We start from the raw sequence: 56,912 nt of genomic DNA, 5'->3' as shown, positions 1-56,912 counted from the left end.
CCCGCATGAGGGAACCCGCCGGGTGGAATTGCAAACGGGCACCAGCCTGATGGAAGGGCTGAAGGATGCCGGCATCGACATCGCCGCCATTTGCGGCGGGGCCTGTTCCTGCGCCACCTGCCATGTGCATCTGGACCCGGCCCGGATGGCGGACCTGCCGCCCGCCGGGCCGGAAGAACAGGAACTTCTGGGGGATTTGGACGATTATCGCCCGGACCGGTCACGCCTTTCCTGCCAGATACCGGTTACAGATGCGCTGGACGGGCTGTCGCTGTCGCTGGCCCCGTAAAGGGTTCACCCTACCCAGGCCGCGCCCAGCGTATAGATGCCCAGCAGGCCCAGCACGACGCCGGTGCCGATATTGATCCAATGCACGGTCCGGCCCGTGACGCGGCGGCGCAGCAGGGTGACGCCGCCGCACAGCACCACCCACCATAGCAGCGATCCGGCGAAGATGCCGGCCACCAGCGTCCCATCCTCCGCCGGTCCCCTTGTATTGCCGAAGCCGATGACGATGGCGCTCATCCCCAGGATGGTGACCGGGTTGGTCGCAGTCAGGAAGAAGCCGGTGAAGGTGGCGGCGGTCAGGTTGCCCGCCACCGGTTCCGCCGCCAGGGGCCGCGGCTCACGCATCAGGCTGTGGACGGCGACGGCCAGCAGGAAAGTACCGCCCAACACCTGCAACAGCCGCATATTGCCCGTGATCATGTCCAGCACGGCCGTAATGCCGAAGGCGGCCACGGCGCTGAAGGCCGCGTCCGCGATGGCCGCCCCCAGCCCCGTCGCCAGCCCCGTGGACAGGCCGCGTTCCAGTGACCGGCGGATGCAGAGCAGCCCGATCGGCCCCACGGGGGCGGCGATGATCACCCCCAGCACGACCCCGCGCCAGAAAATCCCGATATCGTCCAGCAATTCCAGCACCTTCCCCGCGCCAATCGGTTGGCGCAGGGACCGACATCCGGTTAGGATGCGGCCACCATGCCCGACCGCGCCCCCTCCCCGCTCGACCTTCTTGACGATATCGGCCTGCATCTGCTGCGTGAGCTGCAGCGCGATGCCCGCCAATCCTTCGCCGATCTGGCACGCCAGGTGGGGCTGACCCCTCCAGCCGTCGCCGAACGTGTGCGGCGGATGGAAGCCACGGGCCTGATACAGGGCTACCGGGCAGAGGTCAACCGCGCCGCCCTGGGCCTGAAGCTGACAGCCTTCGTCCGGGTGCGCACCTATCCCGGCCACGACCGGGACCTGGAAATTTTCGCCCATGACCGGCGGGAGGTGCTGGAGTGCCATGAGGTGGCGGGAGAGGACAGCTACATGCTGAAGGTGGCCGCCATGGACGTGCCGCATTTCAACCGGGTGCTGACCGCCATATCGGCCTTTGGCGCGACGCACAGCACGATGATCCTGTCCACCAAGACAGGCCCCCGACCGTTGGAGCCCTTCGAACCATGATTGCCGTGACCGGTCCCGTCCAGACCCCCACCAGCATCCGCCGGGCCACGCTGGTCGGCGGCACCGCCATCCTGATGTGGTCCACTTTGGCGCTGTTGACGGCGCAGGCGGCACCGGTGCCGCCCTTCCTGCTGGTGGCGCTTTCCTTTGGGGTCGGCGGGATGGTCAGCCTTTGCGTCATCCTGGCCACGCGCCGCCCGCTGCTGGCGGTGCTGCGCCAGCCGGCGCCTGTCTGGCTGCTGGGGATCGGCGGGCTGTTCGGCTACCATTTTCTCTATTTCCTGGCACTGCGCACCGCCCCGGCGGCCGAAGCCAACCTGATCAACTATCTGTGGCCGCTGCTGATCGTGCTGTTCGCCGGCCTGTTGCCGGGGGAAAGACTGGGTCGCGCACAACTACTGGGCGCCGTGACCGGACTGGCTGGAACGCTGCTACTGGTCACGGGCGGGCGCGGTTTGGCGGTGGCGACTGAACATCTGCCGGGATACCTTTCGGCCCTGGCCTGCGCCGTAACCTGGGCCGGCTATTCGGTGCTGAGCCGGCGGTTCGGCGCGGTGCCGACGGAAATCGTCGCCTTCTTCTGTCTTGCCACGGCCGTCCTGGCCGTTCCCTGCCACCTGCTGTTCGAACAGACATTGTGGCCAGCCGGACCGGGGGGCTGGCTGACGGTGCTGGCCATGGGCGTGGGCCCGGTGGGGCTGGCCTTCTTCGTCTGGGACCATGGGGTGAAACGGGGGGACATCCAGACCCTGGGCGCCTTGTCCTATACCACCCCGCTGCTGTCCACGGCCTTGCTGATCGCAGCCGGACGGGCGGGGTGGAACTGGCCGGTGGCCGGCGCCTGCCTGCTGATCATGGGCGGCGCCATCATCGCCGGCCGCAGCCTGCGCCGGGCCTGATACCCCTTTCCTTTACCCAACCGCCCGGCGCACCAGCACGCCTGCCAGATGCGCCCGGTATTCGGCCGATGCGTGCATATCGGCATTCAGGCCATTGGCCGGCAGGGTCAGGCCGGACAAGGCGGCGGGGGAGAAATCGGCGGCCAAGGCCGTTTCCGCAGCGGTCCAGCGGAATACGCAATCGGCAACGCCCGTCACGGCCACGCGCACCTGCCCGCCGCGCCGCACCACGAACGCGCCGGCCAGGGCATAGCGGCTGGCTGGATGCGGGGCCTTGGCATAGCACGCATGGTCGGCGGCCGCGACCCCGATGGCCGTGACGATCTCGCCCGGTGCCAGGGCTGTTTCGAACAGGCCCGTGAAGAAGTCGCCGGCCGCGATGTCCCGCCGGTCGGTGTGGATGACGGCATCCAGTGCCAGCAATGCTGCGGGATAATCGGCGGCGGGATCGGCATTGGCCACCGATCCCCCGATGGTGCCGCGGTTGCGCACCTGGGGGTCACCGATATGCGCCGCCAGATCGGCCAGCCCCGGCAGCACGGCACGCACGGCGGCACTACCGGCCACGGTGGCATGGGTGGCCATGGCACCGATGCGAACCCGCCCCTCCGTCGCCGTGATGGCCCGCAACGCCGGAATGGCGGACAGGTCCACCAGCAGGGAGGGCTGGGCCAGCCGCTGCTTCAGCGTGGGGATCAGGGTCTGGCCGCCGGCCAGCGCCCTGGCATCCTCATCCTGCGACAGGAGAGCCGTGGCATCGGACAGGCTGGCGGGGCGGCGATAGTCGAAATCATACATCGCCTCACCCTTCCTGCATGGCACGGGCACCGGCGCGCACGGCCTTCACGATATTCTGATAGCCCGTGCAGCGGCACAGATTGCCTTCCAGGCCGGACCGGATCGTCACCTCCTCCAGGTCGGGGGCGGTGCGGGCCAGATCGATGGCGCCCATCACCATGCCGGGCGTGCAGAAGCCGCATTGCAGACCGTGATGCTCCCGGAAAGCCGCCTGCATCGGGTGCAATGTGCCATCCGCGCCGGCCAGTCCCTCGATCGTCAGCACATCGGCCCCGTCGGCCTGCACCGCCAGCACGGCACAGCTCTTCACCGACCGGCCGTCCAGATGCACGACACAGGCCCCGCACTGGCTGGTGTCGCAGCCGATATGGGTACCCGTCAGGCCCAGCACATCGCGCAGCAGATGCGCCAGCAACAGCCGCGGTTCGACGGCACGGGTGACGGACGCGCCATTGACGGTCAGCGAGATTTCGACGGGCATCATCTCCCCCCAAAAGGCCGGTTCAGATTGGCAAATTCTTGTTTTCATTCGCTTTTCAGACACCAAGCCTAAACATGCCGGCCGGTCCCGTCAAGCCGGTCGGCCAGGATCGGCAACGGGGGCGCCGGCCCCTGCGCCGATGGTTGCATCGGACGGCACCGCAATGCCTATCCCGTGCAATCGTCACCGGTTGGTAACGCTTCTGTTACAGCGCTGTACCCCCTTTGGCCCGGCTGGCATCTTTGCGTGCAAATCCGGATGGATGGAGGATTTGATGCGATTGTGCAATTTGGCGCGGGTCCGGCTGGTATTGACGGCCGCAGCGCTGGTGCTGGCCGTTCCTGCCGGGGCGCAGGATGGCAAGGTGATGGGCGCCACGGAGATGTGGGGGCTGAAGCGCCTGTCCTCCCCCGCGCTGTCACCGGATGGCAGGACCGCCCTGGTGACGGTTTCCACCTTCGACCTGAAGACCGACAAGCGCGACGCCGATCTGTGGCTGTTCCCCGTGGAAGGCGGCCCGGCCCGGCAACTGACCACCGACCCCGCAGCAGAAGGCGACGCAACCTGGAGCCCGGACGGCCGGTTCGTCGCCTTCGTCGCCAAGCGGGACGACGACAAGGCGCCGCAGCTCTACATCATCCCCGTGGCGGGGGGCGAGGCCCGGCGGCTGACGACCGTACCCACGGGCATTCGCACGCCCAAATGGCTGCCCGACAGCCAGGGCCTGGTCTTCCTGTCGCGTGTCTGGCCCGAGCTGACCGGCTGGGAGGAGCAGGAAAAGCGCCTGAAGGAGCGTGACGAGAGCAAGATGACGGCGAAGGTCTGGGACAAGGCGCCGCTGTCCTATTTCGACCGTTACCTGGACGACCGGGAAAATCATCTCTACGTCACCGACATCACAGGGGCGGCACCGCGCGCGCTGACGGTGAACACTGGTGTTTCAGTCCATTACAATGAAGGTTCCGCCCCGTTCGACATCGCGCCCGACGGCAAGGAAATCGCCTTTCCCGTCAATGTCGACAAGGTGGGCAACCGGCCCAATATCGACCTGTTCACCCTGCCACTGGCCGGCGGTACGGCACAGAACATCACGGCCGCCAACGTGACCGGTCCCGACAGCGGCCCCGCCTATTCCCCGGATGGCAAGTATCTGGCCTATCGTCAGCGCACGATCTACGGTTTTTATGGCGAGAATGCCCGCCTGATGGTGCGCGACCGTGCCACGGGTGCCGTGCGCGATGTGACGGAGGGGTTCGACCGGTCGGCGGATGATATCGTCTGGGCCCCCGATTCCAGCGCCATCTATGGCTCGGTCGACGATGCGGCCACCCAGCGCGTCTACCGCTATGATCCGCGCGGCCGCGCGGCACCGCGCCGCCTGACGGAAGGTGGCGGCGACGTCACTGATATCGATGTGGCCGGCCGGTCCATGATCGGCCTGCGCCAGTCGCTGTCGGCCCCGGCGGAACTGATCGCCATCGACCCGCGATCGGGCAAGGTGCGGGAGATTTCGACGGCCAATGGCACCGCCCTGGCCGGTTTCACGCTGGGCAAGGTGGAAAGCGTGACCTACAAGGGCGCCAACGACGCCGATATCCAGATGTGGGTCGTCTATCCGCCGGGTTTCGACCCGTCGAAGAAGTATCCGGCCCTGATGCTGGTCCATGGCGGGCCGCACAACGCCATTTCCGATGCTTTCTCCTACCGCTGGAACGCCCAGGTCTTCGCGGGCTGGGGTTATGTCGTCACCTGGCATAATTTCCACGGGTCGAGCGGGTTCGGCCAGGCCTTCACCGACAGCATCAACCCCGAATGGGGCGAGGTCCCCTATCAGGATACGATGAAGGCCGCCGAATGGCTGGCGGCCAGGCCGTTCATCGACAAGGACCGCATGGCTGCGGCGGGCGCCTCCTATGGCGGCTATCTGACCAGCTTCATCCTGGGCCGGGAACATCCGTTCAAGACGCTGGTCATCCACGCCGCCGTTTATAACCTCTATACCCAGTACGCCGCCGATTTCAGCGGCAGCCAGTCGCGGTTCAAAGAATATTGGGAAGACCCGGCAGTCATCGCCCGCAACTCACCGCACATGCAGGCCGGCAATTTCCGGACACCGACCCTGGTGCTGCACGGGGAACAGGACCTGCGCGTCCCCATCAACCATGGGATCGAGCTGTTCAACACCCTACAGCGGCGCGGCGTTGAAAGCCGGCTGGTCTATTTCCCCGACGAGAACCACTGGATCCTGAAGCCGCAGAACAGCATCTTCTGGTATGCCGAGGTGGAACGCTGGCTGAAAGCCCATGTCGCGCCGGGTGCCACGCCCTGACATTGGGGGACAGCATCCTGGAAAGGCCCGCTCCGGCGGGCCTTTCTACACCAGCCAGAAAAGGCCACCACCGGCCAGTACGGCCAGCAGGCTGGGCCCCCCGGCCAACAGGCCCAGCCGCGTACCGCCGACGGACCCCGCCATCACGGCCTTGGTGATGGTGTTGACCCCCATGGCCAGCAGGATCGCCATGATGGCCAATGACACGCCCTCCGGCTGGCCACCGCGGCGTGCCATGGTGATGGTGATGGCATCGACATCGGCGATGCCCGATATGGCCGCGGCCAGCAGCAGGCCTGTATCCCCCACGAAGCGCTGGATCAGTTCCGCGCCCAGCATCACCACGGCGATGAAGGCCGCCAGTTTCAGCGCCGTGCCCAGTTCCAGCGGGTTCGACAGGGAAAGCGCCGGCGCCTTGTCCTCCCCTTCCACCTGTTTCTCCGCCTTGCCCTTCCCCAACCGGTCGCGCAGCAGCAGGAAGGCGGTTGCCGCGCCCAGGACGGCCAGGCCGCCCGCGGCCGGAACAGCCAGCGGCATGACCAGGGCGCGGTTCAGCAGCCCTACGACCAGCAGGACCCGCACCAGCATCACCATGCCGGCCACCAGCACGCCCGCCGCCAGCAGGGGGGCCGCCTTCTCCTGCGTCTTGGCCAGACGGGCCAGCGTCAGGGTCGTCGCGGTGGAGGAGGCAAGTCCCCCGGCCATGGCAGCCACCAGGATACCGCGCTTTTCCCCCAGCAGCTTCACCGCCACGTAGCCACCAAAGGAAATCGCCGCAATCAGCACGGCCAGCAGCCAGATCTCCGACGGGTTCAGCACGCCCCAGGGATCGACAGGCTCGTGCGGCAGGATGGGCAGGGCCAGGAAGCTCATGGTCGCCAGGATCAGGACGGCCCGGATCTCCATCCACTGCAATTGCCGCAGCCATTGATGCAGGGTCTGACGCAGGGCCAGCAGCACCGTGGCCGCGACCCCCACCGCGACAGCCACCCGCAATTCACCGCTGACGGCATAGGCCCCGACCAGGAAGACCAGCAGGCCGGCCACCACGCCCGTGACGGAATTTCGCCCTTCCGCCCGCGATTCCAGAAGATGAAAGGCCGTGAAGGCGATGGAGAAGGCCAGAAAGGCCAGGCCCAGGAACAGCAGATTGTCGAAGCCGATGGCCAGCAGACCCGTGACACCGCCCAGCAGGCCGACCAGCGCGAAGGTGCGCAGCCCCGCTGCCCGATGCCCGTCCGGCATCTCCCGCGCCTGCCAGCCCCGTTCCAATCCCACCAGCAGGCCGACCGCCAGGGAGACGGCCAGCCGCATCAACAGATCCAGTTCGTCCACCGCAGCCTACCTGTTCCACCCCGTCCGACGCGGGCTGAAGGATGCGATGGCCCCACGGCCGGATGCAAGCCGATCAAGCGGATTAGCACGCCATACGGCGGATCGGAAAATCTGCCTATGCCACGGGGCGATGAGTGGAACTCATCACAACTTATACCAACTTGCGATGAGTAGAACTCATCGCAAGTTGGTTCGGCGGCGACCGCCACAGCACCGCTCGTGCGGCGCGCCCGAGCCAACGAATGTTGGCGCTGGCGATTGAGGGTGGTGATCAGAACCTATAGGTTCTGATCACCACAAAATAGTCCTATACCGGATCCCGGTGAGAGCAACTCACCGGGATCCGGTATTAGGCCCGTGCCAGGGAATGGTTGAAAAGTTCCAGCAAAAGGGGGAAGGCGGCCAGCCGGTCCACGAGCATGACACCCAGTGCCGCGCCCGGCCCTTCGTCGATGTAGCGGACGATGACGGGCAGCCGGGCCCAGCTATGCCCATCGGGTCGCAGGATGGTGATATCGACGCGCTGTCCAATGAGGAAGCCATCGTCGCCATCCTCCGTCCGCACGCGCAAACCCCCGAAGGACCAGTCCAATAATCGCGCGGGTCGCCCGGCCACCATCAGGTAAATGGGTTCCGTGGGAATGCGGGGATGTGTCCGACGTTCTGCCGGGCTGGTCGATATAGCCATCATGATGAACAATTTATCAACAAGCCGCCCACCGGATAAGTGCCCATAGGGAATAGATCGGGAAGCCGCAGCCCCTTCCGCAACATGCGGGCAAAGAAAAAGGAGCGACCCGGAGGCCGCCCCTTTCCCATGAGCTTCAAGTTTCCGATCCGTCGCCCGATCAGAACTCGTAACGCACGCCAACCTGGATCTGCCAGACAGAGGATTTGGCGTTGGCATTGATCGACGGCTCGCGCAGCGGGCCGGTGTAGGTGTACTTGCCATCGGCACCGACCGACGGGGTCAGGACCGGCGAGACACCGGGGAAGCCCACCTGCTCCAGACGGCCCCACTTGCTGTTGATCAGGTTGCCGACATTGCGGATGTCCAGCGTGACCGCGGCCTTGTGGCCCTCGAAGAAGGCCGGGACCTGCTGCTTCATGGCCAGATCGATCTGGTGGACCCACGGGCTGCGGTGCGAGTTACGCGGCACGATCTGGCCACGATACTTCTCCAGGCCGTTGCGGGCGATAAAGTCGTTCAGGGCCTCGCAGGTCAGGCCACCGGCGAAATTCACCTCCGCGCAGCTTCCCGGGACGTAGAAGAGCTGACGGTTGCGGCTGTTCTGGCGCGGATCGTTGAAGTTGGGTCCACCACCGAAGAAGGTGTAGCTGTAGGGACGACCCGTGCGCGACTCGCCGACCACACTGATTGTGGACAGCAGGTCGGTGAACCATTCCTTCTCCCACGTGGCCGCATAGACGATGCGGTGCTTGATCTCGTAGTTGGAGGTGGAAAGTTCCGGATCGTTCATGTCGCTGACGGCGACATTGTCCCAGTTCGACAGCGCGGTGGAGCTGGTGGCCGGGTTGACTTCCTTGGCATCCTGATAGGTGTAGCCGACGAAAGTGGTCACGTCGCCATAGTCGGTGTCCCACCGCTTGTCCAGCATGGTGGAGATGGACAGGCGGCTGCCCTTGCCGGTGGAGTCCAGGATCAGGTCGTTACCCGACGGCGCGCCCGTCATCAGCACGTAACGCGGACGGCCATCCGGCAGCGTGCCGTTCTGGACATAGCGGCCGTTGCGCCACAGGGCGGCGTCACGGGTCTTGGCATACTGGCCGCTGGCGGTCAGGCGCCAATCATCGCCGAAGCCCGGAATGTCGAAACGGTGTTCGACGGTCAGGGCGAACTGCCACTCCGAGGGGATCTCGAAGCCCGGAGCAATCGCGTTCACGTCGCCCTGCCCGGAAAGCTGACCCTGGCGGGCCAACAGCTCGGCCGGCAGGTTACCCGTCACATTGTCCAGCACCGCCGAACCCAGCGTGGTGGAAGCGGGGACGCCCGGGCTCAGGGTGAAGGTGCCGTTGGCATTGCGCGTGACGGACTGGTTGGACGTCAGCACGCCGGTGTTGGAGAAGCTGTTGGACACCCAGACGTTGGGCGAACCGCCGCCGAAGATGCCAGCACCGCCCGACAGGGTGGTATCGTCATTGACCTGATACTTGAAGCCGACGCGCGGCGACCACAGGTCCAGCCCGTCCAGCGTCCGGGTATTGTCATAGCCGTAGCGGTTCGTGAAGACCTGGTTCAAGGCCGGCTTGTCGCTGGATTCCCACCAGTCGTAGCGCAGGCCATAGGTCAGCTCGAAGTCCGGGGTAATGTCCCACTTGTCTTCCAGATACAGCGAATTCGTCTTGTAGCCGAAGGTGGCCGCCGCATCGTCGGCATTGTTCGACAGCGCGTTGTTGTAGCGGAACGACGCGGCGCGGCGCGCCTCGAAATCGGCAATGCTGTCGAAGGCATAGAAGCCGCGGCTGGTCGACACGAACAGGTTGAAGATGTCCAGCTCTTCACGCTCGTAACCGAAGGTCAGCGTGTGGTCGCCCCACAGATACTCACCCTTGGCCTTGTAGGTGTTCAGATCGTTGGTGAGCGCGTTGGCGTGGCGGAACTCGTCGGGACCGATATTGATGACGGTGCCGGCAGCCGTCTTGATTTCCATTTCGGGGAAATCGACGCCGCGCAGCGAATTCTGGCCCGTGACCACTTCCTTGCGGCCGAACTTCAGCTCGGTTGAGAAATTGTCCGTCCAGTCCGAATAGAGCTGGGCGGTGTACTGGTCCATGGTCACCGAACGGTCATAAAGATGACCCAGGGTGGCGATGGTGCGGCCGGACACGCTGTTGCCGGTGTCGGAGGTCTGGTTGCCCTTGGTACGCTGGTAGCTCACCGTGGCGCGGTGGCCCTCGGCAATGTTCCAGTCGATGCGGGCCAGGATCTTCTCATCCTTTTCCGGCAGCGTGGCGCCCAGGGCGCCGGCATCGTAATTGTAGACACGCTGCGCGATCCCAAGCACCTGGTCATATTCGGCCTGGGTCACACCGGGGATCTTGATGGGGGCGGCGCCGTCCGACGGGCCGTATTCCTGCGGCGTCTGGGCGTCCAGCTTCTCGTAGGAGCCGAAGAAGAACAGCTTGTCCTTCACGATCGGACCACCCAGCGTGCCGCCGTAGGTCTTTTCCTTGAAGTTGAAGGTGTAGCGGTTGCTCTTGCTCTTGTCGCCCGTCAGATCGCTGTCGGTATAGTAATAGAAGGCCGAGCCATGGAAATCGTTCGTGCCCGACTTGGTCACGATGTTCACCAGACCGCCCTGGAAGCCGCTATATTCGACATCGAACGGGTTGGTCACGACCGATAGCTGCTCGATCGCATCCAGGGAGATGGGGGCGCGCTGCGTCGGATAACCGTTGTTGTTCAGGCCGAAATCATCGCTCTGACGAACACCGTCAACCGAGATCTGGTTGAAACGGGTATTGGCGCCGCCGATGGAGATGGCATCCAGGTTCGTGGCATCCAGCGAGACACGCGGATCGAGGCGCAGCGTCGACTTCAAGTCGCGGTTGACGGTCGGCGCGTTGCGGATCTGGTCCTCACTGAAGGAACGGCCATTGCCGACCACGGCGGTGCCGACCCGATCGCCGGTCACGACGATCTCTTCGATGCTGTCGCTGCCCGTCAGCGCCAGATTGAGCTGGAACGGCTCGCCCAGGCTGATGAACACGCCTTCGATGACCTGCGGCGGCACGCCTTCGGCGTTGAAGCGGACATTGTACGGGCCGCCGACGCGCAGACCCGCGGCGTTGAAGCGGCCCTCGGCGTTCACCGTCGCCGTGGAGCGCGTGCCCGACGGAACGTGCGTGATCTCAACGACGGCACCGGCGGCCGGCAGGCCCTCGGCGGTGGTCACGTAACCCGACATCGACGAAGTGGTCTGCTGCGCAACGGCGGGGATCGCCCATGCGGAAGCGATGGCCAGCGCGGTGACACCCGCGCCGAATTTCAATGAAGAGGTGTGGCGACGGAACACAGCCGCCACCTTCTTGTTGTTTACGATGGTCATATGTAGAGCCCCCAATAAGCCGGACCAGTTCGCGCGGACAACACCAGATGCCCGTGTCGGTTATGTAAGGAATAAATTACAGTTCCATGACACGCACCCGTCGGGCTATGCCTTCGGCGGGTTGAACGGCTATATCTCGGCCAGCGTATCATTAGCGCCACAGTTTCGCGGTGCAGCATGCCATCAAGAGGGGACACAGGTTTCAATCCTGAAAGAATATTAACCCTCTGTGCTGCACCGCACCCGCCATACACGACCATGCCTTCTGGGGGAGCTTCGCCCGTGATTCGTATCCTGCGTTCCGCCTTCCTGTCATCCACCCTGTTCATCGCCATGACGGGCGCGGCCGCCGCCCAGAAGGTGGAACTGCAAGTCCTGGCAACCACCGACTTGCATATGTACTTGGAAGATTACGATTATTACGCCGACAAGCCGGACGAGAGTGTCGGGCTGGTCCGCGTGGCGCCGTTGATCCGGGCGGCACGCGCCGCCAACCCCAACAGCCTGCTGGTGGATAATGGCGACCTGATCCAGGGCACGCCCATGGGCGACTGGGTGGTGCGTGAGCGCGGCGTCGCGGCGGATCAGCCCGCGCACCCGGCCACGGCCGCCCTGAACCTGCTGGGCTATGATGCCGCCGTGCTGGGCAACCACGAATTCAATTACGGGCTGGAAACGCTGCACAATGTCTATGCCGGGGCGCGGTTCCCCGTGCTGGCCGGCAATGTGTTCAAGGTAGATGGGGACCAGGACCCCGACAATGACCCCACCCTCTATCCCGCCTATGTCATCCAGGAACGCGATCTGGTGGATGACAAGGGTGCCCGACAGAAGGTCAAGGTCGGCATCCTGGGGCTGCTGACGCCGCAGATCATGGTCTGGGACCGCGACAAGCTGGAAGGCCGCGTCACCACGCGCGACATCGTGGACATGGCCACTCTATATGTGCCGCGCATGAAGGCGGATGGGGCGGACATCGTGCTGGTCCTGTCACATGCCGGCATGTCCTATACCCCGCGCCAGGGGGGGGAGGAGAATGCCTCCAACTATCTGACCGCCATCGACGGCGTGGATGCCGTCGTGACGGGCCACAGCCATCGCGTCTTTCCCAGCCGCGACTATGAAGGGTTGCCCGGTGTCGACCTGAAGAAGGGCACCGTGAATGGCAAGCCCGTCGTCATGGCCGGTTCCTATGGCAGCCATCTGGGCGTCATCCGCCTGACACTGGAGAAGGATGGCCGGGGCTGGCGTGTCGCCGACGGCAGCAGCAGCGTGCAGCCGATCCAGCCGCGCCAGGGCGACCGCACGGCCGCCGCCGCTCCGGCTCCCGACGGGGAAGTGCAGGCCCTGCTGGAAGCCAGCCACCTGGGCACCCTGGAATATGTGCGCCGCGCCGTGGGCCGGTCCACAGGCCGCATCCACAGCTATTTCTCCTTCCTGGGCGATTCGGCGGGGGTGCAGCTTGTGGCCGAAGCGCAGCGCGCCTATGTGGCCAAGGCGCTGGCGGGCACCGAACATGCCAGCCTGCCCATCCTGTCGGCGGCGGCCCCCTTCAAATCCGGCGGCCGGCCCGGCGTCGGATTCTATACCGACATTCCGGCCGGCGACGTCGCCATCCGCAATGTCGCCGACCTTTACCTCTATCCCAACCAGATCGCCGCCGTGCGGCTGACGGGCGCCCAGGTGCGCGACTGGCTGGAAATGTCCAGCCGGGCGCTGATGGTCATCGATCCGAATGCAAAGGTGGCGCAGCCGCTGGTCAATACCCGGGTGCCTGCCTATGTCTTCGACATCATCGACGGCGTGACCTATGCGATTGACATCACCCAGCCCGAACGGTTCGACCGCGAAGGCAAGCTGGTGAATGACAAGGCCCATCGGATCAGGGATCTGGCTTTCCAGGGCCGCCCCATCGACGACAAGCAGGAATTCATCGTCGTCACGAACAATTACCGCGCCAATGGCGGCGGCAGCTTCCCCTGGCTGGATGGCAGCACCGTCATCTATCAGTCGCCCGACACGGTGCAGCAGGCCATCATCGATTACATCCGCGCCAAGGGTGTGGTGGAGCCGTCGACCAACGGCACCTTCCGGCTGGCCCCGCTGCCGCCCACGCTCATGCTCACCTATCAAAGCTCGCCGCTGGCCCGCGAACTGCTGCGCGAACAGCCGGCCCTGACCTATCAGGGTCCGGGAGAGGATGGGTTCGCTCTTTACAAGATCGATCCGGTGAAGCTGGGAGGCGGCAAGTGACACAAGGCCCCCGCCCCCGGCTCTATCTGGCCGGACCGGATGTCTTCCTGCCTGATCCCATGGCGGCCGCGGCCGCCATGAAGTCGATCTGCGAGGGGTTGGACCTGGAAGGCGTCTTTCCCACCGACAATGCGTTGAGCCCGATGGCCGGGGAAGGCGGCGCCGCCTTCGCGGCCCGCATCCGCGCCGCAAATCTGGCACTGATCCACGCCGCCGACGGGGTGATCGCCAACTGCATGCCCTTCCGCGGGCCGTCGGTCGATGATGGCACAGCTTATGAGATGGGCTTCGCCGCCGCCCTCGGCAAACCGGTCTTCCCCTGGTCCGGGGACATCCGCCCCCTGCTCCAGCGTACCCAGGCACGGCAATATCTGGCGCATGACGGCCGGGTGTGGCGCGATGCCGACCAGATGGAGGTGGAGGAGTTCGACCTGCCCGTCAACCTGATGCTGGTCGATCCCGCCACGGGCCCCGTCGCGCCCAGCTTCACCGAGGCTGCACGGTCCGCCGCGCGCTGGTTCCGGTCTGCGGCGAATTGACGCCGGCTTCCTGGCGGAACCACCTCCCCCCGGCATCAAATGCCGGGGGGGTACATGCAAAAAGGCCGGGCGGACATGCCAGCCGCACGGCCTCAACCGTCAGAAATGTAAATGGAAACCTCAGGCCGCGTGCTGGCTCGGCCCCAGGCGGCGAAAGCGCGTGGCATCCAGCACCACCTCCAGTGCCAGGGAGAGGCGGTCGCTGTTGCGGCCATTGACGAGAAACTCCACATGCACCGGACGGGCGGCGTGCTGGTGGACGGCATGGACCAGCAACCGCCGGCGCGGCGACTTGACTTCTTCCAGCCATTCGCCCGGCTTGGGGGCTTCCGCTGAACGTCTGGACATCACCATTGCCTCAATCTCCTGAACGGCCCGCCCCTGTTTCCAGGTGAAACGGGCCAGAAACCCGACCTTCCCGCTGCCCGCACCGTCCACATTCCGCTGTTGCGACAGGGTGCTTGTGCTGCTGGTCCGGCAAGGAACCTAATGTTGCGGCATGATACCGCAAATTTGTTCAAAAGGAATAGACCATCTGGCGTAATCCCGCTTCGTCGCCATGCGATCGCATGCATGTTTCCACCCGGCCGTCAGCGCAGTCCGGCCTGATCCCGCCTTTGCCATGGCGGGACGGGCTTCGATGCGCTACAGGTTCGGCATGCAAATGACTGCCGTTGGACCTGGAAATCTGATCGATGTTCGATAATCTGTTGGGGCTGGTGGAGCAGATGGGCTATTTCGGCCTTCTGCTGCTGATGTTCCTGGAAAATGTCTTTCCGCCCATCCCGTCCGAATTGATCATGCCGCTGGGCGGGTTCCTGGCGGCCCAGGGCAAGATGGATCCGTTCCTGGTGGTGCTGGTCGGCACGGCCGGGTCCGTGCTGGGTGGACTGCCCTGGTATTATCTGGGCCGCTTTTTCGGCCATGACCGGCTGATCGCCCTGTCGGAACGGTTCGGCTTCATCATGACGATGGACCCGCCCGATGTGGAAAAGGCGTTCAGCTGGTTCTCCCGCCATGGGGCCAAGGCCGTGCTGTTCGGCCGGCTCATCCCTGCCATCCGCACACTGATCTCTGTGCCGGCCGGCATGGCCGCCATGGGCATGCCGAAATTCCTGCTGTTGACGACCCTGGGTTCACTGGTCTGGACATCGATCCTGACGGGTGCCGGCTATGCCCTGGAAAGTCAGTATGAGGTCGTGGAATCCTATGTCGATCCCGTGTCGAAGATCGTGGTCTATGGCGTGATCACCGTCTATTTCGGCCGCCTGGGCTGGCGCCTGCTGCGCGGACGCAGGACCGGCAACCGCTGAGCCGGCATCCGGTGATCGGTGTTGCGGTCACCGGACACCCCGCGCGATGACACGCCCCATGACGCGCCCGGCGCCGGGATGGCGGCGGGTCATCCGCATCAGCGCACGCGGCGGAAACGATGGATATCGGCCAGGGCGAAGATCGACAGGCTGATGCGGTGGACAGGGTTGCCGTTGATGGCCAGTTCCACGTTCGGCGCCTTGACGCCGGGCTTGGCATGAACGGCCATGATCTGCAGGCGCCGGCGGGGCGGCACCAGTTCCTCCACCCATTCGCCTGGAGAAAAATCAATCATTTCACGCGCCATGATGGCTCCCACTGAACCCGACGTTGCGAGGATATGCCATGTCCCGCGCCGTTGGGAAGCGGCAACAATGCCGGTCTCAAATGCCGGGGAGTATTGGACAGGGGATACCCCTGTCCTTTCCCGCTCTTTGTTCGAGGGCGGCGAATAAACCGCTGCCCGTTACACCTCATGACCGCGTGCGCACCATGCCGATCGACTGGACGGACAAGACGACTTCGTCCTTCTGGTTGAGAAGTTCTGTATGTTGCCTGATCGTTCCCATCTCCGGGCGCGAGCGGGAACGCTTCACTTCCAGAACAGTTACACGGGCGCGCAAACGGTCACCGGGCCGCACAGGCTTCAGCCAGCGCAATTCATCCAGCCCCGGCGAGCCCAGCGACGTTTCCGGTGACAGCATGTTGTCCACCAGCATGCGCATCATGAAACCGGCCGTCTGCCAGCCGCTGGCGACCAGACCGCCGAAATGCGTCTGGCGTCCGGCCTCGTCGTCCAGGTGAAAGGGCTGCGGGTCGTATTCGCGGGCGAAGCTGACGATCTCCTCCGCCGTCACCAGCCGGTCACCGAATTCCAAGACGAGACCGGGGGTGAAATCCTCCAGGTAACGGACGGGACGGGTCATCGCATATTTCTCCCAAGATCGTTCGCAAAGGGCTGGCACGCGACTGCTTATCAGTCACATTTCCCTTCAATTGCAATACGTTATCACAAGACAACAGGTTTCAGGCGTGGCAGTATCACCCTTGGAATTTCCACCTTGAACCACTCCCGGCCGACCTCTTCGGCCGTCCGTTCATCCTTACAGGCAACGCAGCGAAGGCTACCATGCAAGGCGACACCACCGTCATCCGCCATCTCAACACCATCCTGGTAAACGAGCTGACGGCCATCAACCAGTATTTCCTGCACGCCCGCATGCTGAAGAACTGGGGTTTCCTGCGCCTGGGCAAGAAGGTGTATGAGGAGTCGATCGGGGAGATGAAGCATGCCGACCTGCTGATCGAGCGTGTGCTCTTCCTGGAAGGGCTGCCGAACCTGCAGGACCTGCACAAGCTGATGATCGGCGAGGATGTACCCGAATGCTTCAAGGGCGACCTGTCGATCGAAACGCGCAACCGAACCGAACTGCTCGAAGCCATGCAATATTGCGAGTCGGTCCGCGACTATCAGTCCAAGGAAATCTTCCGCCGCATCCTGGAGGATACCGAGGAGCATATCGACTGGCTGGAAACCCAGCTGGGCCTGATCGACAAGGTCGGCATCCAGAATTACCTGCAGGAGCAGATGGGGCCGGAATAAGCGGCGGCGGCCGACGGCCGATCCCGATGACCCCAAATTGCCATGGCCATGCGGCCATCGGATGCGGATAGTATGGCGGCGCCGATCCCCCGCGGTCGGCGCCGTTTCTTTTACGCAGCCGGTTGCCCGCTCCATGTCCCTGCCCGCCCCGCCCGCCGATCCCGTGACCTGGATCATCATCCTGAACTGGCATGGGGCGGACGATACGATCGCCTGCATCGACGGGGTTCGTGCCCTGACCGGGGGGCGCTGGCGGCTGGCCGTCTGCGACAACGCCTCCACCGATGACAGTCTGGAACGGCTGGAAGCAGCCCTGCGGCAACGGTTCGGCGACGGGCTGGGCATTATCGACCAATCATCCGTCGACCAGCCATCCAGGGACGAGGCGGTGCCGGACCGCGATGTCTGGCTGGTGCGCAATACGGCCAACCACGGCTATGCCGGCGGCAACAATGTCGGCCTGCGGCTGGCCTTGCGCGACCCGGAGATGGGTTTCGCCTGGGTGCTGAACAACGATACGGTTCCCGAATCGGGGGCGCTGGCAGCATTGCTGGCACATGCCGCGGCCCATCCGCGTCAGGGGATCATCGGGTCCACCCTGCTCTATGCCGACCGCCCCGGCGTGATCCAGGGCGCCGGCGGCGCCTGCTACAACCGCTGGACGGGGCTGGTGCGCCATCTGGGCCTGAACGAGCCGCGTAGTACCGCGAAAGACTATGCCGGCACCCGGTTCGATTATGTGATCGGCGCGGCCATGTTCATCCGCCGGGCCTGGCTGGAACAGGTGGGGCTGATGGACCCGGGCTTCTTCCTCTATTTCGAGGAGATCGATTATTGCCGGCGCGGGCGGCATCTGTTCGACCTGGGCTATGCACCGGACAGCATCGTCCTGCACAAGGAGGGCGGCACCACGGGCGGTCATCGCCATGAGATCAGCCTGTTGGCCGATTTCTACAATCTCCGCAATCGCCTGCGTGTTACCTGGCGCCATTTTCCCTATGCCATGCCCACCATCCTGGCCGGGCTGGCCGTGACGGCCCTGAACCGGCTGCGCCGGGGACAGGCGGACCGGCTGCCCATGATCTGGCGCATCCTGTGGAATTTCCGCCATATCCGGTACGAGGATGTAAGGCGGGCATGAGCAGGGCCGCCATTGCCTGTGCAGCATGAAACGTGCATAAGGGCAAAGGCCGCCGCCCCCCTGCTGGCGGCTGGCGGAACCCTGCCCGGGGCGAGGGGCGGGGTTTTGGACAATCACAGCCAGGGTGCCCGGAACGGCCATCATTCCGTTGCCGCCACTCTGGCCCATCAAGAAGGAAAACGGACGTGCCCTTCCGCTTCTCCCGTTCGCCGGACACCGCCCGATGCAAGTGACCCGTTTCGATATCCAGGGCCCCGTCCTGCTGACCCCGGCGCGCTTCGGCGACCATCGCGGCTTCTTCAGCGAGACCTACAGCCGCCGCCGCTTCGCCGAGGCAACCGGCGAGGATGTCGAGTTCGTGCAGGACAACCATTCCCTGTCGCGGGATGCCGGGACGCTGCGCGGGCTGCATTTCCAGCGCCATCCCACGGCACAGGGCAAGCTAGTCCGCGTCGTGCGCGGTGCCCTTCTGGACGTGGCCGTCGACCTGCGCCACGGTTCCGCCACCTTCGGCCGGCATGTCAGGGCGGAGCTGACGGCCGATAACGGCGCGCAGCTCTGGGTGCCCGTGGGCTTCGCCCATGGCTTCTGCACCCTGGTGCCCGATACGGAGGTTGTCTACAAGGTGACCAGCTATTACAGCCCCGCCGACGATGGCGGCGTGATCTGGAACGATGCCGATATCGGCATCGAATGGCCGTTCCCCGCAGACAAGCTGGTCCTGTCCGACAAGGACACCAGGCTGCCGCGACTGGCCGACCTGCCGCCCCTTTTCTGATCAAGATCTTAGAGCTTGCGAGCCAAGGCATGACCACGCTTTCCCCCAAACTGATCCTCGTCACCGGGGGCGCCGGCTTCATCGGGTCCGCCTTCATCCGCCACGCCGTGGGCGTGAAGGGTTGCGCCGTCGTCAATATCGACAAGCTGACCTATGCCGCCAACCCGGACAATGTCCGGGCGGTGAAGGACAGTCCGCTCTATCATTTCGAGCAGGCGGACATCTGTGACCGTCCGGCCATGGATGCGATCTTCGCGAAATACCAGCCGGACGCCATCGTGCATCTGGCCGCCGAAAGCCATGTCGACCGGTCCATCGACGGGCCCGACGCCTTCATCCAGACCAATGTGGTGGGCACCGGCGTGCTGCTGTCGGCGGCGCGCGATTACTGGCAGGGCCTGGACGGCGTGAAGAAGGACGGCTTCCGGTTCCATCATGTCTCCACCGACGAGGTGTTCGGCAGCCTGGGGGAGGAGGGTTTCTTCACCGAGACCACGCCCTATGCCCCGCGCTCCCCCTATTCGGCATCCAAGGCCTCGTCGGACCATCTGGTCGATGCCTGGCACCATACCTATGGCCTGCCGGTGGTGCTCACCAACTGTTCCAACAATTACGGGCCGTTCCATTTCCCGGAAAAGCTGATCCCGCTGATCATCCTGAACGCGCTGGAGCGCCGGCCCCTGCCTGTCTATGGCAAGGGCGACAATGTGCGCGACTGGCTCTATGTGGAAGATCACGCCCGCGCCCTGTGGGAGGTGCTGACCCGCGGCCCCGTGGGCGAGCGGTTCAATATCGGCGGCAACAACGAGAAGACCAACCTGGAGGTCGTGGAGCGCATCTGCGATATCCTGGACGAGTTGCGCCCCGGCGAGGGCCGCCGCCGCGACCTGATCACTTTCGTGAAGGACCGGCCGGGCCACGATCACCGCTATGCCATCGATGCGTCCAAAATCCGCGCCGAACTGGGCTGGGAGCCGGAGGAAAGCTTCGAGACGGGTCTGGCGCGTACCGTGCGCTGGTATCTGGACAATGAATGGTGGTGGGGCGCGCTGCGGGAAGAAGCGCATAAGCGCCGTGGAGAGGGGAAGAAGTAATGGGCAAGCGCAAGGGTATCATCCTGGCCGGCGGTTCCGGCACCCGTCTCTATCCCATCACCATGGGCGTGTCGAAGCAGCTTCTGCCCGTCTATGACAAGCCGATGATCTATTATCCGCTGTCCACCCTGATGATGGCGGGTATCACGGACATCCTGGTCATCTCCACCCCCCACGACCTGCCGCAGTTCAGCCACCTGATGGGTGACGGCTCGCAATGGGGTCTGAACCTGTCCTATGCCGTGCAGCCCAGCCCCGACGGGCTGGCCCAGGCCTTCATCATCGGGCGCGGCTTCGTAGGCAACGACGCCGCCGCCCTGGTGTTGGGCGACAACATCTTCTACGGCCACGGGTTCGAGACGCTGCTGGCCAGTGCCGACGGGCGGGACGACGGGGCGACGGTCTTCGCCTATCATGTCAACGATCCCGAGCGGTACGGCGTGGTCAGCTTCGACGGCAACGGCAATGCCTTGACGATCGAGGAGAAGCCCAAGACGCCGAAATCCAACTATGCCGTCACGGGCCTCTATTTCTACGACAATGCCGTCGTGGACATCGCCGCCGCGATCAAGCCCTCGCCCCGCGGGGAATTGGAGATCACGGACGTCAACAATGTCTACCTGCAGCGCAATGCCCTGCGGGTGGAGCGCATGGGCCGGGGCTATGCCTGGCTGGACACGGGCACGCATGACAGCCTGGTCGATGCGACCCATTTCGTCCAGACCGTGGAACGCCGCCAGGGGCTGAAGGTCTGCTGTCCGGAGGAAATCGCCTTCCGGCGCGGGCTGATCAATGCCGAGCAGGTCGAGAAGCTGGCCAAGCCGCTGTTGAAGAACGAGTACGGGCAGTATCTGATGAAGGTGCTGCGCGAAATCCAGACGGAGGTCTGAGCCCATGAAGCTGCTGGTGTTCGGCCGCGGCGGCCAGTTGGCGCTGGCCCTGCGCGACCAGGGGGCGGCCCAGGGCCACGAGGTGGTCTGTCTGGGCCGGGAAAGCCTGTCCATCGCCGATGGCGGGGCCGTGGCTGCGGCCGTGCGCGGGCATGCGCCCGACCTGATCGTCAATGCCGCCGCCTATACGGCCGTGGACAAGGCGGAAAGCGAGCCGGAAGAGGCCTTTGCCGTGAACGAGGCCGGCACCCGCAACATCGCGGTTGCTGCGCGGGCCGACGATATCCCCTTCCTGCATGTCTCCACCGACTATGTGTTCGATGGATCGGGCGACCGGCCCTGGCGGGAGGACGACCCCACCGGCCCGCTGGGCATCTATGGCAAGTCGAAACTGGCCGGTGAGCAGGCGATGGCGTCGGCGGGCTGGGGCCGCAGCGCCGTGCTGCGCACCTCCTGGGTGTTCAGCCCCTATGGCGCCAATTTCGTGCGCACCATGCTGCGGCTGGGGGCCGACCGGCCGGAATTGCGCGTGGTGGCCGATCAGCGGGGCCGCCCGACCGGTGCGCACGACATCGCCGACGCCCTGCTGCTGATGGCCCCGCATGTGGCCGCCGGCACCGCGCAGGGCCTCTATCATTTCGGCGGGGCGGCGCCGACCACCTGGCATGGTTTCGCGCAGGCCATCTTCGCCGAAGGGGTCCGCCATGGCCGGCCCGTGCCCACGGTCCATCCCATCGCGACGACGGATTATCCCACGCCGGCGGCACGGCCGGGCAATTCGGTGCTGGATTGCAGCCGGTTCCTGGCCCTGCCGGGCGCCCGGCTGCCCGACTGGCGGCCGTCGCTGGCCCGGGCCGTCGATGCGCTGCTGGCCATGGGCTGAACGCCTTGGCCCTGACTGTCACCTTTTCGCACGATATCTTCACCTCGCAGGCCGTGGGCGGGATATCGCGCTATTTCTGTGAGCTGGCGCTGGCCTTGCGGGCCGACGGGGCCGATATACGCATCCCGGCCGGCCGCTACCTGAACCAGCACCTGCGGGATATGGCACCCGCCTGCTCCCCGGGCATGCTGCGCGGCCGCCATGTGCAGCGGGGCCGGATGCCCGTCCAGGCACTGCGCCTGCTGAACGAGGGGTGGGCGGCGCTGGCCACACGTGGCGGCGGCATCTTCCACCGCACCTATTACCCGCTGGTCGATCTCATGCCCCTGCGCCGTCCGCTGGTGACGACGGTGCATGACATGGTGTGGGAGATGTATCCCGGCGAGGCCCGGTCCTATCCCATCAACAGCCGGCTGAAGCGGCGGGCCGTGGCCAGGGCCGACCTGATCATCGTGCCGACGGTCGCGACAAAGCAGGATTTGTGCCGGCTGTGGGATGTGCGGCCCGACAATGTCTATGTCGTCAACCACGGTTTCACCCCGCTGCCCGCCCCGGATGCCGAGGGACCGGCCGCCGCCCGTGTACACGCCGCCCCTTATGTCCTGTTCGTGGGCCGGCGCGGCGGTTACAAGAATTTCGCCAATTTCCTGGCCGGCTATGCGGCCAGCCGGCTGCCGGCCGACGGTGTGGACCTGCTGTGTTTCGGCGGCGGGGCTTTCGGCCCGGCCGACATGGCATTGGTCGCCGGGCACGGGCTCACCGATCGCGTGCGCTGGATGGGGGGCGACGACATCACCATGATGCGCGCCTACCGCGACGCGCTGGTCTTCATCTATCCGTCACGCTGCGAGGGATTCGGCCTGCCGGTGCTGGAGGCGATGGGGGCCGGCTGCCCCGTCGCCCTGGCGGCGGAGGCCGAAGCGCTGGTGGAAGTGGCCGGCGGTGCCGCCGTCACCTATGACGCCGACAGCCGGGACGCAACCGTATCCATGCTGGAAAGCCTGGCGGAGGATGGCGAAAGGCGCCGCGCGCTGGTGCTGCGGGGCCGGCAGCGGGTGGGCGACTTCGGCTGGCAGCGTTGCGCACGGGAAACCGCCGCCCTTTATGCCATGCTGGCATGATGGACAGCAGCCGTCATTGATCGTAGGGTCGCGCCGGACGGCAACCGGCATCGGACAGGACCGGAGGAAAGCAAGTGACCATCGATACCCAGACCACATCCCGCCCGGCCGCCGCCGGCCCCGGTGACGACGTGATCTATATCGGCGATGTCATCCTGTTCTATCTGCGGCGCTGGCCGTTGTTCCTGGCCGTCTGCGGGGCGACCGTGGCGCTCGCCGTCGCCTATGTCCTGCTGTCCACGCCGGTCTACAAGGCCTCCGCCACGCTGGCGCCGCCCTCCTCCTCCGGCAATGGGGGCAAGGCCAGCGCGCTGAACCTGCCTTTCGGCCTGGGAGCCGCCCTGGGCGATGGCGGCGGGTCGACCATGCACAAGCAGTTCCTGCAGACCATCACCTCATACGACATCGCCGTGCGCCTGGCCGCCGACAAGGCCATGGCGGAACGCATCGTCCAGCCCGACGATCCGGGCACGGCGATCACGCCCGGCCTGATGGGTGACAAGCTGAAAAGCCTGCTGTCGGTCAACAAGCTGCGCAATACCCCGCTGGAGGACACGACCTTCACGGAGATCAGCTTCCGGCACGAGGATCCGGCCTTCGCCGTCCAGGCCCTGCAGCGCATCTTCGCCCTGTCCGACGACATCATCCGCACCCAGGTGCGCGAAACCAAGACGGCCCAGCGTGACGCGCTGCTGCGGTCGCTGGAACTGACCAGCAATGCCTATCAGCGCGAGGCGCTGGTGAAGAACCTGCTGGAAGTCGAGCATGAACTGATGACCAGCATGACCGACGCCCCCTTCAGCTATCGCGTCATCGAAAGCCTGCATGCCGGTGAGCATCCCGTGGCGCCCCGCCGCGTGCTGGCCGTGGCGGGCGCCCTGGTGGCCGGCGGGCTGATCGCCTTTGCCCTGGCCAGCATCCAGCTTTTCAACGCCTACCGCCGTAACCGGGGCCGCATCCTGGCCTGACGGCCGCCCTTGCGGTTTCGTCCCGGGGCGCCGGTATCAGGCCGGGGCGTCAGCCGGCGCCTTGCGCCCCATGGCAGGGCACAGCAGGGCGGCACCCAGGCAGAGCAGGCCCGCGACATAGAAGGCCGGCAGGTAGCTGTCCAGGGCCGTGCGCGACCAGCCGGCGCCAAAGGCAGCACAGGCCGCACCCAGTTGGTGTCCCGCAAAGACCCAGCCGAAGACCATGCCCGCCTTCTCCCGCCCGAATCGCTCGGCCGTCAGCTTCACCGTCGGCGGCACGGTGGCCACCCAGTCCAGGCCGTAGAAGACGGCAAACAGCGACAGACCGTAGAAGGTGAAATCCGAATAGGGCAGATAAAGCAGGGAAAGCCCGCGCAGGCCGTAGTACCAGAACAGCAGCCAGCGATTGTCGTAACGATCCGACAGCCAGCCCGACAGGATCGTACCGATGAAATCGAAGATCCCGATCAGGGCCAGCATGCCGGCAGCCTGTACGGCGGGAATGCCGAAATCGACGCAAAGCGGGATCATGTGTACCTGGATGAGACCGTTGGTGCTGGCCCCGCAAACGAAGAAAGTGGCGAACAGCACCCAGAACACGCGGGTGCGCGCCGCCTCGCGCAGCGTATCGATGGCAGCCCACGCGACCGATGCGGCGGGCGCCGCCGGGGGCTGCGGTGTTCCCGGCGGCTCGCCATAGGCGGTCAGCCCGACATCGGCGGGCCGGTCCCGCATCAGCAGCACGACCCCCAGGGCCGCGACCGTGATCAGCATGCAGACCATGCCCAACGCAAGGCGCCAGCCCATCTGTTCGGCCAGCCAGGCCATCAGGGGGATGAAGACGAGCTGGCCCGTCGCCGTGCTGGCCGTCAGCAACCCGATCACCAGCCCGCGCCGATGGGTGAACCAGCGGGTGGCGATGGTGGCGCCCATGACCAGTGCCGTCATGCCCGTGCCGATGCCGACCACCACGCCCCATAGCAGCATCAGTTGCCAGAGCTGGCCCATGCCCAGCGACAGCAGCATGCCCCCATTGATGACGGCAAGCGAGGTCAGCGCCATGCGGCGCACCCCGAACCGGTTGATCAGTGCCGCCGCGAACGGCCCCATCAGGCCGAACAGCACCAGCCGGATGGCCAGTGCCGCCGAAATCTCCGACGCGGTCCAGCCGAATTCCTGCTGCAGGGGCAACAGCAGCACCCCCGGCGCCCCCAACGCCCCCGCCACGGTCAGGGAGGTGAGGAAGCTGCTGGCCACGACGACCCAGCCATAATGGATGTTGCGGGCGGCCAGCCTGGCCGCCAGACGATCTGAGAAACTCACAACCTGCCCCCCGGGAGACCGGCCCATGATTGGACTGGTATTCATGATAGCTGTAATGATAAATTATTCATGATGGCAATCATGAATGCCGTCAAGTGCCTTGCAGGCGGCACCCAAGGGATGGACGGAGATGGGTCATGCGCGTATCGAAGCAGAAGGCCGGTGAACACCGGGATGCCATCCTGAATGCCGCCTCGCGCCTGTTCCGGGCCCGCGGCTTCGACAAGGTGGGCGTGGCGGAGGTGACGCAGGCCGCCGGCCTGACCCATGGCGGCTTCTACGGCCATTTCGCATCGAAGGAGGCGCTGGCTGCGGAGGTTTGCGACCGGAGCTTCGACAATGCCGTGCGGCGGCTGGCGGCATCCGCCACGCTGGAGGATTATATCGATTATTACGTCACGGTGGAGCATCGGGACCGCGAGGGGCCCTGCCCCATGGTGGCGCTGGGCGGGGATGTCTCCCGCCTGACGGGTCCCGTGCGTGAGCGGTTCACACAGGGGCTGGCCCGCTATGTCGCGGCCGTGCGCGAGCGGTTGCCGGCCGATGATCCGGATGCCGGAGAACGGGCGGCAGCCCTGGTTTCCCTGCTTGTCGGCGGGCTGTCGCTGGCCCGCGCCGCCGCCACGGCCGACCCCGGCCTGTCCGAACGGCTGCTGGACGGGGTGCGGGCACAAGCCAGGGCAATGGTAAGCGACCGGGGATAGGGAGGAGCCGCCGCCCCATCCCCTGGCGGTCGATCAGTGGGCCAGCAACAGCGGCAATGTCGTCTGGTTCAACATGGCGCGCGTGACGCCGCCCAGGATCAGTTCACGCAGCCGGGAATGGCCATATCCGCCCATGACCAGCAGGTCGGCACCGACCTCCGCGCACCGTTCCTGCAATTGGGCGGCGACACTGCCGCTGCCATCCAGCTTGTGATAGGTGGCGGGGATGCCATGCCACGCCAGATATTCCACCACCGGTGCGGCCTCGTCCGCGTCGGTGCGCAGCGTGTCCACGCCCAGCACATGCACGGCATCCGCCTTCTCCAGCAGCGGCATGGCCAGCGCCAGGGCCCGCGCGCTCTGCGCCCGGCCGTTCCAGGCCAGTGCCACGGTGCGGCCCAGGACCGGCGTGACCCCACCCTCCGGCGCCACCAGCACAGGCCGGCCGCTTTCCAGCAGGGCCGCCTCCAGGCCGACCAGGACGGCGGTGCGATCCTCGTTCGCCACCGACGGGAAGACGGTGATGTCGGACAGACGAGCCGCCGCCGCCATCACATCCTCGGTCACGCCGGCCGCCTCTGCGAAGGAGGCGCTGACCCGGTCGGTGCCGGGGGGGCGGTCGCAGACCGCGCCGCCGACGGCGGCCAGCGCCTGCTCCAGCGTGGCATGGGCCTTGGCGGCATGGACCTGGTTTTCCTGCTCCAGCGATTTCAGCAAGTCCTGGATCAGGGCACCGGACAGGCCCTCCCCCACCATGGGCATGACATCGCGCGGATCGGCCTTCAGATAAAGGGCGGTGACATTGCCCTTCGCCGGGGCGGCCAGGGTCAGGGCCGCGGAAAGGGCCGCGGCATCGCGGGCGCCGCCGGTGACGAAGCAGGTTATCTTGCGATAGGCCATGGTCTGGTCCCCCCTCGGGCTGTCATGTGGCACGGCGCCACAGGATAGGCATTCCGGTATCCAGGATGCGCCCCCGCCCTGGGGGTGGCATTGACATGGATCACCTGCCGGTCTGACCAGGGTAACAGATGCGGCAGGCGAACGTTGCCGCCGTCAGGACCGGGCGTTCTCGACATGCCGGCGGGCGATGGCGACGGTCTGCTGCGGGTCGCCGCCGGCGGGTATCACCTCCCACCGCATGTCGCCCAGATCATAGGCCGCCTGCCGCCGCAGCACATCGGCCGTGGCGTCGGATGCATCATCGCGGCGCCGGGCGACACGGGCCAGCGCCACGGCCTGGTCGGCCACCAGCCAAAGGCCGGAGAAGGATGCCCCTGCCGCCCGTGCCACGGCCTCCACGGCCCGGCGCTCGTCGGGCCTTGCATAGACACCGTCACAGACGACGCTGTGACGACCCTCCAGCACCAGCCCGGCACGGCCCGCCATCTCGGCATAGGTGCGGGCCGAATGCTCGGGCGTATAGAAGCTTTCCGGCAGGCGCTGCGTCTCCCGCGTGCCTGCCAGATGCTTGCGCAGCACGTCGCTGCGCAGCACCACGGCACCCGGCGCCGGGCCCAGCACGGGGGCCAGGGCATGGGCCAGCGTCGTCTTGCCCGTGCCGGACAGGCCGCCGATGGCCACCAGCCCCGCAGAAGGCGGGTCGAGCAGCCGGTTGGCCAGTTCCAGATAAGCCGCCGCCTCGGCCCGCATGCTGGCGGCCGTCGCGGCATCCGCCTGTCCTGCCGCCGCCGATGCCGTCAGATGGGCACGAATACCGGCACGCACCGACATGAACAAGGGCAGCAGCGACAGGCCCGCCAGATCACCGGTCAGGTCCAGATAGCGATTGAACAAGATATTGGCCAGCCCGCGCAGCCGCCGATGCTCAAGGTCCATCAGCAGGAACGCCAGATCGTAGAGCACATCGGTCACGGCAATGCGGTCGCCGAACTCCACGCAATCGAACGGCACGGGCCGACCGTCCAGCATCACGATGTTGCGCAGGTGAAGGTCACCATGACAGTGCCGGATATAGCCGGCGTCACGCCGCCGGTCGATCAGGCCGCTCCCCGCTGCCAGGGCCGTTTGCGAGGCGGCTTCCAGCCGGTCGACAGCGTCGGCATCGAACAGGGCACCATGGGCGCGCATCGCCTTGATGTTGGTCCGGGCCAGATCGGCCATCTCCTCCGCCCCCGGCGCCCCGGGACGGGGCTCCGCCGCATCATGGAAGGCGGCGATGACCCCGGCCAGATCGCGCATGATGGCACCGGTCAGCGCGCCATCCGCCGCCATCCGATCCAGCAGGGCCGATTGCGGGAAGCGGCGCATGGTGACCAGATATTCAACCACCGACGCATCCGGCCCGCCATCGGCGGCAACCGGGGCATCATCCACCAGCGTCACGCCGCCATTCTCCCGCCGCACCAGCCCGCCGACACCAAGATAAAGGTCGGGAGCCGTGCGCCGGTTCAGCACCAGTTCCGCCTGACAGGCATCCAGCCGCTGCGACAGGGTCCCATAATCGAAAAAGGGATAGGTGACGGCCCGCTTCATCTTGTAGGCGCGATCGCCGGCCATGAAGACACGGGCCGCATGGGTGTCGATCCGTTCTACCGCCGCGCCCTCGCCCGGCCCGTGGGTGCGCGCATCGGACAGCAGGGCGACGGCCTGCCGCTGGCCGGCTTCCGGGTCGTTCCGTTCCATATCCGGCCCTGCGCTGTGCATATGCAACACCCCAGCCATATCCGCATTCCTAAGCGAACGACGTTACAAGTAATCTATCGACTGCCTGCCGGTCCGCAATTATTCTAACGCTTCGTTGCGGACTGCAATGCGGACTGAAGATGTCCGCCATTACCCTTTCGGGCGTTGACACAGGTAATGGAGTTACACCAACCTGCGACGCTGCGCCGCAGCACGAACGACGATAATCACCATCAAGGGAAGCCCCCATGCCGCTGGACCCCGCCATGCCCCAAGCCGCCGCCCCGTCCGACCTGGAAGCCCTGGCCGCGACGACCGGCAAGGGGGCGCTGCTGTCCGGCAAACAGGCCCGTTTCCCCGCGCCGAAGGGGTTGGACGTGCAGGCACTGGCCACCGACCTCATGTCCCAGCTCGACCGGTTCACGGCAGAGGCGGGGCACGACCCGTTCGCCAACCCGGTGATGCTGCTGGCGCTGGACATCTCCCGCCGTCTCTCCTCAGGTGAATTGTCGGCCGGCGCGCTGGAACAGTTGGTCCAGTATCTGTCGGCCGAGGGTTTCCTGGCGCGCGCCGCCCGCCTCTCCAATTATTTGGGGGAAGCGGCACCGGAAGCCAATGCCAGCCGCATGGAAGAGTTGCTCGACGTCGCTGCCGACGGCAGCGGCGGGGAGCCGCTATCCTTCGAGGGTTTCAAGAAGCTGGTCGAGAAGGAGGTGTTCGGCATCGTCATCACGGCGCATCCGACCTTCAACCTGTCCGGGGCCCTGATGACCGCCATGGCCTGTCTGGCCACGGGCCGCGATGCGCAGGGCAACACCCTGACCGAGGAGGGGCGGGAGGCCCTGATCCGGCGCATGGCCAATGCCGAGCATGCGCCGGAGGAAATGACCCTGGCGCGCGAGCATGAATTGTCGCTGGACGCCATCGCCAACATCCAGACGGCCATCCGCACGCTCTATCGCGCCGTGCTGCGGGTGGGCCGCCGCCATTATCCGGACCGCTGGACCGAACTGACGCCGCGCCTGCTGACGGTGGCAAGCTGGGTCGGCTACGACCTGGACGGCCGGTCCGACATCCGCTGGTCCGACACGCTGCACAAGCGGCTGATCGTGCAGCAGCGGCAATTGCGCCATTACCTGTCCGCCCTGCGCGACATAAGGGCCGGCGCGCCGGCGCTGGAGGATCTGCGCCACACGCTGGCCCTGATCGAAAGCCGCCTGGCCCTGGCCCTGAACCAGGTGACGGACGAGATCGCGGCCTTCGGCGGGTCGGAGGCGCAGGACCTGGACCATCTGCGCCGCATCGCCAAGCGCATGCATGAAGGGCTGCCGCTGCGTCTGGTCGATGCGTCCGAAGCGATCGAGTTCGTGGACCGCGCCATCCGCCTGTCCGCCACGATCGAGGGGGAAAAGGCGCTGGAAACGGTGGAGGCGCTGGCCGTGCTGCGGGCCGAGCTGTCGGCCTTCGGGCTGGGCATGGCCCATACCCATGTCCGGCTGAACAGCACCCAGGTCCACAACGCCATCCGCAAGGCCATCGGGCTGGAAACGGCGGCCGACGACCCGCGCTACCGCCAGTCCTACCTGTCGAGCGTGACCGAGCTTCTGGACAAGGTCGAGCCGGTCTCCATCAATTTCGGCAGTGTCGTGGCCGAACGGACCAGCGCCAAGCGCCTGTTCATGGTCGTGGCGCAGATGCTGAAATATTCCGATGCGCGCACGCCCATCCGCTTCCTGATCGCCGAGTCGGAAAGCGCCTTCACGGTGCTGTCCGCGCTTTATTTCGCCAAGCTGTTCGGGGTGGAGGAACGGGTCGATATAAGCCCCCTGTTCGAAACGGAAAAGGCGCTGGAAACCGGCAGCCGCATCATCGAGCAATTGCTGGAGAACCCGCATTACCGCACCTATGTGCAACGGCGCGGGCGGCTTTGCATCCAGACCGGCTATTCCGATGCCGGCCGCTATCTGGGCCAGACGCCGGCCTCTGCCTCCATCGAGCGGCTGCGGCTGCGGGTGCTGCGCCTGTTCACGCGCCATGCGCTGAGCAATGTGCAGCTTGTCATCTTCGACACGCATGGCGAAAGCATCGGCCGCGGCGGCCATCCGGCCGGCCTGCACAACCGGCTGGCCTATGTCAGCCCGCCGGCCACGCTGGCCTTCGCCGCCAAGCACAATATCGAACTGAAGCAGGAGGTCAGCTTCCAGGGCGGCGATGGCTACACCTATTTCGTGACGCCGGCCTCCGCCCTGGCTGTCGTGACCCGCATCCTGGAATATATGATCGGCACGGCCAAGCCCGACCTGGACCATGACGTGTTCTATGCCAAGGGCGACTATATCCGGGAGTTCTTCACGACCGTGAAGGCCTTCCAGGTCGGCCTGGTGGAGGACCCGAACTATGGTGAACTGCTGGCGGCCTTTGGCACCAACCTGCTGTTTCCCAGCGGCAGCCGCGCCATCAAGCGCCAGCACGACAGCGCGCCGGACCCCGCGGCGGAGGTGCTGGCCGGGCAGTTCCGGGCCATCCCGCACAATGCCATCCTTCTCCAGCTCGGCCTGCCCGCCAATGTCCTGTCCGGCGTGGGAGAGGCGATCGACCGCGACCCTGAGCAGTTCCGCACGCTCTACGCCTCATCCCCGCGTTTCCGCGAACTGATCGGCATCGTCGTCTACGGCTCGGCGGTGTCCTGCCCGGACGCGCTGAAGGCCTATGTCGACACGCTGGACCCGGTCCATTGGCTGACCCGCGCCGCCCGGACCGGCAATCCGCTGGAAGCCGACGACATGCGCCGCATCGCCGCCGTGCTGGAGGAGACGCCGACCCAGGCCCGCCTGGTGCGCATCTTCCGCAAGCTGTACCGCGATTACGGCGTGCTGCGGCAGAACCTGGAGCGGGCCGGCGCCGCCCCGCCGCCGAATCCGGAACTGGAACGGCATCTGGCCCTGCTGCATGCCGTGCGGCTGTCGCTGATCAACCAGATTTATCGCCTGGCCGTGCATATCCCGGAATTCTCCAGCCAGCATTCCATCACCAACCAGCGGCTGGTGACCCGCCTGCTGCATCTGGACGTGCCATGGGCACTGGATCAGTTGGCCCGCATCTTCCCGGCCCGCAACGAGGTGATGCTGGATGAAGGGTTCGGGGAGGTGGCGACCTATGTCAGCGACGAAAGCCAGGATTACAGCCAGGAAAACCAGAACATCTTCCGGCCCATCGCATCGCTTTACGAGTTGATCCGCCGCACCAGCAACGCCCTGACGCAGCGCATCGGCTTCTTCGGATAGGCATCATGTGGACGAGGGGGCCGGCCGGGACATCCGGCCCCCATCTGTCCCATGCCAGGGGTCAGGCCAGGGGTCAGGCCAATGGCCCTTGCTGTCAGTGCTGCTCGGCCACCCACTGAAGACGGCGGCGCAGATTTTCTTCCGCCGTCTTCAGGTGGCGCTTGAACAGGGACAGCGCCGCAGCGGCATCCCGGCGGATCAGGGCCTCCAGGAAACCGTCATGCTCGGCCACCGATTCCGCCGGCAGATGTTCCAGCGGGCCGCGCAGGTTCTGCACCCGGATGATCTGACGCGAGACCAGCAGATGGGCATCGATCAGCGGTTCATTGCCGCTGGCCAGCACGATATGCCGGTGGACATCGTTGTTGGCATGCAGGAAGCCAGCGATGTCACCATTGGCCGCACAGGCCTTCATGCCATCATTGATGCGCAGGATGCCGGCCAGTTGGGCATCGTCGGCATTGCGGCAGGCCAGTTCCATGCCCAGCATCTCCAGCGCCTGGAGGAGATCATATTGCTGAAGCGTCAGTTCGGGCGTCGGCGTCGTCACCACCGCACCCTTGTTCAGCATGATCTCGATCAGCCCCTCCGCCGCCAGGGCCTGATAGGCCTCGCGCAGCGGGGAACGGGAAATGCCGAACCGCTCGCACAGCAGGCGTTCCTGCAACCGCATGCCAGGCTGCCAGATACCCTCGATGATCTCGCTGCGCAGGCGGTTGCAGACCTCGATCTGGAGGGAGGAACGGGGGATGATGTGGTCGGGCATGATCTCGGGGGGCCACGGGGTTTCGCAACGCCCTGATACCTACCTTGTCGATTGCACTTTGTCGACAAGATCGCGTCATACCGCTCGTGCGGCGCGCCCGAGCCAACGAATGTTGGCGCCGGCGATGGGGCGGTGACCAGAACCAATTGGTTCTGGTCACCGCAAAATAGTATCAGTGGGTGACCGCCCCCCGGTCGGCAGGCCCGACCAGACGGCGATATTTGGCCAGCGTGGGCGGCAGGTCGGCCGGCTCGGCGGGGATCCAGGCGCGCCGCCGCTCCTCCAGCACCGCCGGATCGACCTTCAGGTCCAGCGTGCAAGCCTGTCCGTCGATGGCGACGATATCGCCGTCGCGGATCAGCGCGATGGGGCCGCCGGCCGCCGCCTCCGGCCCGACATGGCCGATGCACAGGCCCCGCGTGGCACCGGAGAAACGGCCGTCGGTCAGCAGCGCCACCTGTTCACCCATTCCCTGGCCATAGAGCAGGGCGGTGACGCCCAGCATTTCCCGCATGCCGGGCCCGCCCTTCGGTCCTTCGCCGCGGATCACCAGCACGTCGCCGGGTTGATAGGCGCGGGCGCGGACGGCGGCCACGGCCGCCTCCTCGCCCTCGAACACGCGGGCGGGGCCCTCGTGGCGCACGCGCTTCAGACCGGCCACCTTCAACAGCGCGCCGTCCGGGGCCAGCGACCCGCGCAACACCACCACGCCCCCCGTGGGCGCCAGCGCCGCTGCCGCGGACCGCACCACCTCCCCGTCGGGCGGCGGGGCCGCCGCCGCGACCTCCCCGATGGTCCGGCCCGTCACCGTCGGGCAGTCCGGATACAGCAATCCCGCCTCCAGCAGGGCGCGCAGCACCACGGGCACGCCGCCGGCCATGTGCAGGTCGCGAGCCCAGAAGCGTCCGCCCGGCTTCAGGTCCGCCAGCAGCGGCGTGCGGTCGAAGATGGCGGCGATATCGTCCAGGGTGAAGGCGATCCCCGCCTCGTGCGCGATGGCCGGCAGGTGCAGGGCGGCGTTGGTCGATCCGCCCGTGGCAGCAACGGTCATGGCGGCATTGGCCAGGCTGTGGCGCGTGACCAGTTCGCGCGGGCACGGCCCGCCAGCCCGGATCAGCCTGGCCAGGGTGCGCCCCGCCTCCCGCGCCAGGGCCAGCCGCTCGGACGCCACGGCCGGCATCATGGCCGTGCCGGGCAGGGCCAGGCCCATGGCCTCGGCCGCCATCGCCATGGTATTGGCCGTGAACTGCCCGGCACAGGACCCGACCGTGGGCACGCCGGCCCGTTCCAGTTCCGTCAGCTCCGCCTCGGTCATGGTGCCGGCATAGACCTGGCCCACCCCTTCATACACATCGACGATGCCGATATCCCGGCCACGCCAGCGCCCCGGCAGCGCGGCCCCGCCATAGACGAAGACCGCCGGCCGGTTCAGGCGGACCATGCCCATCATCAGGCCGGGCAGGGTCTTGTCGCATGCCGCGAAGCCGATGACCCCGTCATAGGCGTGGGCACGCGCCACGGCATCCAGGCTGTCGGCGATGATCTCCCGCGAGACGAGGCTGTAGCGCATGCCGCCATGGTTCATGGACATGCTGTCGGCCACCGTGATGGTGGAAAACTCGAACGGCGTCACCCCGGCCCCGGCCAGCCCCTCCCTGGCCGCTGCCGCCTGCGGGGCCAGCGACATGGAACAGGGGGTGACACTGGCCCCGGTGGAGACGATGCCGGCGAAGGGCTGGGCGATGGCGCGCTCGTCATGACCCATGGCGCGCAGGAAGGCGCGGTGCGGCGCGCGGTCCAGACCGTCGGTCACGATGCGTGACGGCAGGCGGGGCGTGTTGTCGGTGGGCATGTCAATCTTCCCCGGTCTTGGCATAAAGGCGCGGCAGGCGCGCCAGATCCGCCGGTCCCAGCCCCAGGGCCAGGGCTTGGCGGTAAAGGGTGCGGGCGGCGGACAGGAGCGGCATGTCGGTTCCGGCCAGCGCCTCGGCCGCCGCCTCCACATCCTTGGCCATGGTGGCGATGCGGCCGCGCGGCGTCGGCTCGGCATCCGATACCATGGCGGCACCGAACTGGCGCAGCGGCGGGCTGTCGGCGAAACCGCCGGCCAGCGCCCCCGGCAGCCTGGATACATCCAGCCCCAGGGCGTGGCCGGCCGCCACCGCCTCGGCCAGGGCCAGCAGGGTGTTCGCAACGATGATCTGGTTGCACAGTTTCGTGGCCTGTCCCGCGCCCAGCGCTCCCATGGCGGTGACATGGGCGGCCACAGCGTCCAGCAGCGGACGGGCGCGGCCGATATCGGCCGCATCGCCGCCGCAGAAAATGGTCAGGCTGCCCGCCATCGCACCGGCCACACCGCCCGAAACGGGCGCGTCCACCCAGGCGCGGCCGGCACGGGCCGCCAGATCGCGGGTCGCCGCGACACCGATGGTGGAAAAATCCACGATCAGCGCATCCGGCCCCGCCCCGGCCAGGGCCCCATCCGGCGCGAACAGCACCTGTTCAACGGCCGCCGCATCCAGCAGGCACAGCGCGATGATGTCCGCACCGGCCGCCGCGTCGGCCGGTGCGGATGCTGCGCGCATGGCCGGACCGGCCAGCGCCGCCGCCTTGTCCAGGCTGCGGTTCCAGATGGCCAGCGGCAGCCCCGCCGCCGCCACACGGGCCGCCATGGGCGCCCCCATCAGCCCCAGCCCCAGAAAGGCGACGGACGGTGGCGGGGCGGTCATGCCGGGGTTCCCGCCACGTCGATGACGATCTTGCCGCGCGCCTGCCTGCTTTCACAATATTCATGGGCGGCCACCATCTCCGTCATGGGCAGCACGCGGTCAATGACGGGGCGGATGCGACCGGCCCGCACCAGATCACCGACGATGCGCAGCGCCTCGCCGTTCGGCTTCATGAAGGCCCAGGCATAGCGCCGCCCCAGGGCCTTCTGCGCCGCCACCCGTTCGGCGAACAGCGCCTCGCCCCTGGCCAGCCCCTCCTCCAGCCCGTGCCGGTCGATCAGCAGCAGCTTGGGCGTGACGATGCTGACATAGGCGGCGTCCGCCCCCGTCTTCAACGCGCCCAGCAGCTTGTCCTCCACATCGAAGGACGTGTCGAAGGCCACGTCATATCCATGCAGATGGTCCGCAAAATCCTGCCGCGTATAATCGATGACGGTGTCGGCCCCCAGTTCACGCACCAGATCGACATTGCGGGTGGAAACAATGGTCGCCACCTCCGCCCCCCAGGCCTTCAGCAACTGGATGGCCAGGCTGCCGACCCCGCCGGCGCCACGCGGCACGACCACGCGCTTTCCCGCCGCATTCTCCGGCGTCAGGCCGGCATGGTCGACCAGAGCGGCCCAGGCCGTCAGGATGGCATAGGGGATGGACCCGGCCTCCGCGAAGGACAGCGACGGCGGTGCCGGGGCGGCCCAATCGGCCGGGATCGCCATGTAATCGGCCGTGCCGCCCGACAGGGTGCCGGCCCAGACCGCATCACCAGGCGTGTACCCGGTCACCCCCTCCCCCAGCGCCGCCACGGTGCCGGCCACGTCGCGGCCCGGGATGTGCGGCTGCTTCACGAAGCCGATCTTCTCCCAATAGGCCGCGCCATAGCCGCCGCGCACGGCGCAGTCGATGGGATTGACAGAGGTGGCATGGACCCGCACCAGGATCTCGCCCGCCCCCGGCACCGGTATGGGCGCATCGTCGACAAGGTGCAGCACCTCGGCCGCGGTGCCATAGGTTGAATGCTGGATGGCTCGCATCTTCTTCGTTCTCTCCTGGTATGTGCTTTTCCCCGGGAACACCGGGTCCCTTCGGGGGGGGTGATGTTCCCCGGTGTCAATCGATGCGGGTGGCCGGCACTTCCGGGACGACGCGGTTCTCGATATGGCCCAGGCCTTCGATCTCCACGCGCACGCGCTGGCCGGCCCGCAGCCAGCGCGGCGGGTTGAAGGCCGCGCCCACGCCGCAGGGGCTGCCCGTCGACAGGATGTCGCCCGGTTCCAGGGTGAAGACGGCGCTGATATAGGCGATCATGGCGGCGATGCCGTTGATCAGTTCCCCGGTATTGCCGTCCTGGCGCAATTCCCCATCCACCCAGCTTCGGATGGACAGGGCCTGCGGGTCCGGCACGGCGTCGGCCGTGGTCAGCCAGGGACCGGTGGGGCCGTGGGTGTCGAACGACTTGCCCAGGATGGCCGTGGGCGCCTTCAACTGCCAGTCGCGCACACTGACATCGTTGCAGACCATATAGCCGGCGATGACGGTGTGCGCCTGTTCCGGCGGCACATGCCGGCACCGGCGGCCGATCACGACGCCCAGTTCAGCCTCGTAATCCAGCTGTTCCGAAGAGGCGGGCAGCTCGATCGGGTCATAGGGACCGGCAAGGCAACTCACCTGCTTGTTGAACCAGACCTGATTGGACAGGTCTGGAATGGGGATGCCCTTTCGCCGCACCTCCTCCACATGCGAGCTGTAATTGAAACCGATGCCCAGGAATTTGCGCGGGCGGGGCACGGGCGGGGCCAGGTCGGCGCTTTCCAGCGCGATGCCGTCGCCGCGATGGCGTTCCAGGCCCGCAGCCACCGCCGCCATCGCCGCCGGACCACCATTCAACAGCGCTTCCATGCTGTCCGGCAGGCCGGGCGACAGGCCGGCCACGGGCAGGATGCGGTCCTCCCGCAGCACGCCCAGGATCCGGCGCGCCCCCTCGCGGTATGTCACCAGTCTCATGGCGCGTGCCCCCCGTCCGTCAGCGTGCCTTCAAAGGTCACGGTCAGCCGGCGGCTGCAAAAACGCCAGCCATCGGCGGTCAGCATCACCTTGTCGGTGGAATGGCCCAGCACAAGGGTCGCCCCCTTCTGCGGGGCCGGCGGCACACCCACTGCCGTCATCACATTGGCCTCGGCCAGATAACCGTCACCATCCGGCGTCAGGCGCAGGTTGGACCAGTAATGGCGCGACAGCCGGTCACCGCGGGCCGACCGCTGCGTGAACCAGCGGTCGATCTCCGCCCGGCCCTGCAGGGTGAAATGCGGCGTCTCCACCGTCGCGTCCGGGGTGAACAGGGCCGCCACGCTGGAACCGGCGCCATTATCCACGCGCCAGGCGAATTCCGTCAGCAGCCCGCCGATGGCGTCGCGCGCCAGTGCCAGGCCGGCATCGCCGTGCGTCATTGCTTCCTCCCTCTCTTCGCTTGAGATCGCGGGGGCTTGGGCGGGACGCCGGCCCTTGTCGGCCGGTGGCATTCCCGTCGCCCCCTGTCCATTTCACTCATACCGGAAAAATGTCGATTGTCAAATGGTCGACAATATGTGATCGTCCATTAATCGAATGACGGGTCAATGTTTGCCCGGCCGGCGCCATGGCGCGGCCGGCACCGCCCGCACCCGACATCCCAGGAACAACAAGCAGGGAGGAAGCGATGACGCAGGCAAGCCCCACCGGCCCCCGCGTTCTGGAAACAAGGCCCATCAAGCCGGAAAAGCTGGCCCATGTGGTGATCCGCACCCGCCGCTTCGCCGAAAGCCGGCAATGGTGGGCAACCGTGCTGGATGCGGCCCCGGCCTATGAGAACGACCGGCTGTGCTTCATGACCTATGATGACGAACATCACCGGATCGGCCTGATCAACATCCCCGAGCTGGGGGATACCGATCCCGGCACCAACGGGGTGGAGCACGTGGCCTTCACCTACGCCACGCTGGGGGACCTGCTGGCCACCTATCGCCGGCTGTCGGCAGAGAGGATCGCGCCGTTCTGGACCATCAATCACGGCCCCACCATCTCGATGTATTACCGCGACCCGGACGGCAACAAGGTCGAACTGCAATATGACGTGTTCGACCGGGCGGGCGTGGATGCCTTCTTCGCCTCCGGCGCCTATGAGGAGAATTTCATGGGCATCATCTTCGATGCCGACGATATGGTGCGCCGGTACGAGGCGGGCGAACCGATCGGGACGCTGACAGCCCGCCCGCCCCTGCCACCCGGCATGGGACCATGGGACATGCATCGCGCCTGACGCAAAACGGAAGAACAATCGCCCGGACAAGGGCGGAAGAGAGCTTTTGGGAGGAAGAATTGATGCTGTTCGACAAGAAGGTGCGCGCCCTGTTGCTGGCGGGCGCCGCCACCGCCCTTGTGCCCGTGGCCCCGGCCCAGACCGGCGACGGCCTGCTGGAAGAGATCGTGGTCACCGCCCGCAAGCGGGCCGAGAACCTGCAGGACACGCCCATCGCCATCACCGCCGTCACCGGCGCCGCCATCGAGGAAAAGGGCCTGACCAGCCTGTCGGAAATCAGCTACAGCACGCCGAACCTGGTGCTGAACGGCTCCGCCCCCCTGTCGGGCAACCCCGCCGCCGCCGTGGTGTTCCTGCGCGGCGTGGGGCAGATCGACTTCGCCATCCATACCGATCCCGGCGTCGGCATCTATGTCGACGGCGTCTATGTCGCGCGCAGCGTCGGCTCCGTGCTGGACCTGCTGGACCTGGAGCGCGTGGAGGTGCTGCGCGGGCCGCAGGGCACGCTGTTCGGCCGCAACACAATCGGCGGCGCCATCAGCCTGACCTCGCGCGGGCCGGGGGACGAACTGGGCGGCCAGGTCGCCGTGACCATGGGGTCGGACAAGCGGCGGGAGGCGCAATTCTCCCTGGACGTGCCCGTCAGTGAGACCGTATCCACCAAGTTCAGCGGTTTCACCCGGCAACGCGACGGCTATGTCAGGCGGTTGCAGACGGGCGAGAAGATGGGCGACGACGATGTGCTGGCCGGACGGTTCCAGTTGCGCTGGCAGGCCAGCGAGAACCTGACGGCGCTGGTCGCCGCCGACGTGACGCGGCGGCGGGAGAAATCCGCCCCCAACGTGGCGCTGGACCTGGACCCGGATGCCTTCCCGCTGGCCTTCCTCTACAATAACCGCATCGCCACCAACCCGATCTGCCAGACCGCCCCGGACACCAGCCGCGACTGTTTCGGCGCCGCATGGCAGACGGGTACCCCCTATGCCACCAACGGTACGCGGCAGACCAAGGCCGATGTCGATGTGTTCGGCACGTCCCTGACCCTGGATTGGGAGGGGGATGGCGTTTCGGTGAAGTCCATCACGGCCTATCGCGAGATGCAGGCCGTGTTCGGCCGCGACACCGACCACACGCCCTTCGACTATCTCTATAGCGCCAACGACCAGGAACAGGACCAGTTCAGCCAGGAATTCCAGGTGACGGGCCGGTCGTTCGATGATCGGTTGAAATGGCTGGTCGGCGCCTATTATTTCAAGGAAAGCGCCTTCGACGATTATATCAGCGCCGGCGCCGTCAATGGCAGCCGCGGACTGAACCATGTGCGCAACAGCAACTGGGCGCTGTTCACGGAAGCCACCTACGACCTGACGCCGGACCTGCACCTGACGGCGGGCCTGCGCTACACGGACGAGACCAAGAAGCTGCGCACCGACCAGTATGTGAATACCGGCATCCGGTCCCCCATCGGCACCATCATCGTCGCCGACAATAGCTGGCAGAGCCGCAGCTTCACCGAAGCCACGCCGCGTGTCACCCTGGCCTATGATGTCAGCAGCGCGCTGATGGCCTACGGCACCTACTCCGAAGGGTTCAAGAGCGGCGGGTTCAACGCGCGCTATTCCTCCCCCGTGGCCGCACCCGTTCCCTATGACCCGGAATTCGCCACGCTTTACGAGGCGGGTTTCAAATATGAAAGCCCGGCCCGCGACCTGCGCCTGAACCTGGCGGCCTTCCGCACCGACTATGACGATATCCAGGTCGATTTCAGCTATCCGGGCGTGCTGGGCACGCTGGTCGGCAATGCCGCCGCCGGCCGTATCGAAGGGGTGGAGGTGGAATTCACCTGGTATCCGCTGCCGGGCCTGCATCTGGATGGCAGCGTCAGCCACCTGGATGCCCGCTATACCGGCGTGGATGCCACGGTGCCGGGGATCGCGGACGGCAACCGCCTGCCGCTGGCACCCCGCTGGTCCACCAACCTGGGGGCTGCCTACAGCTTCGACCTGCCGGCCGGCGCGCTGCTGACCCCGCGCGTGGACTGGGCCTACCGGTCCAGTGCCGATTACGACGCCGTCAACACCCCCATCATCCGCCAGCGCGGCTATCACCTGCTGAATGCCAGCATCGCGTATGAGACGGGCGACGGGTCCTGGCGCGTGACGCTGGGCGGCCGAAACCTGACGGATGAGCGCTATCTGACCTCCGCCGGCTACAGCGATGCGGCCGGCGTGGCAGAAGGCGTCTACGCGCGGCCGCGCGAATGGTATCTGTCGGCACGGTACAGCTTCTGATGAAAGGGACACCGCCGATGCGGCCCGAACCGCTTTCCCCCGCGCAGCGCCGGACCTTCCTGCTCTGCTTCGTCGTTGCCATGCTGGACGGGTTCGACACGCTGGTGGTGGCCTTCATCGCGCCCGTGCTGGAACAGGACTGGGCGCTGGATCCGGCCCGGCTGGGCCTGCTGTTCGGGGCGGGTCTGCTGGGAGCCGCCCTAGGCGGGTTCATCGGGGGGCCGCTGGCCGACCGGTTCGGCCGGCGGCGCACCCTGCTGGGCTGCGTCGCTCTTTTCTCCGTCCTGACGCTGGTCTGCGCCGTGGCGCCGGATTTCACCACGCTGCTGGTGCTGCGGCTGCTGGCGGGGCTGGGGCTGGGCGGCGCCATCCCCAACATCACGGCGCTGACAGCGGAAAACGTGCCGGCGTCCCGCCGTTCATCCCTGGTCACCCGCATGTTCATCGGCTTTCCGCTGGGGGCGGTGGTCGGCGGCGGCATCTGCGCCCTGATGGTGCCGGAGGTGGGATGGCGTTCGGCCTTCTGGCTGGGCGGTGTGCTGCCGCTTGTGCTGCTGCCGGCACTGTGGCGCCACCTGCCGCGGTCACTGGCCGCGGCGGGCGCGGCGGCACCGGCAGGGGCAGGGGCCGCCATCGCCGGCCAGTTCCGCGATGGCCGGGCCGCGGCAACGCTGCTGCTGTGGCTGGGGGCGTTCGGCATCCTGCTGGTCAGCTATTTCCTGATCAACTGGACGCCGATGGCCCTGTCCGCCGCCGGCCTGCCCACGGGCTGGGCCGTGGCGGGGGGCGTCGTGCTTAATCTAGGCGGCGTCGTCGGGGCCCTGTCGATGAGCCTGATCATCGACCGTTTCGGCCCCTTCCGCTGCGTCGGGCTGGCGCTGGCGGCGGGCAGCCTGGCCGTGCTGGCCATGGGTCTGGCCGTGGATCACCCGGTCGTGCTGGCCCTGCTGGTGCCGCTGGTCGGCTTCATGGTGATCGGGGCGCAGTTGAACATCCCGTCCATGGCGGCCCAACTATTCCCGGCCGCCATGCGGGGCACGGGCGTGGGCTGGACCATGGCGGCCGGCCGGGCCGGGTCGATCCTGGGGCCCACGCTGGGCGGCGGCCTGATGGCCACGGGCATGCAATGGGGCGTTCTTTTCGCCCTTGTCGGCCTGTCGGCGGCCATCGCGGCGGCGGCCCTGTTTGTGGCCGGGCTGAAGCGGCCGGCGACAGCCTGACAAGGGCGGCACAGGCCATCAACGGACAGGCGCAGACCGGTCGCGGGGGAACCCGTACCGGTCCGCGCCTGTTACCCCTGGGTCCAAGCGCCGCGCCGGCTGCGCACCCATGTTGATGGCAGGAGATGATGCAAAGAGAGCTTCAAATCGCATTCAAGGGCCTGGACAGTTCCCCGGCACTGGAATCCCTCATCCGCGAGCGGGCCAGCCGCCTGGAAAGGCAATATCCGCGGCTGGTGGGCTGCCGGGTGGTGGTGGAGATCCCGCATCGCGGCTCCCGGTCGGCCAAGGTACCCATCGCCGTCTCGGTGGAAGCCGAGGTGCCGGGCCGCCCCGCCATCGTCGGCAAGGACCAGACGGAACGGCGGGAGGCGAAGGAGGATTACACCGCCGCCCTGAACAACGCCTTCCATGCCGTCGAACGCCAGCTCGACAAGCTGGCCGACATCCGCAACCAGGATGTGAAACCCCATGCGGCCGATGGCCGGAGCGGCATGGTGGTCCGCCTGTTCCCGGAGCAGGATTACGGCTTCATCGAAGCCGACGGGTCACCCGAACTGCATTTCACGCGCAGCGCCGTGGCCGGCGATGCGTTCGATGAACTGACGGTCGGCATGATCGTGCAGATCACGCCGGCAACCGACGAAGGACCGATGGGGCCACAGGCAAGCTCGGTGCGGTTGCTGGACCGCAGCATGACGCCGTCCTGACCGGCAGCACCGGCATGGGAAGTGGGCCTTGGCGCCAGTTTGCCAAGGCCCGACCCGCCTGTACCACCCCCTTCACCATTACGATATCCGCGCGCTGGCCGTGGCCCGGCACTTTGCCGCCCCGCCATAATCGGGGATAGTGGCTGTCCATGGGCAGTCAGCCAGCAAGGCGGGAAGGCACGTTTTGAGCGAAACCGACGCACCCGGGGCCCCCGCCCGGCCGCCACGCCGCCGCCGCCGGTCGCAGCAGGAGATCATCACCCGCATCCTGGCGGCCGCCCAGCAGCAGTTCAACGAACACGGCTATTCCGCTGCCACGACGAAGGAGATCGCACGGCAGGCGGACGTCTCCGAAACGCTGCTTTACCGGCATTTCAAAAGCAAGGCGGGCCTGTTCGACCAGGTCGTCTTTGATCCGTTCGACATCCTGGCCAGCCAGCTTCTGGGCGCGCGCGACAAGACCCGCGACTGGAACATCGACCCGGCGCAAGGCCGTGTGCTGCTGGAACGGATGCTGGGCTTTCTGGAACAGAACCGCACCTTGCTGTGCGACCTTGCCGTCAAGGGGCTGGCGGAAACCGCCGATGAGCGGGCGGAACAGCGGCTGGACGGCATGCGCCGCCATTACCGGATCGCGGCCAGCCAGGTGGAGGCCTTCCACCGCGCGCGCGGCCATGCCTGCCCCGTCGATCCCGACATCGCCGTGCGGCTGTCATTGGGCATGCTGCTGTCATCGGTGCTGTTCAGCGAATGGCTGTTTCCCGACGGCGCGCCGCCGCGCGACCGGCTGGTCGAGAATATCAGACTGATGATGGTTCGCGCCCTGGCGACGCGCGGGGCCGATCCGGATTGATCCCGACCTGCGGCTATGTAGTGATACTGCATAAGCCACAAGGACGGGGAGAAACCGATGTCCAGGCAACCGGATCATGTTCCGGCCGACCGCGTCGTGCATTTCGATATCTACGACGTGCCGGGCGCGGATGAGGATATCCAACTGGCCTATCGTGCCTTCCAGCAGGCGCATCCCGACATCTTCTGGACCCCGGCCAATGGCGGCCATTGGGTGGCGACGCGGGCCGACGATATCGAGGCCATCCAGCGCGACCATGAGAATTTCTCCCACCGGCGCATCACCATCCCGCCCATGCCGCCGGAATATCCGCGACAGATCCCGCTGGAGGTGGACCCGCCGGAACATGCCGCCTATCGCCGGCCGCTGACCCGCGCCCTGCTGCCCCGGGTGGTGAACGCACTGGAGACCAAGATCACCGGTCTGACCGTGCAACTGGTGGAGGCGCTGCTGCCGCGCGGCGAATGCGAATTCATCGAGGATTTCGCCAAGATCCTGCCCATCGCCGTCTTCCTGGACCTGGTCGACCTGCCGCGCGCGGACCGGGCCCTGTTGCTGCCGCTGGCCGAGGATGCGGTGCGGGGCACCAGCGTGGAGGCGCGCCATCGCGCCCATGCCGGCATCGCCGCCTATCTGATGCCCTGGATCGAGGCGCGACGCGCCCATCCGGGCGACGACCTGCTGTCGCAGATCGTCAATGCCGACATCAATGGCAAAAAGATCAGCCAGGCCGAGGCCGTGGCGTTTGCCTCCCTGGTGCTGTTCGGGGGGCTGGATACGGTGGCGTCGTCGCTGGGCTTCATCGCGCATTTCCTGGCCCGCAACCCGGACCATCGCCGGCAATTGCGCGAAGGGCTGGATGATCCCGCCTTCATGCAGGGCGCGATCGAGGAACTGCTGCGCCGGCACGGGGTTGCCAATACGGCGCGCACCGTCACCCGCGACATGGAATTCCGGGGCATGCAGTTGCGGGCCGGCGACATGATCCTGCCACCCAATCTTCTGTACGGGCTGGACGAGCGCAAGGTGCAGGACCCGCTGCGCGTGGATTTCACCCGCCCCTTCCCCGTGCCGCACGCCACCTTCGGCAACGGCCCCCATACCTGTCCCGGCGCCGTGCTGGCCCGGCGGGAGATCAGGGCCTTCCTGACCGAATGGCTGCGCCGCATCCCCGATTTCGCCGTCAGGCCCGGCACGAAGCCGCGCCTGGCGACGGGCATGGTGAACGGGGTGCTGAGCCTGGAACTGGTCTGGTGAGAACAAGTACATATCGGGAGGAAACCATGTCCATCGACCTGCCCCTGCTGGGCCGGCTGTTCGGCCTTGCCGGGCGCAATGCCATCGTGACCGGTGCGGCCACCGGCATCGGACGGCGCACAGCCGAACTGTTCGCCGCCGCCGGCGCCCATGTCGCGGCCCTGGACCTGAATATCGCCAAGGCGGAGGAATTCGCCGCCCGGGTCCGCGATGCCGGCGGCCAGGCCACGGCCATCGCCATGGACCAGGGCGATCCGGACAGCATCCGGGCGGCCTTCGAGCAGGTGGACGCCACGCTCCCCCGCATCGACGTGCTGCTGAATTGTGCGGCCATCTACCCGCGCTGCAATTTCGAAAAGGCGACGACCGCCTTCCTGGACCGCATGCATGCGGTCAATGTGCGCGGCGTCTTCCAATGCACGCAGGAAGCCGTGCGCCGCATGAAGGCGACGGGCGGCGGCTCCATCATCAGCATATCGTCGGTCACGGCGCTGCGGGCCGGCATCTACGACAACATCCAGTACGGCATGTCCAAGGCCGCGCTGAACGCGATGACGCAATCGCTGGCCCTGGAATATGCGGAGGCCGGCGTGCGCGTGAACGCGATCATGCCCGGCGGTATCGCGACCGAGGCGGCCATTGCCTCCACCCAGGTGGGCGACCCGTTGCGCGGCCCGTTCCTTCAGCCCGGCCGCGTGCCGCTGGGGGGTGAGAATGCCGAGCCGCAGGTCATCGCCAATGCCTGCCTGTTCCTGGCGTCCGATGCCTCCCGCTTCGTCACCGGCCAGTTGCTGGCGGTCGATGGCGGCTTCCTGATCAGTTGACACCCCCGCCCCCGAGGATTGCCATGGACACGCACGCCATCCCCCGCATCCGCGATTTCGACGATCCGGATTACGATCCGTTCAACGCCATGGGCACGCTGGGCGGCGAGTACCGTATCCGGGACTGCTATCCCGAACTGGCACGCCTGCGCCGCCTGTCGCCCGTGTTCGACGGCGATATCAGGGTGCATTTCGGCCTGGCCCCCGATCTGACGATGAAGCACCTGCGCCAGTTCGCCGTGCTGGGCCACGCCGAATGCGTTTCGGTCCTGTCGGATTCCCGGACCTTCTCCAACGAGATCTACAACAATAACCTGGGGGTCTATTTCGGCCGCTCGGTCACCACCATGGACGGCCAGGCCCATTTCGACAACCGCCGCCTGTTCCAGAAGGCGTTCAACCCGAAGATGGTGGAGGATTGGGGCCAGCAGATGATCCCCCGCATGATCCATCGCCTGATCGACGGGTTCGCGGGCGAGGGGAAGGCCGAACTGGTCAGCGGGTTCACGCTGCATTTCCCCTTCCATTTCATCCATGAACTGATGGCCCTGCCGGAAGAGGACCGGGCCATATTCCACAAGCTCGCCTTTGGCCAGATCGGCATCATCTTCGACCATGAGCATGGGATGGATGCCATCAACAAGCTGAAGGAATATCTGACGGCCATCGTCCATCACCGGCGCGCGCACCCCCTGTCGGACAGCGATCTGATCAGCAATCTGGCCCGGCTGTCCGGCCCCGGCGGGGAACTGGAGGATGACATCGTCATCGCCTTCTTCCGGCAATTGATGAATGCCGGCGGTGATACCTCCTATCACGGTTTCTCCAGCGTGCTGGCGGCCCTGCTGACCCATCCCGAGCAGTTGGAGGCCGTGCGGCGGGACCGGTCGCTGGTGCCGCAGGCGCTGGAGGAGGGGCTGCGCTGGAACGCACCCGTGCCCGGCATCTCCCGCACCCCGACGCGGGAGATCGAAATCGCCGGCACCCTCCTGCGGCCGGGAGACCATGTACTGGTCATGCTGGGGGCCGCGAACCGGGACGAGAACGCATTCCCCGATCCCGACCGGTTCGACATTTTCCGCAAGCCCACGGGCCACATGCCCTTCGGGCACGGCCGGCATATCTGCATCGGCCAGCATCTGGCGCGCATGGAAATGACCGTGGCGCTGAACGCACTGCTGGACCGGCTGCCGGGCCTGCGGGCCGACCCCGACCACCCGCCCCCGGAAGTCGTGGGCTTCGCGCTGCGCGGCCCGCACGAGGTGCATGTCCGCTTCGATCCGGCATGAGCAGGAGTAAAGACACGATGACCACCCCCACCCTGGACCACCCCGCCAACCGCGCCGTCCAGTCCCTGCTGGACCGGCTTGTCGCCGAGGGGCGGGAAATCGGCGTACAGGTCGCGGCCTATCTGGGCGACGATCTGGTCGTCGATTGCTGGAGCGGGCACCGCGACCAGAACGGCACAGCCGTGACCGCTGACACCCTGTTCAACGTCTTTTCCGTCTCCAAGGCACTGACGGCCACGGCCGTGCATATCCAGGCGGAGAACGGTCACCTGGACTATGATGCACCCGTCGCCCGCTACTGGCCGGAATTCGCGGCGGCGGGGAAGGAAAAGCTGACCGTCGCACAGGTGCTGACCCATTGTTCGGGCCTGATGCAGATGCCGGCCGACGTGACGGTGGCGCAGATGTGCGACTGGGATTGGATGACCGGCTGGCTGGCGGCCCAACCGCCGCTGTTCGCACCAGGCACGCAAAGCGGCTACCAGTCGATGAGCTTCGGCTGGATCCTGGGGGAACTGGTCCGCCGCACCGATGTGAGCCGCCGCCCCTTCGGTTCCTTCGTGCGGGAGGAAATCCTGCTGCCGCTGGGAGCGCCGGATTTCTGGCTGGGCATCCCGGCGTCGCAAGCCCACCGCGTCGCCACCCTGGACGGCAGCGCGGTGCAGGCGGCACCCGACGGCACGCTTTACCGCGTCACCTGCCCGATGCAGGTGGACCTGATGCCGGACCCCTTCTCTCGTGCGGGCGTGCAGCAGGCCTGCATTCCGGCCGTGGGCGGCATCTCCAACGCCCGCAGCCAGGCACGGCTGTTCGCCATGCTGGCCAATGGCGGCCGGTTCCAGGGAACCCGGCTGCTGTCGGCCGACCGCGTGGCCGGCTTCAGCACGAAGCGGCATGATTTCGGGCCCGATCCCGTCTTCTTCGGCATGGATGTGCCCATCGGGCTGGGCGGCTATTGGCTGGGTGGCGACAATCCCCCCATCTCCGCCCTGCGCAACCCGCGCGCCATCTGCCATCCCGGCATGGGCGGGTCGCTGGGCTGGGCCGATCCCGACCGCAGGCTGGCCGTCGCCTTCTGCCACAACCGCATGTTCGACGCCTATACGCCGGACCAGGACAGCCGCACCCTGGTGGGCGACGCCATCCGCGCCGCACTCGGCCTGTCCTGACCGCTGGGAGCATCCGCCTTGACCGCGACATTGCCCATGTTCGACTACATTATCGTCGGCGCCGGTTCGGCCGGCTGCGTGCTGGCCAACCGCCTGTCGGAACAGCCGGGCGTCTCCGTCCTGCTGATCGAGGCGGGGCCGCCCGACAGCAGCCCCCTGATCCACATGCCCAAGGGCTTCGGCAAGCTTCTGTCCGACCCGAGGCATGCCTGGTTCTTCCAGACCGAGGCCGGCGACGGCATTCCGTCGGAAACCTGGGTGCGCGGCAAGGTGCTGGGCGGGTCCAGCGCCATCAACGGCATGATGTATTTCCGCGGCCAGCCGGACGATTACGACGAATGGGCGTCCCTGGGCGCCACGGGCTGGGACTGGGCCGCCATGCGCGCCTGTTTCCGGGCCATGGAGAACCATGCATCGGGCGCCGATGGGGAACGCGGCACGGGGGGCCCGCTGAACGTGTCGGTACCGACCGAACTCGACCCGCTGTCGCTGGCCCTGATCGAAGCGGGGGTGGCCATGGGCATACCGCGCAGGGATGACCTGAACCGCCCGGACCAGACCGGCATCGGACCCGCCCCGCGCACCATCCATCGCGGCCGCCGGTCCAGCGCCGCGCAGGCCTTCCTGAAACCGGCGCGCAACCGGCCTAACCTGACCGTCGTGACGGGCACGACGGTGGAGAAGGTGCTATTCGAGGGAACACGTGCCACCGGCGTGGCCGGGCACGATGCCGGCGGGGAGCGCCGCTTCCTGGCCGGCCGGGAAGTCATCCTGTCGGCCGGCGCCCTGCACACGCCACGGCTTCTCCAGCTTTCCGGGGTGGGGCCGGCGGGCCTGCTGCGTGACCTGCATATCCCCGTGGTGGCCGACAATCCCCATGTCGGAGAGCATATGCTGGAACACCGGCTGCTGATGATGCAATACCGGATGCTGCGCCCCTTGAGCCAGAACCGGGATTTCAGCGGCTGGCGGCTGGTGGCCAATACGCTGAAATACCTGATGTTCCGGCGTGGCGTCATGGCGGCCGGCGCCTATCAGGCCGCCGCCTTCATCAATGCCGTCGACCGCGACGGCCGGCCCGACACCGAACTGCTGGCCGCCCCCTATTCGCTGGAGATCAATGCCAAGGGCGTCGGGTTCGAGAAGGCGCACGGCCTGCACCTGTTCGCCTATCCCCTGCGGCCGCGCAGCGAGGGCAGCCTGCGCATCCGATCCAGCGATCCCGCCATGCCGGCGGCCATCCGTCCCAACTATCTGGCCGATCCCTATGACCGGCAGGTGACGGTGGCCGGCTTCCGCTTCATCCGCGAATGGATGCGCCATCCGACCCTGGCCGGGCTGGTGGGCGACGAGACGGCCCCCGGCCCCGGTGTGCAGAGCGATGACGAGATCGTGGCGGCCTTCCGCGGCATGGGTCAGGCCGGCTACCATGCCTGCGGCACCTGCCGCATCGGCGACCCGTCGCGCGGCGTGGTCGATGCCCGGCTGCGCGTGCATGGCGTCGGCGGGCTGCGCGTCGTTGACGGGTCGGTGATGCCGACCATGGTCTCGGCCAACACCAACGGCCCCATCATGGCCATCGGCTGGCGGGCGGCGGACCTGATCCGGGAGGAAGGGCGGTAAAACACCGCCCCCTTCCCACCCTTCACAGCATCATCAGCCCGCCATCGGCATTGATGGTCTGGCCGGTGACATAGCGGCTGTCGTCACCGGCCAGAAACACGGCGACCGGTCCGATATCGGACACAGGGTCTCCGAAGCGGCCCAGCGCGATCTCCTTGCGGTAGATTTCCGCCTCCTGCGGATGTTCGTCCAGATACTTCACCGCGATGGGGCTGAGCGCCGCGGGGCAGATGACATTGACACGGATGCCGTGCGCACCCCATTCGCGGGCCGCCACGCGCGACAGGGCGCGCACGCCCTCCTTGGCGGCGGCATAGATGCCGAAGCCCGGACCGCCATGGATCCCCTCGCGCGAGCCGAGATTGATGATCGACCCGCCGCGTTCCTTCAGGTGCGGGAAGGCCGCCTGCATGTGGTAGAGCGTACCGATGGGGCCGCTCTCCAGCGTCAGGGCGATGGTGTCGTCGTCGATCTCCTCCAGCTTCTGGCCGGGGTGGGAACTCTGGGCATTGTTGACCAGCACATCCAGCCGGCCGAAACGGGCGATGGTGGCGGCCACGGTCCTTTGTGCATCGGCACGCCGGCGGACATCGGCCGCCACGCATTCCACCGCGGCACCACCCGCCCGCAGGGGCCCTGCAGCCGTTTCCAGCTTGGCTGCGTCGCGGCCCGTGATGACCAGCGATGCCCCGGCCGCCGCCAGGGCCGTGGCGATGCCCAGCCCGACCCCCTGGCCGCCGCCCGTCACGATGGCAACCCTGCCCGTCAATCCTGCCATTGCATCCTCTCCTGATGTTTCACGCCCTCAGCGCGGCAGGCCCAGCACCCGCTCGGCCAGCACGTTCTTCAGCACCTCGTTGGTGCCGCCGGAAATGGTCCAGGCATAGGACCAGAGATAGGCGTCGTAGCTGTCGTTGGTCTGGTTGCTGTCACCGGTCATGCGCGGCACCGCCACCTGCCCGTCCAGCCCGGCCCGGGCCAGCATGAAAGCCCAATGGTCGTGCAGCAGTTCCGAATAGAGCAGCTTCACATAGCTGGGCAGGGGCGAATTGCCCATGTGCGGATCGGCGATCACCTCCGCCATCATGCGGTCGATGACGGCGCGCACGGCCAGCAGCCGGCCGTAAAGCCGCATATAAGCACGGCGATGGGCGGTATCGGCCCACCAGGCGACCTTGCCCGCCCTCGCATCGGCAAGCAGCATGTCCATGCCGCACTGAAGCCGCGCCGCCAAATCCACGATGATCAGGCCGCGTTCGGCCGACAAGGTGGACTGGGCGATGCGCCAGCCGTCATTCTCCGCCCCGATCAGGTTTTCCGCCGGGATTTCGACATCATCCAGGAACAGTTCGCAGAATTCCGCCCCGCCATTGATCTGCGGGATGGGCCGCCGGGTGACGCCGGGGCTTTCCATGTCCAGGATGAAATAGGAGATGCCGGCCTGCTTCTTCGGCGCCTGCGGATCGGTTCGGGCCAGCAGCAGGCAATAGCGGGCATGCATGCCGTAGGAGGACCAGACCTTCTGGCCGTTGACGACATAGGCGCAGCGCCCGTCCGCCCCCTCCCGCCGTTCCGCCCGCATGCGCAGCGATGCCAGGTCGGACCCGGCACCGGGCTCGGAAAAGCCCTGGCACCACACCTCACCGCGGTCGCGCACGCCCGCCAGATAGCGGTCGCGCTGTTCGGCCGTGCCATGCGCGAACAGGGTGGCCGGCAGGTGGAACAGGGAGATGGTGAACATGTCCGGACGCGGAGCGTCGGCGCGGGCCAGTTCCTCGTTCAGGATCACGGCATGACGCAGCGACAGTTCCTCCCCGCCCCAGGCGCGCGGCCAGTGCGGCGTAGCCAGCCTGACGCGGCGCAGTTCATCGAACCACCAATGCTGGAAGGCGACGTAGTCGCTTTCGGGCGCCCCCACCAGCTTCGCCTTCCAGTCCGGGGACAGGACGGCGGCCAGCCATTCACGGATGGCAGCGCGGAAGGCCCCCTCGTCCTCCAGATGGTCCAGCGGCATGGGATGGGTTTTCATGCGGCACTCTCCGTCAACAGCGTGGCGGCACGGTCCAGTGCCGCATCCTCCCCGCCGAACAGCAGGCGGTTCAGCCAGGCGCGCTTCAGGTAATGGTGGCATTCATGTTCCCAGGTGAACCCGATGCCGCCGTGAAGCTGGACCGCATCGTCGGCGATGGTCACATAGGCGTCGGCGGCCTGCGCGCGGGCCAGGTGGGCCAGGCCCAGGGACCGCGCGCCACCATCTTCCCCCGCCACCTGTACCGCCATGGCCACCAGGGCACGGGCGGATTCCAGGCGCAGCTTGTGGTTCGCCACCCGGTGCTTCAGGGCCTGGAAACCACCGATGGGCTGGCCGAACTGCGTGCGGATCTTCAGATATTCGATGGTCTTGTCCAGAATGGCTTCCGCCCCGCCGATACTGTCGCAGGCCACCGCCAGCGCCGCGTGCCGGCACAAGGCCGACCCATCCACGGGCACCGCCAGCACCGGTGCCTCATGCAGGTCCAGGACCGCCATGCCGCGCGTGCGGTCGACGGCGGGGGTCGGCGTAACCGTCACCCCGGCCGCCTGGCGCGGCAGTAGCAGATGGCGCCCATCCGTGGTGGCCAGCAGATAGAGGCCGGCGGCATCGCCATGCAGCACATGGGGCACCCGCGCCGTGATCCGGTCGCCCGGCGGGAGGTCCAGATCGAGCGCCAGGGTGGCGAACATCTCCCCCGATGCCAGCAGGGGCAGCCACTGCGCCCGCACCGCGTCCGGGGCGCCCTTCAGCGCGTCAGCCACCAGCAGCGTGGATGGCAATGGAAGGCAGGCGGGACCGCGCCCCAGTTCCTCATACAGCACGGCCAGCGCCGGCAAGCCCAGCCCCAGCCCGCCATCCGCCTCCGCAATGCCCAGCCCGGCCCAGCCCAGGCCCGCCACGGTGGCGGCCAGCGCCGCGTCGAACGCGCCCCCGTCATGTACATGGCGGCGTACCCGCCCGGCATCGGTCTCCGCATCCAGCACCGCGCGGAACTCCTGCCGCAACTCGGCCAGATCGATCGCGTCGCTCATCCCCGCCTCTCCCCCACCTGTCAGGCCAGCGCCAGTCCCATGGACACGAAGCGCCGCCGCTGTTCCCCGGCATCGCCCAGCCAGGCCGACAGGGTCAAGGCCCGCTTCACATAAAGGCCCAGGTCGTGTTCCTCGGTAAAGCCGATGGCGCCGTGAAGCTGGATGGCCTCACGCGCGATGCGGCTGGCGGCCTCCGAACAACGGCCCTTGGCGCGCAGGGCGGCGAGTGGCAGCGCCGCCGGGTCACCCGCCCGCGACAGGCCGAAGCCCAACGCCGCCACGGCGCGTTCCTTCTCGATGTAAAGATCGACGGCCTTGTGCTGCAGGGCCTGGAAACTGCCGATCAACTGGTCGTACTGCCGGCGGATGCCCAGATATTCGATGGTCATGGCCAGCATATGCTCGGCCAGGCCCAGCAGGGCAGCGGCCGCCACGATCCGCGTCTCGTCCAGGGCGCGGGCGATGGCGGCCGCTGCCGCCCGTGGCGGGACCAGCAGCGCATCGTCCGGCACGGCCACGTCAGCCAGCACCACCTGCCCCAGCGGGCTGTCATCCGCCCGCCAATGCCAGGAAAGTGCGACGCCGGCGGCCTCCACCGGCAGGACGAACAGCCCATGGCCCTTGTCCAGCCGGGCCGGCACCAGAAGATGCGTGGCGCCGGCCGCCCCGGCCACGGACAGGGCCCGGCCGGTCAGGCGGAACCCCTCCCCTTCATCGGCGGCCGTCACGACGGGCAGTCCTGCATCGAAATCCAGCGCCAGCGCGGGTCGGACAGCGCCCGACACCAGCCCTTCCAGCAAGGCCGCCCGCGCCGGGCCGGCCGGGGCATGCACCAGCACGCGCGCCGCCAGAACGGCACGGGACAGCAGCGGCTCGGCCATCAGCCCCTTTTCCAGCTCGCGCAGCAGGCCGGCCATCTCGGCCAGGCCCAGGCCGATGCCCCCATCGGCTTCCGGCACCAGCACGCCGTACCAGCCCAGTTCGGCGAAGGTGCCGGCCAGATGCGCATCATATCCGGGCAGGGTGCGGCGCAGGCGGCGGGTGCGCTGGTGGTCCCCATGGTCGGCGACCAGCCGCACCGCACCGTCGCGCAGTTCGGCGACCATGCCCTCGTCGGCGGAAATCCGGTTCATCGCGTCCCTCACGATGGCAGGCCAAGCACGCGCTTGGCCAGGATGTTGCGGTGGACCTGCACCGTGCCGCCATAGATCATGGGTGCGCGGGCCGTCAGGTAATCGCGCAGCAGGTCGGGCGTGCCGTCGGTGAACGGCACCTCGCCCCCCAGCCCGCCGCGTTCGCCCGCGACCTCCAGCGTCAGTTCGGTGATGCGGGCATAGGTCTCCGTCGCCACGATCTTCAGGGTCGACACCTCGAACCCGAAGGAGTGGCCGGCGCGGATCTCCTGGGCCAGCCTTTCATACATCTCGGCATTGTCGGCCAGATCAATCTGCAATTGCGCGATGCGGTCCAGCGTGACCGGATCGCGGTCGCGCCCCGCCAGCTTCGCCACGCGCACCAGCCGGTCCATGGCTTGTCGGCCCATATGCGGCGACCCGGCCCAGACCCGCTCGAACCCCAGCAGGGACTGCGCGACTTTCCAGCCATTGTTCAGCCCGCCGACCAGATTGGCCACAGGCGCGCGGACATCATCCAGGAACACCTCGGCGAATTCCGCGTCGCCATTGATGGTGACGATGGGTTTCACCGTCACGCCGGGCTGGCGCATGTCGACCAGGATGAAGCTGATGCCCGCCTGCTTGCGCACGCTCTTGTCGGTACGGGCCAGGACGAAGATGTGGTTGGCATCGACGGCACCGGAGGTCCAGATCTTGTGGCCGTTGATGATGAACGCATCACCCTCGATCCGCGCCTCGGTGCGCAGGGCTGCCAGGTCCGACCCGGCCCCCGGCTCGGAGAAACCCTGGCACCACAGATGCTCGGCCGAGATGATCTTTGGCAGGTAATGCGCAACCTGTTCGGGCGTGCCATGGGCCAGCAGCACGGGCCCGACATTCAGCACGCCTTGTTCCATCACCCGGGAAATACCGGCGCGCGCCCATTCCTCCAGATAGATCAGGTGCTTGGCCTGCTTCAGCCCCATGCCGCCATGCGCCACGGGCCAGCCGGGCGCCAGCCAGCCATGCGCGGCCATGGCCCGGTACCAGCCCTGGGACTGTTCCCAGCGCACATGTTCCTCCCCGCGCCGGATATGGGCGGGGCAGTGGGTTTCGATGAAATCACGGGCCGCGGCGCGGAACGCCTCGTCGGACAGCGCATTCCAATCCTGCATCTTCACCTCTCCTTGGACCCGCGCCTATACGCCCATCAGGGCCAGCACTTCCCTGCGGCTTTTCTCATCGTCGCGGAACACGCCCATCATGCGGCTGGTCTTCATGGTGACGCCCGGCGTATTGACGCCGCGCGCCGTCATGCAGCCGTGCGTCGCCTCGATCACTACGGCCACGCCCAGCGGCTTCAGATGCTCCCAGATGCAGTCCGCCACCTCCGCCGTCAGCCGTTCCTGCACCTGCAGGCGGCGGGCGAAGGCATGCAGCACGCGGGCCAGCTTGGAGATGCCCACCACATGTCTGTCGGGAAGGTAGGCGATGTGCGCCTGGCCCGTGATCGGGGCCATGTGGTGCTCGCAATGCGACTGGAACGGAATATCCTTCAGCAGCACGATCTCGTCATAACCGCCGACCTCGTGGAATATCCGCGACAGATGGAAGGCGGGGTCGTCGGCATAGCCGCGGCAATATTCCCTCCACGCCTTGGCCACGCGGCGCGGTGTATCGGCCAGCCCCTCGCGGCCGGGATCGTCCCCGGCCCAGCGGATCAGGCGGCGGATGGCATCCTGGATGTCGTCCGGGATATCGGCACCGGCGTTTGGTGATGTCGTCATGGTCCTGGCATCGGGTTCAGGGCGTCTCTGTTCCGGCATCATAGGAAGCCCCGTCCCATCGCCGCCAGCGATGCCGCCGCCCGGGGCCGAATGGATCATGCTTCTGATCCTTGGCCCCCCGCCGCACCGGCCCCTCACCCCTGGCGCCGGCCGCCGCAGACCTCCGTGTCCGTGCCCGTGATCATGGCGGCATCGTCGCTGAGCAGGAACAGGACGGTGGCGGCCACCTCCTCCGGCGTCACGGCCCGGCCGATCAGTTGCGCGCCCGAGGCGACGGTCACCTGCTGTTCGGGCGTCAACATACGGGCAACCACGGGTGTGGCGACCAGCCCCGGCGACACGCTGTTGACGCGGATGCCCCTGGCGGCATGGCTGTGCGCGGCATAGGCGGTCAGGTGGACGACCCCGGCCTTGGCCGCGCAATAGGCGGGCGACGCCACGGGCGTGACGATCCGGCCCGACATGGACGCGGTGTTGACGATCGCGCCGCCACCGCGCGCCGCCATGACGGGCAGTTCATGCTTCATGCACAGGAAGGTGGAGGTCAGCGACACGGCCAGGGTCCAGTCCCAATCCTCCCGCGACATGTCCTCCATCCCGCCATGCCGCGACAGGCCGACATTGTTGAAGGCATGGGCCAGCGGCCCATGGGCGGCCACTGCCGCCGCAATCAGGGCCGCGATGTCACCCTCCGCCGTGGCGTCAGTGCGCTGGAAAAGGGCCTGCCCGCCCGATGCGGTGATTTCCGCCACCACGGCCCGCCCGCCTTCCGCGTCCAGGTCACCGATGGTCACCAGCGCCCCTTCCCGCGCCAGGGCCAGGGCTGCGGCACGGCCGATGCCGGACGCGCCGCCCGTCACCAGCACGGATCGGCCCGCGAAACGCTGTCCGCCGGTCATTTCATCCCCCCTTCCACAGGCAGGCCGGTCAGGCCCGTCACGTCCACGCCCTGCCAGAAATCCGTCCAGCCGGGAAAATCCCCCGGCAGGCGGGGCGGCAGGTCCCGGCCCGGCCAATCGTTG

53 protein-coding genes (2 of these 53 cut by a window edge) are annotated in these 56,912 nt (G+C 66.9%); 27 read left to right on the top strand and 26 right to left on the bottom strand.

Going from position 1 to position 56,912, the window contains the following annotated elements; all coding sequences use genetic code 11:
- On the top strand, positions 1-289 hold the 3' portion of the coding sequence (locus ACM9LZ_RS12670) for a 2Fe-2S iron-sulfur cluster-binding protein (protein WP_416619836.1). It extends 23 nt beyond the left edge of the window; 289 of the gene's 312 nt are visible here — the last part of the coding sequence; the start codon falls outside the window, past its left edge; the stop codon is at positions 287-289.
- Positions 290-294: 5 nt separating this feature from the next.
- Here ACM9LZ_RS12670 and ACM9LZ_RS12665 read toward each other — a convergent pair whose 3' ends face one another.
- Positions 295-921 (bottom strand): LysE family translocator, encoded by a 627-nt coding sequence (locus ACM9LZ_RS12665; protein WP_416619835.1) that lies wholly within the window; start codon positions 919-921, stop codon positions 295-297.
- Positions 922-978: 57 nt separating this feature from the next.
- Here ACM9LZ_RS12665 and ACM9LZ_RS12660 point away from each other — a divergent pair, with 57 nt between their 5' ends.
- Entirely contained in the window at positions 979-1,452 is a 474-nt protein-coding gene (locus tag ACM9LZ_RS12660; protein WP_416619834.1) for an Lrp/AsnC family transcriptional regulator, read from the top strand.
- Positions 1,449-2,351: an aromatic amino acid exporter YddG gene (gene yddG, locus ACM9LZ_RS12655; protein WP_416619833.1), complete on the top strand. Its 903-nt coding sequence runs from the start codon at positions 1,449-1,451 to the stop codon at positions 2,349-2,351. The genes ACM9LZ_RS12660 and yddG overlap by 4 nt, the downstream gene beginning before the upstream one ends.
- Positions 2,352-2,363: 12 nt before the next feature.
- On the opposite strand, the gene ACM9LZ_RS12650 is transcribed toward yddG, so the two are convergent.
- Both ACM9LZ_RS12650 and ACM9LZ_RS12645 read right to left on the bottom strand, forming a co-directional pair.
- Positions 2,364-3,149 (bottom strand): FAD binding domain-containing protein, encoded by a 786-nt coding sequence (locus tag ACM9LZ_RS12650; RefSeq protein WP_416619832.1) that lies wholly within the window; start codon positions 3,147-3,149, stop codon positions 2,364-2,366.
- A gap of 4 nt (positions 3,150-3,153) precedes the next feature.
- Positions 3,154-3,630 carry a (2Fe-2S)-binding protein gene (locus tag ACM9LZ_RS12645; protein ID WP_416619899.1) on the bottom strand — a complete coding sequence of 159 codons (477 nt, stop codon included), beginning with the start codon at positions 3,628-3,630 and terminating at the stop codon, positions 3,154-3,156.
- Between the two features lie 274 nt (positions 3,631-3,904).
- Between ACM9LZ_RS12645 and ACM9LZ_RS12640 the strand changes: the two genes are divergently transcribed.
- Positions 3,905-5,959 (top strand): S9 family peptidase, encoded by a 2,055-nt coding sequence (locus ACM9LZ_RS12640; protein ID WP_416619831.1) that lies wholly within the window; start codon positions 3,905-3,907, stop codon positions 5,957-5,959.
- A gap of 45 nt (positions 5,960-6,004) precedes the next feature.
- Here ACM9LZ_RS12640 and ACM9LZ_RS12635 read toward each other — a convergent pair whose 3' ends face one another.
- The 3 genes from ACM9LZ_RS12635 to ACM9LZ_RS12625 form a co-directional block, all read right to left on the bottom strand.
- A complete protein-coding gene (locus tag ACM9LZ_RS12635) occupies positions 6,005-7,294 on the bottom strand; it encodes an MgtC/SapB family protein (RefSeq protein WP_416619830.1) in 1,290 nt (429 codons plus the stop codon).
- A 349-nt stretch (positions 7,295-7,643) separates the two neighbouring features.
- Complete coding sequence (locus ACM9LZ_RS12630; RefSeq protein ID WP_416619898.1) at positions 7,644-7,982, bottom strand: PilZ domain-containing protein; 339 nt, start codon at positions 7,980-7,982, stop codon at positions 7,644-7,646.
- A gap of 160 nt (positions 7,983-8,142) precedes the next feature.
- The gene (locus tag ACM9LZ_RS12625; RefSeq protein WP_416619829.1) at positions 8,143-11,364 is read right to left on the bottom strand and encodes a TonB-dependent receptor; all 3,222 of its coding nucleotides are present in this window, start codon (positions 11,362-11,364) and stop codon (positions 8,143-8,145) included.
- A gap of 282 nt (positions 11,365-11,646) precedes the next feature.
- On the opposite strand from ACM9LZ_RS12625, the gene ACM9LZ_RS12620 reads away from it, so the two are divergent.
- Both ACM9LZ_RS12620 and ACM9LZ_RS12615 read left to right on the top strand, forming a co-directional pair.
- On the top strand, positions 11,647-13,617 hold the full coding sequence (locus ACM9LZ_RS12620; protein ID WP_416619828.1) for a bifunctional 2',3'-cyclic-nucleotide 2'-phosphodiesterase/3'-nucleotidase: 1,971 nt from the start codon (positions 11,647-11,649) through the stop codon (positions 13,615-13,617).
- Positions 13,614-14,156: a nucleoside 2-deoxyribosyltransferase gene (locus ACM9LZ_RS12615; protein WP_416619827.1), complete on the top strand. Its 543-nt coding sequence runs from the start codon at positions 13,614-13,616 to the stop codon at positions 14,154-14,156. The genes ACM9LZ_RS12620 and ACM9LZ_RS12615 overlap by 4 nt, the downstream gene beginning before the upstream one ends.
- A gap of 120 nt (positions 14,157-14,276) precedes the next feature.
- Here ACM9LZ_RS12615 and ACM9LZ_RS12610 read toward each other — a convergent pair whose 3' ends face one another.
- Positions 14,277-14,504, bottom strand: a complete 228-nt coding sequence (locus ACM9LZ_RS12610) for a hypothetical protein (RefSeq protein ID WP_416619826.1) — start codon at positions 14,502-14,504, stop codon at positions 14,277-14,279.
- A 347-nt stretch (positions 14,505-14,851) separates the two neighbouring features.
- On the opposite strand from ACM9LZ_RS12610, the gene ACM9LZ_RS12605 reads away from it, so the two are divergent.
- Positions 14,852-15,469, top strand: coding sequence for a DedA family protein (locus ACM9LZ_RS12605; RefSeq protein WP_416619825.1), 618 nt, complete (start codon positions 14,852-14,854; stop codon positions 15,467-15,469).
- Between the two features lie 98 nt (positions 15,470-15,567).
- Here ACM9LZ_RS12605 and ACM9LZ_RS12600 read toward each other — a convergent pair whose 3' ends face one another.
- Both ACM9LZ_RS12600 and ACM9LZ_RS12595 read right to left on the bottom strand, forming a co-directional pair.
- Positions 15,568-15,777 carry a hypothetical protein gene (locus tag ACM9LZ_RS12600; RefSeq protein ID WP_416619824.1) on the bottom strand — a complete coding sequence of 70 codons (210 nt, stop codon included), beginning with the start codon at positions 15,775-15,777 and terminating at the stop codon, positions 15,568-15,570.
- A gap of 166 nt (positions 15,778-15,943) precedes the next feature.
- Complete coding sequence (locus ACM9LZ_RS12595; RefSeq protein ID WP_416619823.1) at positions 15,944-16,396, bottom strand: MaoC family dehydratase; 453 nt, start codon at positions 16,394-16,396, stop codon at positions 15,944-15,946.
- 203 nt (positions 16,397-16,599) lie between these two features.
- Here ACM9LZ_RS12595 and bfr point away from each other — a divergent pair, with 203 nt between their 5' ends.
- The 8 genes from bfr (at position 16,600) to ACM9LZ_RS12555 (ending at position 23,948) form a co-directional block, all read left to right on the top strand.
- Complete coding sequence (gene bfr / locus ACM9LZ_RS12590) at positions 16,600-17,073, top strand: bacterioferritin (protein WP_416619822.1); 474 nt, start codon at positions 16,600-16,602, stop codon at positions 17,071-17,073.
- A 133-nt stretch (positions 17,074-17,206) separates the two neighbouring features.
- Positions 17,207-18,214 carry a glycosyltransferase family 2 protein gene (locus ACM9LZ_RS12585; RefSeq protein ID WP_416619821.1) on the top strand — a complete coding sequence of 336 codons (1,008 nt, stop codon included), beginning with the start codon at positions 17,207-17,209 and terminating at the stop codon, positions 18,212-18,214.
- A 223-nt stretch (positions 18,215-18,437) separates the two neighbouring features.
- On the top strand, positions 18,438-18,992 hold the full coding sequence (gene rfbC, locus ACM9LZ_RS12580) for a dTDP-4-dehydrorhamnose 3,5-epimerase (protein ID WP_416619820.1): 555 nt from the start codon (positions 18,438-18,440) through the stop codon (positions 18,990-18,992).
- 29 nt (positions 18,993-19,021) lie between these two features.
- Positions 19,022-20,086, top strand: a complete 1,065-nt coding sequence (gene rfbB, locus ACM9LZ_RS12575; RefSeq protein ID WP_416619819.1) for a dTDP-glucose 4,6-dehydratase — start codon at positions 19,022-19,024, stop codon at positions 20,084-20,086.
- Positions 20,086-20,976, top strand: a complete 891-nt coding sequence (rfbA, locus tag ACM9LZ_RS12570) for a glucose-1-phosphate thymidylyltransferase RfbA (RefSeq protein ID WP_416619818.1) — start codon at positions 20,086-20,088, stop codon at positions 20,974-20,976. The genes rfbB and rfbA overlap by 1 nt, the downstream gene beginning before the upstream one ends.
- Before the next feature lie 4 nt (positions 20,977-20,980).
- Positions 20,981-21,859 carry a dTDP-4-dehydrorhamnose reductase gene (rfbD, locus tag ACM9LZ_RS12565; protein WP_416619817.1) on the top strand — a complete coding sequence of 293 codons (879 nt, stop codon included), beginning with the start codon at positions 20,981-20,983 and terminating at the stop codon, positions 21,857-21,859.
- Between the two features lie 5 nt (positions 21,860-21,864).
- Entirely contained in the window at positions 21,865-22,980 is a 1,116-nt protein-coding gene (locus ACM9LZ_RS12560) for a glycosyltransferase family 4 protein (RefSeq protein WP_416619816.1), read from the top strand.
- Positions 22,981-23,054: 74 nt separating this feature from the next.
- On the top strand, positions 23,055-23,948 hold the full coding sequence (locus ACM9LZ_RS12555) for a Wzz/FepE/Etk N-terminal domain-containing protein (RefSeq protein WP_416619815.1): 894 nt from the start codon (positions 23,055-23,057) through the stop codon (positions 23,946-23,948).
- Positions 23,949-23,984: 36 nt separating this feature from the next.
- Here the strand turns inward: ACM9LZ_RS12555 and ACM9LZ_RS12550 are convergent, their stop codons facing one another.
- On the bottom strand, positions 23,985-25,271 hold the full coding sequence (locus ACM9LZ_RS12550; protein ID WP_465123018.1) for an MFS transporter: 1,287 nt from the start codon (positions 25,269-25,271) through the stop codon (positions 23,985-23,987).
- A gap of 137 nt (positions 25,272-25,408) precedes the next feature.
- On the opposite strand from ACM9LZ_RS12550, the gene ACM9LZ_RS12545 reads away from it, so the two are divergent.
- A complete protein-coding gene (locus ACM9LZ_RS12545) occupies positions 25,409-25,975 on the top strand; it encodes a TetR/AcrR family transcriptional regulator (RefSeq protein WP_416619813.1) in 567 nt (188 codons plus the stop codon).
- A 33-nt stretch (positions 25,976-26,008) separates the two neighbouring features.
- Here ACM9LZ_RS12545 and ACM9LZ_RS12540 read toward each other — a convergent pair whose 3' ends face one another.
- A complete protein-coding gene (locus ACM9LZ_RS12540) occupies positions 26,009-26,875 on the bottom strand; it encodes a universal stress protein (RefSeq protein ID WP_416619812.1) in 867 nt (288 codons plus the stop codon).
- Between the two features lie 153 nt (positions 26,876-27,028).
- Positions 27,029-28,657 carry a bifunctional aminoglycoside phosphotransferase/ATP-binding protein gene (locus tag ACM9LZ_RS12535; protein WP_416619811.1) on the bottom strand — a complete coding sequence of 543 codons (1,629 nt, stop codon included), beginning with the start codon at positions 28,655-28,657 and terminating at the stop codon, positions 27,029-27,031.
- Positions 28,658-28,866: 209 nt separating this feature from the next.
- On the opposite strand from ACM9LZ_RS12535, the gene ACM9LZ_RS12530 reads away from it, so the two are divergent.
- Positions 28,867-31,902 carry a phosphoenolpyruvate carboxylase gene (locus tag ACM9LZ_RS12530; protein WP_416619810.1) on the top strand — a complete coding sequence of 1,012 codons (3,036 nt, stop codon included), beginning with the start codon at positions 28,867-28,869 and terminating at the stop codon, positions 31,900-31,902.
- A gap of 94 nt (positions 31,903-31,996) precedes the next feature.
- Here the strand turns inward: ACM9LZ_RS12530 and ACM9LZ_RS12525 are convergent, their stop codons facing one another.
- From ACM9LZ_RS12525 to ACM9LZ_RS12500, 6 genes are all read right to left on the bottom strand, one after another.
- Positions 31,997-32,668 (bottom strand): GntR family transcriptional regulator, encoded by a 672-nt coding sequence (locus tag ACM9LZ_RS12525; RefSeq protein WP_416619809.1) that lies wholly within the window; start codon positions 32,666-32,668, stop codon positions 31,997-31,999.
- 172 nt (positions 32,669-32,840) lie between these two features.
- On the bottom strand, positions 32,841-34,520 hold the full coding sequence (ilvD, locus tag ACM9LZ_RS12520) for a dihydroxy-acid dehydratase (protein ID WP_416619808.1): 1,680 nt from the start codon (positions 34,518-34,520) through the stop codon (positions 32,841-32,843).
- 1 nt (position 34,521) lies between these two features.
- Entirely contained in the window at positions 34,522-35,397 is an 876-nt protein-coding gene (locus tag ACM9LZ_RS12515) for an NAD(P)-dependent oxidoreductase (RefSeq protein WP_416619807.1), read from the bottom strand.
- Positions 35,394-36,425: a zinc-binding dehydrogenase gene (locus ACM9LZ_RS12510; RefSeq protein ID WP_416619806.1), complete on the bottom strand. Its 1,032-nt coding sequence runs from the start codon at positions 36,423-36,425 to the stop codon at positions 35,394-35,396. Before ACM9LZ_RS12510 ends, ACM9LZ_RS12515 begins: the two co-directional genes overlap by 4 nt.
- Positions 36,426-36,501: 76 nt before the next feature.
- On the bottom strand, positions 36,502-37,395 hold the full coding sequence (locus ACM9LZ_RS12505) for a fumarylacetoacetate hydrolase family protein (RefSeq protein ID WP_416619805.1): 894 nt from the start codon (positions 37,393-37,395) through the stop codon (positions 36,502-36,504).
- Positions 37,392-37,838, bottom strand: coding sequence for a nuclear transport factor 2 family protein (locus tag ACM9LZ_RS12500; RefSeq protein WP_416619804.1), 447 nt, complete (start codon positions 37,836-37,838; stop codon positions 37,392-37,394). Before ACM9LZ_RS12500 ends, ACM9LZ_RS12505 begins: the two co-directional genes overlap by 4 nt.
- Positions 37,839-38,086: 248 nt before the next feature.
- Here ACM9LZ_RS12500 and ACM9LZ_RS12495 point away from each other — a divergent pair, with 248 nt between their 5' ends.
- From ACM9LZ_RS12495 to ACM9LZ_RS12450, 10 genes are all read left to right on the top strand, one after another.
- Entirely contained in the window at positions 38,087-38,686 is a 600-nt protein-coding gene (locus ACM9LZ_RS12495) for a VOC family protein (protein ID WP_416619803.1), read from the top strand.
- Between the two features lie 62 nt (positions 38,687-38,748).
- The gene (locus tag ACM9LZ_RS12490) at positions 38,749-40,977 is read left to right on the top strand and encodes a TonB-dependent receptor (RefSeq protein ID WP_416619802.1); all 2,229 of its coding nucleotides are present in this window, start codon (positions 38,749-38,751) and stop codon (positions 40,975-40,977) included.
- A 17-nt stretch (positions 40,978-40,994) separates the two neighbouring features.
- Entirely contained in the window at positions 40,995-42,197 is a 1,203-nt protein-coding gene (locus ACM9LZ_RS12485) for an MFS transporter (RefSeq protein WP_416619801.1), read from the top strand.
- 125 nt (positions 42,198-42,322) lie between these two features.
- Positions 42,323-42,907, top strand: coding sequence for an HPF/RaiA family ribosome-associated protein (locus tag ACM9LZ_RS12480; protein ID WP_416619800.1), 585 nt, complete (start codon positions 42,323-42,325; stop codon positions 42,905-42,907).
- A gap of 184 nt (positions 42,908-43,091) precedes the next feature.
- Entirely contained in the window at positions 43,092-43,760 is a 669-nt protein-coding gene (locus ACM9LZ_RS12475; protein ID WP_416619799.1) for a TetR/AcrR family transcriptional regulator, read from the top strand.
- A 57-nt stretch (positions 43,761-43,817) separates the two neighbouring features.
- Positions 43,818-45,017, top strand: coding sequence for a cytochrome P450 (locus ACM9LZ_RS12470; protein ID WP_416619798.1), 1,200 nt, complete (start codon positions 43,818-43,820; stop codon positions 45,015-45,017).
- 26 nt (positions 45,018-45,043) lie between these two features.
- Entirely contained in the window at positions 45,044-45,841 is a 798-nt protein-coding gene (locus tag ACM9LZ_RS12465; RefSeq protein WP_416619797.1) for an SDR family NAD(P)-dependent oxidoreductase, read from the top strand.
- 23 nt (positions 45,842-45,864) lie between these two features.
- Positions 45,865-47,130: a cytochrome P450 gene (locus ACM9LZ_RS12460; RefSeq protein ID WP_416619796.1), complete on the top strand. Its 1,266-nt coding sequence runs from the start codon at positions 45,865-45,867 to the stop codon at positions 47,128-47,130.
- A 17-nt stretch (positions 47,131-47,147) separates the two neighbouring features.
- Complete coding sequence (locus ACM9LZ_RS12455; RefSeq protein ID WP_416619795.1) at positions 47,148-48,299, top strand: serine hydrolase domain-containing protein; 1,152 nt, start codon at positions 47,148-47,150, stop codon at positions 48,297-48,299.
- 18 nt (positions 48,300-48,317) lie between these two features.
- Positions 48,318-49,922, top strand: coding sequence for a GMC family oxidoreductase (locus ACM9LZ_RS12450; protein WP_416619794.1), 1,605 nt, complete (start codon positions 48,318-48,320; stop codon positions 49,920-49,922).
- A gap of 22 nt (positions 49,923-49,944) precedes the next feature.
- Here the strand turns inward: ACM9LZ_RS12450 and ACM9LZ_RS12445 are convergent, their stop codons facing one another.
- The 8 genes from ACM9LZ_RS12445 to ACM9LZ_RS12410 all read right to left on the bottom strand — a co-directional run.
- Entirely contained in the window at positions 49,945-50,700 is a 756-nt protein-coding gene (locus tag ACM9LZ_RS12445; RefSeq protein WP_416619793.1) for an SDR family NAD(P)-dependent oxidoreductase, read from the bottom strand.
- Positions 50,701-50,727: 27 nt separating this feature from the next.
- Positions 50,728-51,951 (bottom strand): acyl-CoA dehydrogenase family protein, encoded by a 1,224-nt coding sequence (locus tag ACM9LZ_RS12440; RefSeq protein ID WP_416619792.1) that lies wholly within the window; start codon positions 51,949-51,951, stop codon positions 50,728-50,730.
- Positions 51,948-52,988, bottom strand: a complete 1,041-nt coding sequence (locus ACM9LZ_RS12435; protein WP_416619791.1) for an acyl-CoA dehydrogenase family protein — start codon at positions 52,986-52,988, stop codon at positions 51,948-51,950. Before ACM9LZ_RS12435 ends, ACM9LZ_RS12440 begins: the two co-directional genes overlap by 4 nt.
- A 20-nt stretch (positions 52,989-53,008) precedes the next feature.
- Complete coding sequence (locus tag ACM9LZ_RS12430; protein WP_416619790.1) at positions 53,009-54,121, bottom strand: acyl-CoA dehydrogenase family protein; 1,113 nt, start codon at positions 54,119-54,121, stop codon at positions 53,009-53,011.
- An 8-nt stretch (positions 54,122-54,129) separates the two neighbouring features.
- Positions 54,130-55,278, bottom strand: a complete 1,149-nt coding sequence (locus ACM9LZ_RS12425; protein WP_416619789.1) for an acyl-CoA dehydrogenase family protein — start codon at positions 55,276-55,278, stop codon at positions 54,130-54,132.
- A gap of 24 nt (positions 55,279-55,302) precedes the next feature.
- Positions 55,303-55,890 carry a GTP cyclohydrolase I FolE gene (gene folE, locus ACM9LZ_RS12420; protein ID WP_416619788.1) on the bottom strand — a complete coding sequence of 196 codons (588 nt, stop codon included), beginning with the start codon at positions 55,888-55,890 and terminating at the stop codon, positions 55,303-55,305.
- 134 nt (positions 55,891-56,024) lie between these two features.
- The gene (locus ACM9LZ_RS12415) at positions 56,025-56,789 is read right to left on the bottom strand and encodes an SDR family NAD(P)-dependent oxidoreductase (RefSeq protein ID WP_416619787.1); all 765 of its coding nucleotides are present in this window, start codon (positions 56,787-56,789) and stop codon (positions 56,025-56,027) included.
- Positions 56,786-56,912, bottom strand: the end of a protein-coding gene (locus ACM9LZ_RS12410; RefSeq protein ID WP_416619786.1) for a nuclear transport factor 2 family protein. 443 nt of this gene lie beyond the right edge of the window; 127 of the gene's 570 nt are visible here — the last part of the coding sequence; its start codon lies off the right edge, out of view — the gene reads right to left on this strand; the stop codon is at positions 56,786-56,788. The genes ACM9LZ_RS12415 and ACM9LZ_RS12410 overlap by 4 nt, the downstream gene beginning before the upstream one ends.

The sequence above is a fragment of the Niveispirillum fermenti genome (assembly GCF_048066175.1).
In the GTDB taxonomy this organism is placed as follows: Bacteria; Pseudomonadota; Alphaproteobacteria; order Azospirillales; family Azospirillaceae; genus Niveispirillum; species Niveispirillum fermenti.
This window is presented reverse-complemented; position numbering and strand designations above follow the sequence as displayed.

Coding starts and splice junctions, on each gene's coding strand:
- ACM9LZ_RS12480 (WP_416619800.1), top strand. CDS start 42,323: ATGATGCAAAGAGAGCTTCAAATCGCATTCAAGGGCCTGGACAGTTCC.
- ACM9LZ_RS12490 (WP_416619802.1), top strand. CDS start 38,749: ATGCTGTTCGACAAGAAGGTGCGCGCCCTGTTGCTGGCGGGCGCCGCC.
- ACM9LZ_RS12485 (WP_416619801.1), top strand. CDS start 40,995: ATGCGGCCCGAACCGCTTTCCCCCGCGCAGCGCCGGACCTTCCTGCTC.
- ACM9LZ_RS12440 (WP_416619792.1), bottom strand. CDS start 51,951: ATGAAAACCCATCCCATGCCGCTGGACCATCTGGAGGACGAGGGGGCC.
- ACM9LZ_RS12605 (WP_416619825.1), top strand. CDS start 14,852: ATGTTCGATAATCTGTTGGGGCTGGTGGAGCAGATGGGCTATTTCGGC.
- rfbC (WP_416619820.1), top strand. CDS start 18,438: ATGCAAGTGACCCGTTTCGATATCCAGGGCCCCGTCCTGCTGACCCCG.
- ACM9LZ_RS12505 (WP_416619805.1), bottom strand. CDS start 37,395: ATGAGACTGGTGACATACCGCGAGGGGGCGCGCCGGATCCTGGGCGTG.
- ilvD (WP_416619808.1), bottom strand. CDS start 34,520: ATGCCCACCGACAACACGCCCCGCCTGCCGTCACGCATCGTGACCGAC.
- yddG (WP_416619833.1), top strand. CDS start 1,449: ATGATTGCCGTGACCGGTCCCGTCCAGACCCCCACCAGCATCCGCCGG.
- ACM9LZ_RS12540 (WP_416619812.1), bottom strand. CDS start 26,875: ATGGCCTATCGCAAGATAACCTGCTTCGTCACCGGCGGCGCCCGCGAT.
- ACM9LZ_RS12610 (WP_416619826.1), bottom strand. CDS start 14,504: ATGTCCAGACGTTCAGCGGAAGCCCCCAAGCCGGGCGAATGGCTGGAA.
- ACM9LZ_RS12455 (WP_416619795.1), top strand. CDS start 47,148: ATGACCACCCCCACCCTGGACCACCCCGCCAACCGCGCCGTCCAGTCC.
- ACM9LZ_RS12640 (WP_416619831.1), top strand. CDS start 3,905: ATGCGATTGTGCAATTTGGCGCGGGTCCGGCTGGTATTGACGGCCGCA.
- ACM9LZ_RS12660 (WP_416619834.1), top strand. CDS start 979: ATGCCCGACCGCGCCCCCTCCCCGCTCGACCTTCTTGACGATATCGGC.
- ACM9LZ_RS12495 (WP_416619803.1), top strand. CDS start 38,087: ATGACGCAGGCAAGCCCCACCGGCCCCCGCGTTCTGGAAACAAGGCCC.
- ACM9LZ_RS12510 (WP_416619806.1), bottom strand. CDS start 36,425: ATGCGAGCCATCCAGCATTCAACCTATGGCACCGCGGCCGAGGTGCTG.
- rfbA (WP_416619818.1), top strand. CDS start 20,086: ATGGGCAAGCGCAAGGGTATCATCCTGGCCGGCGGTTCCGGCACCCGT.
- ACM9LZ_RS12470 (WP_416619798.1), top strand. CDS start 43,818: ATGTCCAGGCAACCGGATCATGTTCCGGCCGACCGCGTCGTGCATTTC.
- ACM9LZ_RS12630 (WP_416619898.1), bottom strand. CDS start 7,982: ATGGCTATATCGACCAGCCCGGCAGAACGTCGGACACATCCCCGCATT.
- ACM9LZ_RS12460 (WP_416619796.1), top strand. CDS start 45,865: ATGGACACGCACGCCATCCCCCGCATCCGCGATTTCGACGATCCGGAT.
- ACM9LZ_RS12600 (WP_416619824.1), bottom strand. CDS start 15,777: ATGGCGCGTGAAATGATTGATTTTTCTCCAGGCGAATGGGTGGAGGAA.
- folE (WP_416619788.1), bottom strand. CDS start 55,890: ATGACGACATCACCAAACGCCGGTGCCGATATCCCGGACGACATCCAG.
- ACM9LZ_RS12595 (WP_416619823.1), bottom strand. CDS start 16,396: ATGACCCGTCCCGTCCGTTACCTGGAGGATTTCACCCCCGGTCTCGTC.
- ACM9LZ_RS12445 (WP_416619793.1), bottom strand. CDS start 50,700: ATGGCAGGATTGACGGGCAGGGTTGCCATCGTGACGGGCGGCGGCCAG.
- ACM9LZ_RS12545 (WP_416619813.1), top strand. CDS start 25,409: ATGCGCGTATCGAAGCAGAAGGCCGGTGAACACCGGGATGCCATCCTG.
- ACM9LZ_RS12515 (WP_416619807.1), bottom strand. CDS start 35,397: ATGACCGCCCCGCCACCGTCCGTCGCCTTTCTGGGGCTGGGGCTGATG.
- ACM9LZ_RS12415 (WP_416619787.1), bottom strand. CDS start 56,789: ATGACCGGCGGACAGCGTTTCGCGGGCCGATCCGTGCTGGTGACGGGC.
- ACM9LZ_RS12500 (WP_416619804.1), bottom strand. CDS start 37,838: ATGACGCACGGCGATGCCGGCCTGGCACTGGCGCGCGACGCCATCGGC.
- ACM9LZ_RS12465 (WP_416619797.1), top strand. CDS start 45,044: ATGTCCATCGACCTGCCCCTGCTGGGCCGGCTGTTCGGCCTTGCCGGG.
- ACM9LZ_RS12585 (WP_416619821.1), top strand. CDS start 17,207: ATGTCCCTGCCCGCCCCGCCCGCCGATCCCGTGACCTGGATCATCATC.
- ACM9LZ_RS12645 (WP_416619899.1), bottom strand. CDS start 3,630: ATGCCCGTCGAAATCTCGCTGACCGTCAATGGCGCGTCCGTCACCCGT.
- rfbD (WP_416619817.1), top strand. CDS start 20,981: ATGAAGCTGCTGGTGTTCGGCCGCGGCGGCCAGTTGGCGCTGGCCCTG.
- rfbB (WP_416619819.1), top strand. CDS start 19,022: ATGACCACGCTTTCCCCCAAACTGATCCTCGTCACCGGGGGCGCCGGC.
- ACM9LZ_RS12430 (WP_416619790.1), bottom strand. CDS start 54,121: ATGAACCGGATTTCCGCCGACGAGGGCATGGTCGCCGAACTGCGCGAC.
- ACM9LZ_RS12535 (WP_416619811.1), bottom strand. CDS start 28,657: ATGGCTGGGGTGTTGCATATGCACAGCGCAGGGCCGGATATGGAACGG.
- ACM9LZ_RS12525 (WP_416619809.1), bottom strand. CDS start 32,668: ATGCCCGACCACATCATCCCCCGTTCCTCCCTCCAGATCGAGGTCTGC.
- ACM9LZ_RS12650 (WP_416619832.1), bottom strand. CDS start 3,149: ATGTATGATTTCGACTATCGCCGCCCCGCCAGCCTGTCCGATGCCACG.
- ACM9LZ_RS12530 (WP_416619810.1), top strand. CDS start 28,867: ATGCCGCTGGACCCCGCCATGCCCCAAGCCGCCGCCCCGTCCGACCTG.
- ACM9LZ_RS12625 (WP_416619829.1), bottom strand. CDS start 11,364: ATGACCATCGTAAACAACAAGAAGGTGGCGGCTGTGTTCCGTCGCCAC.
- ACM9LZ_RS12435 (WP_416619791.1), bottom strand. CDS start 52,988: ATGAGCGACGCGATCGATCTGGCCGAGTTGCGGCAGGAGTTCCGCGCG.
- bfr (WP_416619822.1), top strand. CDS start 16,600: ATGCAAGGCGACACCACCGTCATCCGCCATCTCAACACCATCCTGGTA.
- ACM9LZ_RS12425 (WP_416619789.1), bottom strand. CDS start 55,278: ATGCAGGATTGGAATGCGCTGTCCGACGAGGCGTTCCGCGCCGCGGCC.